Origin of the sequence: Isoptericola halotolerans, from assembly GCF_045689585.1 — a bacterium.
GTDB lineage: Bacteria > Actinomycetota > Actinomycetes > Actinomycetales > Cellulomonadaceae > Isoptericola > Isoptericola halotolerans_B.
Genome location: NZ_CP140108.1, coordinates 1 through 57,671, shown reverse-complemented (window position 1 = coordinate 57,671; position 57,671 = coordinate 1). Strand labels below are relative to the sequence as shown.

The 57,671-nt window shown below is 72.4% G+C and carries 43 protein-coding genes, 1 pseudogene and 1 riboswitch (1 of these 45 running past the window's edge); of the genes and pseudogenes, 38 read left to right on the top strand and 6 right to left on the bottom strand.

Going from position 1 to position 57,671, the window contains the following annotated elements; translation table 11 throughout:
- From UQW22_RS00220 to UQW22_RS00180, 9 genes and pseudogenes are all read left to right on the top strand, one after another.
- Window positions 1-378 carry the 3' portion of a malate dehydrogenase gene (locus UQW22_RS00220; RefSeq protein WP_407318825.1) on the top strand. It extends 609 nt beyond the left edge of the window, so 378 of the gene's 987 nt are visible here — the last part of the coding sequence; the start codon falls outside the window, past its left edge; the stop codon is at window positions 376-378.
- A gap of 70 nt (window positions 379-448) precedes the next feature.
- Window positions 449-4,027 (top strand): ATP-binding cassette domain-containing protein, encoded by a 3,579-nt coding sequence (locus UQW22_RS00215; RefSeq protein WP_407318823.1) that lies wholly within the window; start codon window positions 449-451, stop codon window positions 4,025-4,027.
- A 92-nt stretch (window positions 4,028-4,119) separates the two neighbouring features.
- Window positions 4,120-9,957: pseudogene (pulA, locus tag UQW22_RS00210) on the top strand (pullulanase-type alpha-1,6-glucosidase).
- Between the two features lie 312 nt (window positions 9,958-10,269).
- Window positions 10,270-11,427, top strand: a complete 1,158-nt coding sequence (chvE, locus tag UQW22_RS00205; RefSeq protein ID WP_407318821.1) for a multiple monosaccharide ABC transporter substrate-binding protein — start codon at window positions 10,270-10,272, stop codon at window positions 11,425-11,427.
- Window positions 11,428-11,553: 126 nt separating this feature from the next.
- Window positions 11,554-13,113 (top strand): multiple monosaccharide ABC transporter ATP-binding protein, encoded by a 1,560-nt coding sequence (gene mmsA, locus UQW22_RS00200; RefSeq protein ID WP_407318820.1) that lies wholly within the window; start codon window positions 11,554-11,556, stop codon window positions 13,111-13,113.
- A complete protein-coding gene (gene mmsB, locus UQW22_RS00195) occupies window positions 13,110-14,288 on the top strand; it encodes a multiple monosaccharide ABC transporter permease (RefSeq protein WP_407318818.1) in 1,179 nt (392 codons plus the stop codon). Before mmsA ends, mmsB begins: the two co-directional genes overlap by 4 nt.
- A 67-nt stretch (window positions 14,289-14,355) precedes the next feature.
- Window positions 14,356-15,558 carry an ROK family protein gene (locus tag UQW22_RS00190; RefSeq protein WP_407318816.1) on the top strand — a complete coding sequence of 401 codons (1,203 nt, stop codon included), beginning with the start codon at window positions 14,356-14,358 and terminating at the stop codon, window positions 15,556-15,558.
- The gene (locus UQW22_RS00185) at window positions 15,555-16,310 is read left to right on the top strand and encodes an ATP-binding cassette domain-containing protein (RefSeq protein ID WP_407318815.1); all 756 of its coding nucleotides are present in this window, start codon (window positions 15,555-15,557) and stop codon (window positions 16,308-16,310) included. Before UQW22_RS00190 ends, UQW22_RS00185 begins: the two co-directional genes overlap by 4 nt.
- Window positions 16,311-16,398: 88 nt before the next feature.
- Window positions 16,399-17,526 (top strand): substrate-binding domain-containing protein, encoded by a 1,128-nt coding sequence (locus tag UQW22_RS00180; protein ID WP_407318813.1) that lies wholly within the window; start codon window positions 16,399-16,401, stop codon window positions 17,524-17,526.
- Between the two features lie 66 nt (window positions 17,527-17,592).
- Here UQW22_RS00180 and purU read toward each other — a convergent pair whose 3' ends face one another.
- Entirely contained in the window at window positions 17,593-18,501 is a 909-nt protein-coding gene (gene purU, locus UQW22_RS00175) for a formyltetrahydrofolate deformylase (protein WP_407318812.1), read from the bottom strand.
- 29 nt (window positions 18,502-18,530) lie between these two features.
- On the opposite strand from purU, the gene UQW22_RS00170 reads away from it, so the two are divergent.
- From UQW22_RS00170 to UQW22_RS00145, 6 genes are all read left to right on the top strand, one after another.
- Window positions 18,531-19,112: a GNAT family N-acetyltransferase gene (locus UQW22_RS00170; RefSeq protein WP_407318810.1), complete on the top strand. Its 582-nt coding sequence runs from the start codon at window positions 18,531-18,533 to the stop codon at window positions 19,110-19,112.
- 35 nt (window positions 19,113-19,147) lie between these two features.
- A complete protein-coding gene (locus tag UQW22_RS00165; protein WP_407318809.1) occupies window positions 19,148-20,179 on the top strand; it encodes a LacI family DNA-binding transcriptional regulator in 1,032 nt (343 codons plus the stop codon).
- An 87-nt stretch (window positions 20,180-20,266) separates the two neighbouring features.
- Window positions 20,267-21,907, top strand: coding sequence for a xylulokinase (locus UQW22_RS00160; RefSeq protein ID WP_407318807.1), 1,641 nt, complete (start codon window positions 20,267-20,269; stop codon window positions 21,905-21,907).
- Between the two features lie 25 nt (window positions 21,908-21,932).
- Entirely contained in the window at window positions 21,933-22,649 is a 717-nt protein-coding gene (locus UQW22_RS00155) for an L-ribulose-5-phosphate 4-epimerase (protein ID WP_407318805.1), read from the top strand.
- Window positions 22,650-22,706: 57 nt separating this feature from the next.
- Window positions 22,707-24,218, top strand: coding sequence for an L-arabinose isomerase (araA, locus tag UQW22_RS00150; RefSeq protein WP_407318804.1), 1,512 nt, complete (start codon window positions 22,707-22,709; stop codon window positions 24,216-24,218).
- 144 nt (window positions 24,219-24,362) lie between these two features.
- Window positions 24,363-24,968 carry a carbohydrate-binding protein gene (locus UQW22_RS00145; RefSeq protein ID WP_407318802.1) on the top strand — a complete coding sequence of 202 codons (606 nt, stop codon included), beginning with the start codon at window positions 24,363-24,365 and terminating at the stop codon, window positions 24,966-24,968.
- 78 nt (window positions 24,969-25,046) lie between these two features.
- Here UQW22_RS00145 and UQW22_RS00140 read toward each other — a convergent pair whose 3' ends face one another.
- Both UQW22_RS00140 and UQW22_RS00135 read right to left on the bottom strand, forming a co-directional pair.
- Window positions 25,047-25,382 carry a hypothetical protein gene (locus UQW22_RS00140; protein WP_407318800.1) on the bottom strand — a complete coding sequence of 112 codons (336 nt, stop codon included), beginning with the start codon at window positions 25,380-25,382 and terminating at the stop codon, window positions 25,047-25,049.
- A complete protein-coding gene (locus UQW22_RS00135) occupies window positions 25,379-26,440 on the bottom strand; it encodes a carboxylesterase family protein (protein ID WP_407318798.1) in 1,062 nt (353 codons plus the stop codon). Before UQW22_RS00135 ends, UQW22_RS00140 begins: the two co-directional genes overlap by 4 nt.
- 167 nt (window positions 26,441-26,607) lie before the next feature.
- Here UQW22_RS00135 and UQW22_RS00130 point away from each other — a divergent pair, with 167 nt between their 5' ends.
- Entirely contained in the window at window positions 26,608-28,050 is a 1,443-nt protein-coding gene (locus UQW22_RS00130; protein ID WP_407318796.1) for a helix-turn-helix domain-containing protein, read from the top strand.
- A 79-nt stretch (window positions 28,051-28,129) separates the two neighbouring features.
- Here UQW22_RS00130 and UQW22_RS00125 read toward each other — a convergent pair whose 3' ends face one another.
- On the bottom strand, window positions 28,130-29,659 hold the full coding sequence (locus tag UQW22_RS00125; protein ID WP_407318795.1) for an alpha-N-arabinofuranosidase: 1,530 nt from the start codon (window positions 29,657-29,659) through the stop codon (window positions 28,130-28,132).
- Between the two features lie 143 nt (window positions 29,660-29,802).
- On the opposite strand from UQW22_RS00125, the gene UQW22_RS00120 reads away from it, so the two are divergent.
- The 16 genes from UQW22_RS00120 to UQW22_RS00045 all read left to right on the top strand — a co-directional run bounded on the left by UQW22_RS00120 (window position 29,803) and on the right by UQW22_RS00045 (window position 46,554).
- Window positions 29,803-30,819 (top strand): LacI family DNA-binding transcriptional regulator, encoded by a 1,017-nt coding sequence (locus UQW22_RS00120; RefSeq protein ID WP_407318793.1) that lies wholly within the window; start codon window positions 29,803-29,805, stop codon window positions 30,817-30,819.
- Window positions 30,820-31,001: 182 nt separating this feature from the next.
- On the top strand, window positions 31,002-32,378 hold the full coding sequence (locus UQW22_RS00115) for an ABC transporter substrate-binding protein (protein ID WP_407318792.1): 1,377 nt from the start codon (window positions 31,002-31,004) through the stop codon (window positions 32,376-32,378).
- Window positions 32,379-32,451: 73 nt separating this feature from the next.
- Window positions 32,452-33,429, top strand: a complete 978-nt coding sequence (locus tag UQW22_RS00110) for a carbohydrate ABC transporter permease (protein WP_407318791.1) — start codon at window positions 32,452-32,454, stop codon at window positions 33,427-33,429.
- A complete protein-coding gene (locus tag UQW22_RS00105; RefSeq protein WP_407318789.1) occupies window positions 33,429-34,343 on the top strand; it encodes a carbohydrate ABC transporter permease in 915 nt (304 codons plus the stop codon). The genes UQW22_RS00110 and UQW22_RS00105 overlap by 1 nt, the downstream gene beginning before the upstream one ends.
- A gap of 91 nt (window positions 34,344-34,434) precedes the next feature.
- The gene (locus UQW22_RS00100; protein WP_407318787.1) at window positions 34,435-35,946 is read left to right on the top strand and encodes an alpha-N-arabinofuranosidase; all 1,512 of its coding nucleotides are present in this window, start codon (window positions 34,435-34,437) and stop codon (window positions 35,944-35,946) included.
- An 80-nt stretch (window positions 35,947-36,026) separates the two neighbouring features.
- Entirely contained in the window at window positions 36,027-37,058 is a 1,032-nt protein-coding gene (locus tag UQW22_RS00095) for an arabinan endo-1,5-alpha-L-arabinosidase (RefSeq protein WP_407318786.1), read from the top strand.
- A gap of 48 nt (window positions 37,059-37,106) precedes the next feature.
- Window positions 37,107-37,194: riboswitch (ZMP/ZTP riboswitch) on the top strand.
- 45 nt (window positions 37,195-37,239) lie between these two features.
- Window positions 37,240-38,523, top strand: coding sequence for a serine hydroxymethyltransferase (gene glyA, locus UQW22_RS00090; protein ID WP_407318784.1), 1,284 nt, complete (start codon window positions 37,240-37,242; stop codon window positions 38,521-38,523).
- Complete coding sequence (locus tag UQW22_RS00085) at window positions 38,520-39,377, top strand: bifunctional 5,10-methylenetetrahydrofolate dehydrogenase/5,10-methenyltetrahydrofolate cyclohydrolase (RefSeq protein WP_407318782.1); 858 nt, start codon at window positions 38,520-38,522, stop codon at window positions 39,375-39,377. Before glyA ends, UQW22_RS00085 begins: the two co-directional genes overlap by 4 nt.
- A gap of 64 nt (window positions 39,378-39,441) precedes the next feature.
- A complete protein-coding gene (locus UQW22_RS00080; protein ID WP_407318781.1) occupies window positions 39,442-40,308 on the top strand; it encodes a PPK2 family polyphosphate kinase in 867 nt (288 codons plus the stop codon).
- Between the two features lie 75 nt (window positions 40,309-40,383).
- Entirely contained in the window at window positions 40,384-40,866 is a 483-nt protein-coding gene (locus tag UQW22_RS00075) for a VOC family protein (RefSeq protein WP_407318779.1), read from the top strand.
- Window positions 40,867-40,919: 53 nt separating this feature from the next.
- The gene (locus UQW22_RS00070) at window positions 40,920-41,738 is read left to right on the top strand and encodes an exodeoxyribonuclease III (protein ID WP_407318777.1); all 819 of its coding nucleotides are present in this window, start codon (window positions 40,920-40,922) and stop codon (window positions 41,736-41,738) included.
- Window positions 41,739-41,908: 170 nt separating this feature from the next.
- A complete protein-coding gene (locus tag UQW22_RS00065) occupies window positions 41,909-43,147 on the top strand; it encodes a Na/Pi symporter (protein WP_407318776.1) in 1,239 nt (412 codons plus the stop codon).
- 26 nt (window positions 43,148-43,173) lie between these two features.
- On the top strand, window positions 43,174-43,446 hold the full coding sequence (locus UQW22_RS00060; protein ID WP_407318774.1) for a hypothetical protein: 273 nt from the start codon (window positions 43,174-43,176) through the stop codon (window positions 43,444-43,446).
- A 53-nt stretch (window positions 43,447-43,499) separates the two neighbouring features.
- Window positions 43,500-44,573, top strand: coding sequence for a secretion protein HlyD (locus UQW22_RS00055; RefSeq protein WP_407318773.1), 1,074 nt, complete (start codon window positions 43,500-43,502; stop codon window positions 44,571-44,573).
- On the top strand, window positions 44,570-45,376 hold the full coding sequence (locus UQW22_RS00050) for an ABC transporter ATP-binding protein (protein WP_407318772.1): 807 nt from the start codon (window positions 44,570-44,572) through the stop codon (window positions 45,374-45,376). Before UQW22_RS00055 ends, UQW22_RS00050 begins: the two co-directional genes overlap by 4 nt.
- Complete coding sequence (locus UQW22_RS00045; protein ID WP_407318770.1) at window positions 45,373-46,554, top strand: ABC transporter permease; 1,182 nt, start codon at window positions 45,373-45,375, stop codon at window positions 46,552-46,554. Before UQW22_RS00050 ends, UQW22_RS00045 begins: the two co-directional genes overlap by 4 nt.
- Before the next feature lie 51 nt (window positions 46,555-46,605).
- Here the strand turns inward: UQW22_RS00045 and galK are convergent, their stop codons facing one another.
- A complete protein-coding gene (gene galK, locus UQW22_RS00040) occupies window positions 46,606-47,844 on the bottom strand; it encodes a galactokinase (protein ID WP_407318768.1) in 1,239 nt (412 codons plus the stop codon).
- Window positions 47,845-48,095: 251 nt separating this feature from the next.
- Window positions 48,096-49,259, bottom strand: coding sequence for a P-loop NTPase (locus UQW22_RS00035; RefSeq protein WP_407318767.1), 1,164 nt, complete (start codon window positions 49,257-49,259; stop codon window positions 48,096-48,098).
- Between the two features lie 102 nt (window positions 49,260-49,361).
- Here UQW22_RS00035 and UQW22_RS00030 point away from each other — a divergent pair, with 102 nt between their 5' ends.
- From UQW22_RS00030 to UQW22_RS00005, 6 genes are all read left to right on the top strand, one after another.
- Complete coding sequence (locus UQW22_RS00030) at window positions 49,362-50,093, top strand: GntR family transcriptional regulator (RefSeq protein ID WP_407318766.1); 732 nt, start codon at window positions 49,362-49,364, stop codon at window positions 50,091-50,093.
- Complete coding sequence (locus tag UQW22_RS00025) at window positions 50,090-51,283, top strand: anhydro-N-acetylmuramic acid kinase (protein ID WP_407318765.1); 1,194 nt, start codon at window positions 50,090-50,092, stop codon at window positions 51,281-51,283. Before UQW22_RS00030 ends, UQW22_RS00025 begins: the two co-directional genes overlap by 4 nt.
- A 68-nt stretch (window positions 51,284-51,351) precedes the next feature.
- A complete protein-coding gene (locus UQW22_RS00020; protein ID WP_407318763.1) occupies window positions 51,352-52,851 on the top strand; it encodes a sodium:solute symporter in 1,500 nt (499 codons plus the stop codon).
- Between the two features lie 46 nt (window positions 52,852-52,897).
- Window positions 52,898-53,824, top strand: coding sequence for an N-acetylmuramic acid 6-phosphate etherase (gene murQ / locus UQW22_RS00015; RefSeq protein ID WP_407318761.1), 927 nt, complete (start codon window positions 52,898-52,900; stop codon window positions 53,822-53,824).
- On the top strand, window positions 53,821-54,762 hold the full coding sequence (locus UQW22_RS00010) for a BadF/BadG/BcrA/BcrD ATPase family protein (RefSeq protein ID WP_407318759.1): 942 nt from the start codon (window positions 53,821-53,823) through the stop codon (window positions 54,760-54,762). The genes murQ and UQW22_RS00010 overlap by 4 nt, the downstream gene beginning before the upstream one ends.
- Entirely contained in the window at window positions 54,753-57,617 is a 2,865-nt protein-coding gene (locus UQW22_RS00005) for an FAD-binding and (Fe-S)-binding domain-containing protein (protein WP_407318758.1), read from the top strand. Before UQW22_RS00010 ends, UQW22_RS00005 begins: the two co-directional genes overlap by 10 nt.
- Window positions 57,618-57,671: the final 54 nt, after the last annotated feature.

The following is a 57,671-nucleotide window of genomic DNA, read 5'->3' as shown; positions in this document are numbered from 1 at the left end:
CCCGGCGGCACCCTGACCGCCGACACGGCCTGGCTCACCGAGGACTTCATCCCCACGGTGGCCAAGCGGGGTGCAGCGATCATCGACGCCCGCGGCGCGTCGTCGGCGGCCTCGGCCGCGAACGCCGCCGTCGACCACACCCGTGACTGGGTGCTCGGGACGCCCGAGGGTGACTGGACCAGCGCGGGCGTGGTGTCGAAGGGCGAGTACGGCGTGCCCGAGGGGCTCGTGTGCTCGTTCCCCGTGACGTCGTCGGGCGGCGACTGGCAGGTCGTGGAAGGGCTGGAGATCGACGACTTCTCGCGCGAGCGGATCGACGCGAGCGTCGCCGAGCTGACGGCGGAGCGCGACGCCGTGCGGAGCCTCGGGCTGGTCTGAGCCCGGCCCGGGCCGCACCTGTCCGGGAAACACGTCGAGATCTGTCCCACCCGCGACCTAGTCTCGGGAGGTGATCGACGCCCCCTCGACAGCACCTCCGACGCCGCACGCCCCGGCCCTCACCGACCCCGCGCGCCGCCTGGACTGGCGACGGTTGCGCGGCCCGGTCTCCACGGTGGCGGTCGCTGCCCTCACCGTCGGCGCGGTCGGCACCGCCGTCGGGACGGTGGTGGCCGGTGGGCTGGCGGCCTCGCCGGACCTGACGGGCGTGCTGCTGCTCGCGCTGTGCCTGGTGGGCGGAGCGCTGCTGGACGCCGCGGGCCAGGTCGCGTGGGCCGGCGTCGCCGACCGGGCCGAGGGCCGCCTGCGCGGCGACCTGCTCAGCGCGGCGCTGCACCAGCCGATCGGCGTGCTGGGCGAGCAGGCGGTGGGCGAGGTCCTCGACCGGGTCGACGACGACACGCACGCCGTCGGCTCGCTCGCCCGGCGCCAGCTGTGGAGCATGGGCCGGACCGTGGTGGGCGTCGTACCCATCTGGGTGGTGGCCGGTGTCACGTGGTGGCCCGCCTGGTTCCTGTTCCCGTTGCTCGGCGTGGGCACGTGGTGGACGGTGCGGTCGCTGCTCGGCGAGATCGCGCGCCGCAAGGTCGTCGAGGAGCGGGCCTGGACGGACAACGCCGCGGTGCTGGAGGAGGGCGTCGCGGCGCGCGACGACCTGCGCACGGCGGGCGGCCAGGCCTTCGCGCTGCGCCGGCTCGCCGAGATGTCCGCGGCCGTGCACCGCGCCCTGCTGAACGTCGTGCTGGTGGAGACGCGGATGATGGCCCGGGTCGGGGTCCTGCTGCACGCGCTGCTCGCGGGCGTCGTCGTGGCCGGGGTGGCGCTCGCGACGACGGGTGGCATGTCGGTCGACCGCCTCGTCACCCTGTTCCTGGTGACCTCCCTGTTCGTCGGGCAGATCGACCGGCTCGCCCAGCACCTGCCCGACCTGCAGGAGGGGCTCGGTGCCGTCGTCCGCATCCGGCAGCTGCTCGACTCCGAGCCGGAGCCGGTCGGCGGGGTCGACCTGCCGGAGCGCCCGCTGGAGATCGAGGTGCGGGACCTGCGCTTCGCATACTCGGAGGGCACCTTCGCGCTCGAGGACGTCTCGCTGTCGGTGCCGGCCGGGCAGACCGTGGCGTTCGTCGGCCGCACCGGGTCGGGCAAGACGACGCTCGCCTCGCTGCTTTCCCGTGCCGTCGAGCCGCCGCGTGGCGCGGTCTTCCTCGGGGGCGTGGACCTGCGCGACGCCGACCTGCAGGCCCTGCGGGCCGGCGTCGGGGTGGTCACGCAGCGCACCGAGATCGTTGCCGGGACGCTCGCGGAGAACATCGCGCTCTTCGCCGACGTCCCGCGCGGCGACGTCGAGGAGGCGGTCACCGAGCTCGGGCTGACCGACTGGGTCGCCGGTCTGCCCGACGGCCTCGACACGCTCCTCGGGCCCGGCGGGACGTCGCTGTCCGCCGGGGAGGAGCAGCTGGTCGCGTTCGCGCGGCTGCTCGTGCGCGACGTCCGCGTCGTCGTGCTCGACGAGGCCACCGCGCGCATGGACCCGCACACCGAGGCCCGGGTGGTGGCGGCCGCCGACCGCCTGCTGACCGGGCGGACCGGCGTCGTCGTCGCGCACCGGCTCGGCACGGTGGAGCGCGCGCACCGGGTCGTGGTGCTGGACCACGGTCGCGTCGTCCAGCAGGGACCGCGCGCGGAGCTGGCCCGCGTCGACGGACCGTTCCGTGACCTGCTGCTCGCCAGCCGTACCGAGGGCGGTGGCGCGCTCGACCGGCCCGCCGGCGCACCGGACGCCGCAGGCCTCGCCGCCGACGACGGCCCCGCCCACGACGGCGACCCGGCCGGCGCGCTCCCCACGTCGATCGGCGCCCGCCGTCGGACCGGGGAGCCGCCCGTGCTGGACGACCCCGGGCACGGACCCAGCCTGACCCGCAGCGTCCTGCACGCCCTGGTGACGAAGCCTCGCTGGGGTGCTGCGGGCGCGGGACTGTTCCTGCTGACCAGCCTCTTCGCCGCCCAAGGGGCGTTCGCCGGGTTCCTGTGGGGTCGCGCCGTCGAGACGCTGGCGGACGGCGGTGAGCCGTGGGTGCTGACGGGTGTCCTCGCGGCGATGCTGATCGTGGCTCCGCTGTGCCTGGCGCTCGCGGTGCGGCTGTACCCGTCGTGGTGGATCGAGCTGCTCCTGCGGGTGCGGGTGGCCGTGCTGGAGGGCCAGACCCGGCAGCACCGTCTGCGGCGCGCTCCTGCCGGGGAGGTCGTGGCCCGCGCGCTCGACGCGGACCGGTTCGTGCTGTACGTGGACCGGTGGGTGGACCTGCTCAACGGGCTGGTCGTGGTGCTGGCCACGTGGGCGATCAGCGGTGAGCCCCTGGCCGGGCTGGTGCTGCTGGCGGTCATGGGCGTGACCGCGGTCTCCGCGCTGGCGGGTCGCCCGATCGCCGGTCGGACGGCGACGCGCTCGGCCGAGGCGAGGGCGGGTTTCGGCCGTGCCCTCGTCTCGGCGCTGGACGCGGCGCGCACCGTCAAGCTGGCGGCCCGGACCCCCGACGTGCACCGGCACCTGCGGACGGTCGACGCCGGCCGGGTCGGGGCGGCGATCCGGGAGCACCGGGTGCAGGCGGTGCTGGACGGCATCCCGACCGTCATGGTGCAGGCGGGCGTGGTCGCGGCGTGGGCGCTGCTGCTCGTCGGGACCTGGGACCTGGCGACGACGTTGCTCGTCACCGCCGCCGTGGGCGGGTTCGCCTACTTCGGCGTCGTCGCGGGCGCGGTCATCACCGAGGCGCCCGGGACGCGGAACTGGCTGCGCGCGACGTCGTCGTTCGCCGCCGGGGCCGACCTGACGCGACTTCCGGAGGGGGTCGACCTGACCGTCGGCACCGCGCCGGCGCCGCCGGACGTGCCGGTTCCCGCCCCGCCGTTCGAGCACCTCGACCTGCGAGGCGTGGAAGCGGTGCACGACGACGGCACGATCGGCGTGACCGGCGTCGACCTGCGCATCGAGCGGGGCGAGCTGGTGCTGCTCCTCGGGCAGGTGGGCGCGGGCAAGTCGAGCCTGCTGTCCGCGCTGGCCGGTCTCATGGCGCACCGCGGGCAGGTGCTCTGGAACGGGACGCCCGTCCAGGACGCCGAGGCGTTCCTGCGCCCGGCCCGGGTGGCGCACGTGGCCCAGGTGCCCCGGGTGCTGTCGGGGACGTTCACCGAGAACATCACGCTGGACCACGACCGGGCGGTCTCCGGACCCGTGGACGCGGCGCGGCTCGGCCGGGACGTGGCCGACGCCGGAGGCGCGGACGCGCTGGTCGGTCACCGGGGAGTGCGGCTCTCGGGCGGCCAGGTGCAGCGGCTCGCTCTCGCCCGGGCGCTGGCCACGGGGTCGGAGGTGCTGCTGGCCGACGACGTCTCCAGCGCCCTGGACGCCACCACCGAGGTGGAGCTCTGGACGGCGCTGCGCGAGCAGGGGCTGACGGTCGTCGGGTCGACGTCCAAGCGGGCGGCGCTGGAGCGCGCGGACCGCGTCGTGGTGCTCGACGAGGGACGGGTCGCGGCCGTCGGACCGTGGCGCGAGCTGGACGGGCGGTGGTCGCACCTGGCGGGATGAGCGGGCTCGACTGACCGTTGCTGCAAACTTGCAGCAACGGTACAGTCGCGTCAGGTCGCGATCCGCGCGCCCGGTCGACGAAGGAGTCCGCCATGGTCCGTGCCTACCCACGTCTCAGACGCCGCATCGCCTCGCTGGCGGCGCTCGCGGTCGCGCTGCCCGTCGCCGCCGGCGGTGTCGCGCTCACGGCGCTGCCCTCCGCCGGTGCGGCGGCCGACCGCACGGTGACCCTCGTCGGTGACCTGCAGACCCGGCTCGGCTGCCCCGAGGACTGGGACCCGATGTGCGGGGACAGCACCCTGGAACCCGTCGGCGACGGCACCTACGCCGCCGAGCTCGAGGTGCCCGCCGGCAGCTACGAGTACAAGGTCGCGCTCGACGGCGCCTGGGACGAGGCGTACGGGCGCGACGGCACCGACGAGAACGCCCCGCTCGTGCTCGGCGGTGACGCCCTGCTGCGCGTCACCTACGACGACGAGACCCACCGCACCACGCTCACCCCGCTGACGCTCGCCGGGGAGTACGACGACGCGGCGGACGCCGCGCTGGTCGTCCCGCCCGTGCGACAGCCCGGGTCGGACGAGCGGTTCTACTTCGTCATGACGGACCGGTTCGCCAACGGCGACCCCTCGAACGACACCGGTGGGCTCGACGGTGACGCGCTCGACCACGGCTTCGACCCGACGGACAAGGGCTTCTACCAGGGCGGCGACCTGGCCGGTCTGCACGAGAACCTGGACTACATCGAGGGCCTCGGCACCACGGCGATCTGGCTGACGCCGTCGTTCATGAACCGCCCGGTGCAGGGCACCGGCGACGACGTCAGCGCCGGGTACCACGGGTACTGGATCACCGACTTCACGCGCATCGACCCGCACCTGGGCACGAACGCCGAGCTCGAGGCGCTCATCGACGACGCGCACGCCCGCGGCATCAAGGTGTACTTCGACATCATCACCAACCACACGGCCGACGTCGTCGACTACGCCGAGGGGGAGTACTCCTACGTCGAGCAGGCCGACGCGCCGTACACCGACGCCGGCGGGAACGTCTTCGACCCGGCCGACCACGCCGGGACGGACGGTTTCCCGGCGCTCGACCCCGCGACGTCGTTCCCGTACACGCCGGTCGTCGCGGAGGCGGACGCCGACGTCAAGGTCCCGGCCTGGCTCAACGACCCCACGCTCTACCACAACCGCGGGTACTCCACCTGGACCGGGGAGTCCGTCACCTACGGGGACTTCGACGGTCTGGACGACCTCATGACCGAGCATCCGACGGTCGTGGACGGCTTCGTCGAGGTGTACCAGGACTGGGTCGACCTCGGCATCGACGGCTTCCGCATCGACACGGTCAAGCACGTGAACCGCAAGTTCTGGGACACCTGGACCACCGAGGTGCTCGACTACGCCCGCGCGCAGGGCAAGGACGAGTTCTTCATGTTCGGCGAGGTGTACGACGCCGACGCCCGCAAGCTGTCGCCGTACGTGCGCGAGACGGACATGAGCTCCGTGCTCGACTTCGCCTTCCAGGCGGCGGCGACCAGCTTCGCGAGGGGCAACAGCGCCCAGGGGCTGGCGAACCTCTTCACGAGCGACGACCGGTACACGACGCCGGACACGTCGGCGTCCGCGCTGCCGACGTTCCTCGGCAACCACGACATGGGCCGCGTCGGGTTCATGCTGGCGAGCACCGACGACCCGCTCGCCCGCGACGAGCTCGCGCACGAGCTGATGTACCTCACCCGCGGCCAGCCGGTCGTCTACTACGGCGACGAGCAGGGCTTCGCCGGCACGGGCGGGGACAAGGACGCCCGGCAGACGCTGTTCGCCTCGCAGGTGGACTCGTACACGGACCAGCCGCTGGTGACCGGCGAGACCGCCGGCAGCGTGGATCGGTACGGCACCGATGCGCCGCTGTACACGCACATCGCCGACCTCGCCGCGCTGCGCGAGGCGCACCCCGCGCTGGCCACCGGGGCACAGGTGGAGCGGCACGTCTCCGACGGTGCCGGGATCTACGCCTTCAGCCGTATCGACCGCGACGAGAAGGTCGAGCACCTCGTCGCGCTCAACAACGCGTCCGAGGAGCGCGAGGCGACGTTCGCGACCCTCACCCCGGGCGCCACCTACTCCACGCTGTACGGGTCCGACGGCGACACCCCGGTCACGGCGGACGCCTCCGGCCAGGTGACGCTCACCGTCGGCGCGACCGACGCCGTCGTGCTGGTCGCCGACCGGAGGGTGGGCGCCGGGACCGACGGCAGCATCGCCGTCGAGGTGCCCGGCGCCGGCGCCGCCGTGAGCGGCTCGGCGCCCGTGCGCGCGGCGATCGACGACGCCTGGGCCGAGACCTCCTTCGCCTGGCGTGAGGTCGGCACGGTGGACTGGCAGCCGCTCGGCACCGCGGAGGACACCACGCCGCGGGTCTTCCACGACGTCGACGGCCTGCCGGAAGGCACCCTCGTCGAGTACCGCGCCGTGACCGTGGACGCGGACGGCGACCGTGCGGCGGCCTCCACGTACGCCTCCGTGGGCGTGGACGTCAGCGGTGTGGTCGGGGACGTGGAGCCGGAGCCGGAGATCGACAGCGTGGCGGTGCCCGGCAGCCACAACAGCGAGATGGGCTGTGCGGGCGACTGGACGCCGGACTGCGAGGGCGCCCGGCTCACCGAGCGGGCCGACGGCGTCTGGGCGGGCACGTTCGACCTGCCGGCCGGTGACTACGAGTACAAGGTCGCGCTGAACGGCTCGTGGGACGTCAACTACGGCGTCGGGGGTGTACAGGGCGGCGCCAACGCGATGTACACGCACGACGGCGGTGAGGTCACGTTCTACTGGGACCCGGCGAGCAAGGACTTCTCCTCGACGGCCGAGGGACCGGTCGTCACGCTGCCCGGGTCGTTCCAGGACCAGCTCTGCCCGTCGGCCTGGGACCCGGCCTGCCTGGCCACCTGGCTCAAGGACCCCGACGGCGACGGGGTGTACACCTGGTCCACCGGCGCGCTGGCCGCCGGTGCCTACGAGACCAAGGTCGCCCACGGCCTGAGCTGGGCCGAGAACTACGGCGTCGGGGGAGCGCGTGACGGCGCCAACTACTCCTTCAGCGTCGGCGACGGCGAGACGGTCGAGTTCTCCTACGACCTCGCCACCCACGAGCTGACCATCGGCACCGAGGGCCTGACCCTCGCGGGCCGGGGGCAGCAGGCCGCGCACTGGGTGCGCCCGGACCTGCTGCTCGCGCCGGGCGACCTGGGCTCGGGCGAGGACTGGACCCTGTGGACCGCTCCCGACGGTGGCCTCGAGGTCACGGAGGCGGACGGCGGCTCCCGCGTGACCGGCCCGGACGGCGGCGACCTGCCCGACGGCACGGCCGCGTACCCGCTCGAACCCGGTGGCGAGATCCCCGACGACGTCGCCGCGGACTTCCCGGCGCTGGCGGACCACCAGACCCTCGCGCCGACGTCGGACGGTGAACCCCTCGACCGGGCCACGGTCGAGGACCTGCTGACCGGGCAGCTGCTCGTCAGCCGTGCGGACGGCGACGTCCTCCCCGCCGCCACGGGCGTGTAGGTCCCCGGCGTGCTGGACGCCCTGTACGCCGAGGCTGCGGCCGACCGTACGTTCGGCGCCGTGGTGCACCCGAACCGGAAGTGGGCGTCGTTCGTGCTGTGGGCGCCCACCGCGCAGGACGTCGACCTGCTCGTCTGGCCGGAGGGACGGGACCTGGACACCGACCCGGACCGGTTCGACACCGAGCGTCAGGCGGACGGTGCCTGGACCCTCGACGGCAAGCGCACCGACAAGAAGTACCCGTGGAACGGTGCACGGTACCGGTACGCCGTCGAGGTGTACGTCCCGAGCACCGGTCGCGTGGAGACCAGCGTCGTCACCGACCCGTCCTCGGTGGCGCTGACCACGGACTCCACGCACTCCGTGGTCGTGTCGCTGGACGACAAGCGGTTCCAGCCGAAGGTCTGGCGCACCGCGGAGCAGCCCGTCGTCGAACGGCCCGTGGACCAGACGATCTACGAGCTCCACGTGCGGGACTTCTCGATCGCCGACGCCACGGTCCCCGAGGAGGTGCGGGGAAAGTACCTGGCGTTCGCCGAGGACGGTTCGGACGGCATGGCGCACCTGCGGGAGCTGGCCGAGGCCGGGATGACGACGGTGCACCTGCTGCCGACGTTCGACATCGCCACGATCCCCGAGAGCCCGGCGGACCAGGAGACGGCCGGTGACCTGTCCGGGTTCGCCCCGGACTCCACGGAGCAGCAGGCCGCCGTGGCCGAGGTCCAGGGCGCCGACGCGTTCAACTGGGGCTACGACCCGTACCACTTCACGGCGCCGGAAGGCTCGTACGCGGTGGACCCCGACGGCGGCGCCCGGGTGGCGGAGTTCCGCACGATGGTGGGCGCACTGCACGAGTCCGGCCTCCAGGTGGTGCTCGACCAGGTCTTCAACCACACGGCGGCCAGCGGCCAGGACGCGAAGAGCGTGCTCGACCGCGTCGTGCCGGGCTACTACCACCGGCAGGACCCGACCACGGGCGCGGTGGAGACCAGCACGTGCTGCCAGAACGTCGCCACGGAGCACGCCCTGGCCGAGAAGCTCATGGTCGACTCCGTCGTGACCTGGGCGCGCGACTACAAGATCGACGGGTTCCGGTTCGACCTCATGGGCCACCACAGCCGGGACAACGTGCTGGCGGTGCGGGACGCGCTCGACGCCCTGGCGGTGGCCGACGACGGCGTGGACGGCTCCGCGGTCTACCTGTACGGCGAAGGGTGGAACTTCGGCGAGGTGGCGGACGGCGCCCTGTTCGAGCAGGCCACGCAGGGCGACCTGGGCGGTACCGGGATCGGCACGTTCAGCGACCGGCTGCGCGACGCCGTGCACGGCGGCTCGCCCGTCGACGGTGCGTCCACGTTCACGCAGGGCTTCGGCACCGGGCTGTTCACGGACCCGAACGGCCGGGAGGCCCGGTCCGGCGAGCCCGGCACGGTGAACGACGGCGGTGACGACGAGGCGGCCGACCTCGGTCACCAGACCGACCTGGTGCGCCTCGGGCTCGCCGGGAACCTGCGCGAGTTCGCCTTCACGGCGTCCGACGGCGAGCGCACCCGGGGCGAGGACCTCGACTACCGCGGCTCGCCGGCGGGGTACGCCGACTCCCCGGAGGAGGTCGTCACCTACGTCGACGCGCACGACAACGAGACTCTCTTCGACCTGCTGGCGCTCAAGCTGCCGACCGAGACGTCGATGGACGACCGGGTGCGCATGAACACCGTCTCGCTCGCGACGACGGCGCTCGCCCAGACGCCGTCGTTCTGGCACGCGGGCACGGACCTGCTGCGGTCGAAGTCGCTGGACCGCAACTCCTACGACTCGGGGGACTGGTTCAACGCCATCGACTGGTCGGGGCAGGACAACGGGTTCGCCCGGGGGCTGCCGATGGCCGCCGACAACGAGGAGAAGTGGCCGCTCATGGCACCGCTGCTCGCGGATCCGGCGCTCAAGCCGGGGCCAGCGGACATCGACGCGGCGTCCGAGCGAGCACGCGAGCTGCTGGCGCTGCGCTCGTCGACCGACCTGTTCCGGCTCGGGTCGGCGGAGCTGATCGAGCAGAAGCTGTCGTTCCCGGCGTCGGGGCCCGACGCGGTGCCGGGCGTGGTCGCGATGTCGGTCGACGACACCGCCGGGAGCGCCGACGTCGACCCGGCGCTGGACGGGGTGCTGGCCGTGTTCAACGCCTCGCCGGAGCCGGCGACCGTGACGCTCGACGAGCTGGCCGGGCGTTCCTACGAGCTGTCGCCGGTCCAGCACGACGGCGGGGACGCCGTCGTGCGCGGGACGGTCTGGGACCAGGCTTCCGGCACCGTGACCGTCCCGGCGCGCACCGTGTCGGTGCTGGTCGAGCCCCAGCGCTGACACCCGCCGAACGTCCGTGTCCGGCACGTTCCGCACCGTCGGAACGCGCCGGACACGGACCGCGCGTCTCGGATTGCGTTTGGAGGGCGAACGCATGTATCGGAAGGGAGCGCCCGGTTTGCCCGATGTTCGCGCTTCCATGCTGTGACCAGATCGTAATCACTCTCTTGCCGCGACCCTTTGACTTCGAGACTCGAAGCCAGGAAGGTTGTCCTCGGCCATCCACGAGGAGGGCCGCGGTCCGGCCCCGACGGGGCACCAGCGGTGAAGGTCGCCGCCGGCGGACCCTCGACGACGAGAAGGAGCGCGAGGATGCGACTCGGCAAGAAGATGGGCGTGGTCGCCGCGGGTGCGGCGCTGGCGCTCACCCTGACAGCGTGCGCGGGCGAAGGCGCGGGCAGCAGCAGCGGAGACGGCGACGGCGGCGGCGAGACGGAAGGCGGCACCATCGGGGTGGCCATGCCGACCGAGACCTCCGAGCGCTGGATCGCCGACGGTGACGCCGTCAAGTCCGGGCTCGAGGAGGCCGGCTACGACGTCGACCTGCAGTTCGCGGGCGACGACATCCCCACCCAGACCCAGCAGATCGACGCGATGATCACCGGTGGCGCCGAGGCGCTCATCATCGCCGCGATCGACGGTACGGCCCTCACGAGCCAGCTCGATGCCGCGGCCGCCGCGGACATCCCGGTCATCTCCTACGACCGCCTGATCCGCGACAGCGAGAACGTGGACTTCTACGTCTCGTTCGACAACTACAAGGTCGGCGTCGCCCAGGCGACCGCCCTGCTCTACGGCCTCGGGCTCACCGACGCCGCGGGCGAGCCCACCGGCGAGGAGGGTGAGTTCAACATCGAGCTCTTCGCCGGCTCCCCGGACGACAACAACGCGCACTTCTTCTGGGACGGCGCGATGGACACCCTCCAGCCGTTCTTCGACGACGGCTCGCTGACCGTCCCGTCCGGCCAGACGGAGTTCGACCAGGCGGCCACGCTGCGCTGGGAGCAGGAGCGGGCGCAGAAGCGCATGGAGGACCTCATCACCTCCACCTACACCGGTGGTGACACGGAGCTGCACGGTGTGCTGGCCCCGTACGACGGTCTCTCGCGCGGCATCATCACCGCGCTCACGGGCGCGGGCTTCGGCGACACGATCGAGGACGGCCTGCCGGTCGTCACCGGTCAGGACGCCGAGATCGCCTCCGTGAAGCTGATCCAGGACGGCGTGCAGCAGTCCACGATCTTCAAGGACACGCGCAAGCTCGCCGACCAGGCCGTCATCGCGGCCGAGGCGTACCTCGCCGGTGAGGAGCCCGAGGCGAACGACACCGAGACCTACGACAACGGCGTGAAGGTCGTGCCGTCGTACCTGCTCGAGGTCGACACCGTCTACTCGGACAACATCACCGAGCTGCTGGTCGACAGCGGCTACTGGACCCAGGACGAGATCGACGCCGGCCAGGCCGAGTGAGCCGATCCTGAACCCCGGGCCCGCCGCCGACGCTTCCCCCGAGCGTCGGCGGCGGGCCCGGCCAGGGCTCTGCCCCGGCAGTCAGCCGGTGGCGGGTACATCCCAGAAGGAGGGACGAGGGCGCGCATGAGCAAGATCCTGGAGATGCGCTCCATCACCAAGGAGTTCCCGGGCGTCAAGGCGCTGTCGGGGGTCGACCTCGGTGTCGAACGCGGCGAGATCCACGCCATCTGCGGCGAGAACGGTGCCGGCAAGTCCACCCTCATGAAGGTGCTGTCGGGCGTCTACCCGCACGGCACCTACGAGGGTGACATCGTCTACGAGGGTGAGACCGTCCGCTTCGGGTCGATCAACGACTCCGAGGACGAGGGCATCGTCATCATCCACCAGGAGCTCGCCCTGGTGCCGTACCTGTCCGTGGCCGAGAACATCTTCCTCGGCAACGAGACGCGCAACCGGCTGGGGCTGATCGACTGGGACAGCGCGAACCACCGCGCGGCCGAGCTGCTCGACCGGGTCGGCCTGCACGAGAACCCCACGACGCCCGTCGGCCAGCTCGGGGTCGGCAAGCAGCAGCTCATCGAGATCGCGAAGGCGTTGTCGAAGAAGGTCAAGCTGCTCATCCTCGACGAGCCGACGGCCGCGCTGAACGACACGGACTCCGAGCACCTGCTCGGTCTGCTGCGGACGCTGCAGGAGCAGGGCATCACCTGCATCATCATCTCGCACAAGCTCAACGAGATCGCCGAGATCGCCGACAACACGACGATCATCCGCGACGGCCAGACGATCGAGACGATCGACATGTCCGAGCCGGAGTCCACGCAGGACCGCATCATCCGCGGGATGGTCGGCCGTGACCTCGAGAGCCGCTACCCCGACCGCACGCCGGACATCGGCGAGGAGGTGCTGCGCATCGAGGGCTGGAGCGTCGACCACCCGACGCAGGCCGGGCGCAACGTCATCTCCGACGCCTCCCTGAGCGTGCGCAAGGGCGAGGTCGTCGGGATCGCCGGGCTGATGGGCGCCGGCCGCACCGAGCTCGCGATGAGCCTGTTCGGACGCTCCTACGGACGCAACATCCGTGGCAAGGTGTTCAAGAACGGCCAGCAGATCCAGGTCCGCGACGTCGACGAGGCGATCCAGCACAAGATCGCCTACGCGACGGAGGACCGGAAGCGCTACGGCCTCAACCTCCTCGACGACATCCGCCACAACATCTCCTCGGCCGGGCTGCGCCAGCTCGCGCCCGGCGGCTGGGTCAACGGCAACGAGGAGCTGAAGATCGCCGAGGACTATCGCGAGTCGCTCAACATCAAGACGCCGGACGTCCTGGTGAACGTCGGCAAGCTCTCCGGCGGCAACCAGCAGAAGGTCGTGCTGTCCAAGTGGCTGTACACCGACCCCGACGTGCTCATCCTCGACGAGCCCACCCGCGGGATCGACGTCGGTGCGAAGTACGAGATCTACACGATCATTAACAAGATGGTCGCCGCGGGGAAGGCGGTCATCGTCATCTCCTCCGAGCTGCCCGAGCTCCTCGGGATCTCCGACCGCGTCTACACGCTCGCCTTCGGACGCATCACCGGTGAGGTCCCCGTCGCCGAGGCGACGCAGGAACGGCTCATGGAGCTCATGACCCTCGAGCGCGACCAGCCCCTGCCCACGAAGGAAACGAACTCATGAACGTCATCGCCGGAGCCCGGGACCTCGTCACCCGGCACCTGCGCGAGAGCGGGATCTTCATCGCGTTCGCGATGATCGTGATCCTGTTCTCCGTGCTCAACCCGAACTTCCTGAGCCCAGGAAACCTGACGAACATCATCCTGCAGTACTCCTACATCCTGATCCTGGCGATCGGGATGCTCATGATCATCGTGGCGGGGCACATCGACCTGTCCGTCGGATCGGTCGTCGCCCTGACCGGCGCGGTCTCCGCCGTCGTGGTCATCCGGATGGGCATGCCGTGGTACATGGGCGTGATCGCGGCCCTGGTGGTCGGACTGCTCGTCGGGATGTGGCAGGGCTTCTGGGTCGCCTACGTCGGGATCCCCGGCTTCATCGTCACGCTGGCGGGCATGCTGCTCTTCCGCGGTATGACCTACCTGGTGCTCGACAACGTCTCGCTCTCGCCGTTCGGCGGCACCTACTACGAGATCGCCAACGGGTTCTCCAACGGCTTGCTCGGCGGTGCCGGCTTCGACGTCTTCACCGTCGTCATCTTCGCGATCGGTGTGGCCGGCTACGCCGTGAGCCAGTGGCGCACGCGCCAGGGCAAGATCGCCTACCGCCAGTCGGTCGAGTCGATCCCGATGTTCGCCCTGAAGATCGTCCTCGTCGGTGCGGTCGTCATGTGGTTCGGCTACCAGCTCGCCCAGAGCCGTGGCCTGCCGTTCGTGCTGATCATCCTGGCCGTGCTCGTCATCGTCTACACGCTGGTGACGCAGAAGTCCGTGTTCGGCCGGCACATCTACGCCGTCGGCGGCAACCTGCACGCCGCACAGCTGAGCGGTGTGAAGGTCCGTCGCATCAACTTCTGGATCTTCGTCAACATGGGTGTCCTGGCCTCCGTGGCCGGCATCGTGTACTCGTCGCGCATGAACGCCGCACAGCCGGCCGCGGGCAACATGTTCGAGCTCGACGCCATCGCCGCCTGCTTCATCGGCGGTGCCTCGACCACCGGTGGTGTGGGCCGCGTCGGCGGCGCCATGATCGGTGGTCTGATCATGGCGGTCATGTCCAACGGCATGCAGCTCATGGGCGTGCCGCAGTCGATGCAGCAGGTGGTCAAGGGCCTCGTGCTCCTGCTCGCCGTCGCGTTCGACATCTGGAACAAGCGCCGGGCCGCTGCCGCGCGCTGATCCACCAGACGGCGGCGGGCCGGCGGTCGGAACCGCCCGCCCGCCGCCGTCTTCTACACTCCGGTGCGTGAAGGGACGGCACCCCATGGCGGGATCCCAGTCGTCGCTGCGCGAGGCCAACCGAGCCCGCGTCGTGGACGCGGTGAAGAAGCACGGCGGGCTCACCCAGGTCGAGCTCGCCGGCGCCACGGGGTTGTCAGCCGCGACCGTCTCGGCGATCGTCAAGGAGCTCGTGGCGGCCGGGGCCGTCGAGGTCCGCAACACCGTGCGGTCCGGGCGCCGGGCCCAGCTCGTCACGCTGGCGCACCGCGTGGGGCTGGTCGCGGGTGTCGTCGTCGGTTACCGCCACCTCCGGGTGGCGCTGGCGGACGTCTCGCACGAGGTGCTGGCCGAGCAGGTGCTGCCCCTGCCGACCGACCACCGCTCCGACACCAGCCTCGACCGGGCCGCCCTGCTGATCGTCGACCTGGTGGAGCGCGTGGGCGCGGACCTGGACGAGCTGCTCGGGATCGGGCTCGGGCTGCCGGCGCCCGTCGACCCGGCGACCGGCATGATCAGCGTTCGCGGCGTGCTGCGCGGCTGGGACTCGGTCCAGGTCGCCCAGGTGCTCGAGAAGCGGTTGGCGTGCCCGGTGTTCGCGGACAACGACGCCAACCTCGGCGCGCTCGCCGAGTCCACGTTCGGGGCCGGTCGCGAGCTGCGCGACCTGATCTACGTCAACGTCTCCCAAGGGGTCGGCGCCGGCCTGGTGCTCAACGGCCGGGTCCATCGCGGCGCGGACGGCACCGCGGGCGAGATCGGCCACGTGCAGGTCGACCCGGCCGGGCGGATCTGTGGCTGCGGCAGCCGGGGGTGCCTCGAGACGGTGGTGGGGTGCCCTGCGCTGCTCGAACCGCTCTACCCCAGCTACGGGCACGTCACCCTGCGCGACGTCGTGCGGATGACCAACCAGGACGACCCCGGCTGCCGCGAGATCGTGGCCGACGCCGGCGCGACCGTCGGCACCGTCGTCGCCGCCCTGGCGACCGGGCTCGGGCCCCAGCGGGTGGTGGTCGGTGGCGACCTCGCCGAGACGGGGGAGACGTTCCTCGGCCCGCTGCGCGACGCGCTGCGACGTCGCACCGTGCTCAGCCAGGCGGGTGGTCCCGACGTGGTGCCGTCCGCGCTAGGGTTGCGTGCCGAGCTCCTCGGTGCGATCGCGCTGGCCTTGGCGAGCACCGACCTGTTCGAGCGACCCGACAGCACCGACGACGAGGGAGCGGGACGATGACGCTGCCCACGGACGGCACGCGCCGGCGTTCCCCCCTGCTCGCCCTGCGCGAGGTGACGAAGAGCTTCGGCGCCGTCGAGGCCCTCGTCAGCTTCGACCTGGAGGTGCACGCCCACGAGGTGGTGGCCCTGGTCGGGGACAACGGGGCGGGCAAGTCGACGCTCGCCAAGATCGTGTCCGGCGTGCTCACGCCGGACACGGGGCAGGTCGAGATCGAGGGCAGGCCGGTGACGATCTCCTCGCCGTCGGCCGCCAACGAGCTCGGGGTGGCGAGCGTCTTCCAGGACCTCGCCGTCTGCGAGAACCTCGACGTCACCGCCAACGTGTTCCTGGGGCACGAGATCCGCAACCGGGCCGGGCTGCTCCACGACGGGCGGATGGAGATCGACACGCGACGTCTCCTGGAGCACCTCACGGTCCGCATCCCGTCGGTGCGCACCCCGTTGCGCAACCTCTCGGCGGGGCAGCGACAGGCGGTGGCCATCGCCCGCACGCTGATCGGCGACCCGCGGATCGTGGTGCTCGACGAGCCGACGGCGGCGCTGTCCGTGGCGCAGACCGGCGAGGTGCTCACGCACATCGAACGGCTCCGGGAGCTGGGCCTCGGGGTGATCCTCATCAGTCACAACCTCAACGACGTCCGGGCCGTGTCCGACCGCATCGAGGTGATGCGGCACGGCCGTCACAACGGCTCGTTCCCGGCGTCCGCCAGCCACGAGTCGATCCTGGCCGCGATCACGGGGGCCGCCTGAGATCTCGGCGACCGGCGTCGGCCCCACGGTCGGCGCCCGACGACCAGCGTCCGCCGACCGGTGCGGCGGACTGAAACGGAGGAACGCGATGAATCGACGACTGGCAGCAGGTGCTGCCGTCGTGGGGACGGCCGCTGTGCTCACCCTCGCGGGTTGCGGGGCGGACGGCGACGACGGAGAGAGCAGCGGCGCCGGCACGATCGGTGTGGCGATGCCGACGGAGTCGTCCGAGCGCTGGATCACCGACGGGGAGACGCTGGAGTCCGGGCTGGAGGAGGCCGGGTACGACGTGGACCTGCGCTACGCCGGTGACGACACCGCAGGGTTCAAGCAGGCGGACCAGGTCCAGGCGATGATCGACGGCGGCGCCGAGCTGCTGATCATCGCGGCCGTGGACGGGGCCGGGCTCGGCGACCAGCTCGAGGCAGCCGCGGCGCAGAACATCCCGGTCATCGCCTACGACCGGTTGCTGCTCGACAGCGACGGCGTCGACCACTACGTGACGTTCGACAACTACGCGGTCGGGGTCGCTCAGGCGACGTCGCTGCTGCGGGGCCTCGGCGTGGTGGACGCCGACGGCGAGCCCACCGGGGACGAGGGCCCGTACAACATCGAGCTGTTCGCCGGGTCGCTCGACGACAACAACGCGCACATCTTCTGGCAGGGGGCGTTGGACACCCTGCAGCCGTACCTGGACGACGGTGTCGTCAAGGTGCCGTCGGGGCAGACGGACATCGTGCAGGCCGAGTCCTGGCGCTGGTCGGGAGACCTGGCGCAGGACCGGATGTCGGGGCTGCTCGCCCAGTTCTACGGGGACGGCACGACGCTCGACGGTGTCCTGTCGCCGTACGACGGCATCTCCCGGGGTGCGATCACGGCGCTGGCGCTGGACGGCCTGGGCCCGACGATCGCCGACGGGATGCCTGTCGTGACGGGCCAGGACGCCGAGGCGGACTCCGTGAAGCTGATCAACGAGAAGATGCAGTACTCGACGGTCTTCAAGGACACCCGCGCGCTGGCCGACGAGGCCGTGCGGGCCGCGGTGGCTTACCTCGAGGGTGGCGAGCCCGAGGTCAACGACACCGGGACGTACGACAACGGCGTCAAGGTCGTGCCGACGTTCCTGCTCGACGTGGCGACCGTCTACCGGCGCGACATCGACGAGGTGCTCGTCGACAGCGGGTACTACACCGCGGAGGAGGTCGACGCGGGCTGACGCCCGGCGTCCCCGCGCCCACCCGAGAGGCCCGGAGGCCGGCCGGTCCCCGGAACCCGGCGCCGGTCAGTGGAAGACGACCGTGCGGTGGCCGTCGAGCAGCACCCGGTGCTCGGCGTGCCACCGCACCGCCCGGGCGAGCGTGCGCCGCTCCACGTCCTCGCCGAGGGCGACGAGGTCGGTCACGGCCCGCGAGTGGTCGACCCGTTCGACGTCCTGCTCGATGATCGGCCCCTCGTCCAGGTCGCCGGTGACGTAGTGCGAGGTGGCACCGATGAGCTTGACCCCTCGCTCGTGCGCCTGGGCGTAGGGGCGCGCGCCCTTGAACGACGGCAGGAACGAGTGGTGGATGTTGATCACCTGCCCGGACAGGTCGCGGCACAGGTCGTCCGAGAGGATCTGCATGTAGCGCGCCAGGACGACCAGCTCGACGTCGAGCTGGTCGACGAGCTCGCGGAGCCGGTCCTCCGCCGCGGTCTTGGTGTCCCGGGTCACCGGCACGTGGTGGAACGGCTTGCCGTAGAACGCGGCGATGTCCTCCAGGTCGCGGTGGTTGCCGACCACGCCGACCACCTCGATCGGCATCCCCTGGTCCCGCTCGCGGTAGAGCAGGTCGACGAGGCAGTGGGCGGCCCGGGACACCATGACCAGGGTCCGCACGGGGCGGCCGACCACGTCGAGCGTCCACGTCATCTCGAAGTCGGACGCGACGTCGGTCATCGCCGCCTCGAGCTCGTCGCGCGAGGCGTGCGACTCGACCTGGACCCGCATGAAGAACGTCCCCGACCCGGGGTTGCCGAACTGCTGCGACTCGGTGATGTTGCCGTCGTGGCCGGCGAGCATCCCGCTCACGGCGTGCACGATCCCGGGGCGGTCCGGGCACGACAGGGTCAGGACCCACTCGGTGGGTCGCCCGGCGGGTGCCGGCGGGCTCGAGGGCGTGGGTGCTGTCGGCTGCGTGGTCACGCACGCCATTGTGGCTCACCGTCTGCCACGATGGGGCCATGAGCGACACGACCGGCGTCCCCGACGAAGCAGCGAGCGGCGGCACCGCGCCCGACAGGCCCACCCGGATCGCCTTGGTCACCGACGATCACGCCGGCGAGCTGCTGACGCTGCGCCGTGCGGCGTTCGTCTCGGAGGCCCAGCTGTACGACGACCCGAACATCCCGCCGCTGACGCAGACGCTGCCCGAGCTGCGCGAGGACATGGCCCGCGACGACATCGTCACGGTCGGCGCGTGGGAGGGCCACCGGCTGGTCGGCTCGATCCGGGTCGAGGTCGAGAGCTCCAAGGCGACCCTGGGACGGCTGGCCGTCGCCCCGGACCAGCAGGGGCGCGGCCTGGGGACCACGCTGATGTTCGCCATCCTGGACTACCTGCCCGACCAGGTGACGGAGATCTGGGCGTTCACGGGCAAGGACTCCAAGCAGAACCTCGCGCTCTACACCAAGCACGGCTACGAGGCGCAGTACGACGAGGCAGCGGGACAGCTGACCATGACCTACCTGCGCCGGGTGCTGCACGCGGTCGACGCGCGGAACGCGGCCGGGGGTCCGGCGGAGTCACCCGCCGACGGGTCGTGAGCGTCCCGGGCGCCCGCCGTACCGGGAGGCCGTCGATGGCGGACGTCGCGGCCGTGGCCGGGGTGTCGCACCAGACGGTGTCGCGGGTGCTCAACGGTCATGCCAGCGTCCGTGGTGAGACGCGCGAGCGCGTCCAGGAGGCGATCGAGCAGCTCGGCTACCGCCGCAACAGCGCGGCGCGGGCGCTGGCGACGTCGCGGTCGGCGACGCTGGGCGTGGTGACCACGGGCTCGGCGCTGTTCGGCCCGACCAGCACGCTCATCGCCGTCGAGGAGGCGGCGCGGGACAAGGGCTACTTCGTCTCGGTGGCGACGTTGCGCACCTACGACACGACCTCGATGCACGAGGCGCTCGAGCACTTCATGGCCCAGGGCGTGGACGGGATCGTCGTCATCGCGCCCCACGACGACGTGGCGGCGGCCGTCGAGTCCTTCCGTGCCCCGGTGCCCGTCGTGGTGGTGGCCGCGCTGGACGAGCGCCCGACGGTGGGGCTCACCCCGGGCGACGAGCCGTCGGGGACCATGTCGGTCGCCGTGGACCAGCGTGCCGGCGCCCGGGTAGCGACGGAGCACCTGCTCGACCTGGGGCACGCGGACGTGCTGCACGTCGCCGGTCCGCAGGACTGGTTCGACGCGCGCGAGCGGGCGGCGGGCTGGCGGGCGGCGCTGGAGGCGCGCGGGGTGGTGCCCACCCGCCCGCGCACGTGCTCCTGGTCGGCCGAGGACGGCTACCGGGCAGGGCGCGACCTCGCCGAGGCGGTCGTGGCGGGGGAGGGACCGACGGCGGTGCTGGCGGGCAACGACCAGCTGGCGCTCGGCATCCTGCGGGCGCTGTGGGAACGCGGGCTGAGCGTGCCCGACGACGTCTCCGTGGTCGGGTTCGACGACGTCGCCGGGGCCGCGTACTTCGTGCCGCCGCTGACGACGGTCCGCCAGCCGTTCGCCACGCTCGGTGCGCACTGCGTGGCGATGGTGCTCGCATCCCTGGCCGGGAGGACCGTGGCGGTGGAGCGGATCGAGCCGGAGCTGGTGGTCCGCTCGTCCACGGGCCCGCCGCGTCGCGCCTGACCACCGGCCCGCGCGGGGAGCGGGTTGAGATCCGCCCTATGTGAGCGCTAACATCAATCGATCCGACCCCAAGGAGTGGACTCCCCGATGACGCAGCATGACCGGGTGGCCGAGGTGCGCGACGCCATCACCGCCGGGCGCACGACGCTCGGTATCGAGCTCGGCTCGACCAACATCAAGGCCTGCCTCGTCGGCCCGGACCACACGCCGGTCGCCGGCGGGTCCCACGCCTGGGAGAACGAGCTCGTCGACGGTATCTGGACCTACTCGCTCGACGCCGTCCACGCCGGGCTGCAGGGTGCGCACGCCGCGCTCGTGGCCGACGTCGAGGCTCGCTACGGCGTCCGGCCCACCACCTATGCTGGGCTCGGCGTGTCCGCGATGATGCACGGGTACCTGGCCTTCGACGCCGCGGACCAGCTGCTCGTGCCGTTCCGCACGTGGCGCAACACCAGCACCGGACCGGCCGCCGCCGAGCTCTCGGAGCTGTTCGGGTACAACATCCCGCTGCGCTGGTCGATCGCGCACCTGTACCAGGCGATCGTCGACGACGAGCCGCACGTGCCGCAGATCGCCTCGTTCACCACCCTGGCCGGGTACGTGCACCGGGCCCTGACCGGTCGGCACGTGCTCGGCGTCGGCGACGCCTCCGGCATGTTCCCCGTCGACCCCGCCACGCGGGACTACGACGAGCGCATGCTCGGCCAGTTCCGACACCTCGTCGCCGCGAAGCGCCCCGGGCTGCAGGTCGAGGGTCTGCTCCCCGAGGTGCTGACGGCCGGCAGCGACGCCGGGCGGCTGACCGCCGAGGGTGCCGCCCTGCTCGACCCGACCGGTGCCCTCGAGCCCGGGATCCTGCTCTGCCCGCCCGAGGGCGACGCCGGGACCGGCATGGTCGCCACGAACGCGGTGGCGCCCCGCACCGGCAACATCAGCGCCGGCACGTCGATCTTCGCGATGGTCGTGCTGGAGAAGCCGCTGACCAGCGTGCACCACGAGCTCGACCTCGTGACCACCCCGGCGGGCGACCTGGTCGCGATGGTGCACTGCAACAACGGAGCCAGCGAGCTCGACGCCTGGGCGGGCCTGTTCGGCGAGTTCGCCGCCGCGCTGGGGCACGACGCCGCCGCGGACGACGTCTTCGGCGCGCTCTTCCGTGCCGCGCTCGACGGCGCGCCCGACGGCGGCGGGCTGCTCGCCTACAACTACCTCGCCGGGGAGCCCATCACCGGGCTCGACGAGGGTCGGCCGCTGGTCGTGCGCACGCCGGACAGCCGGCTCACGCTCGCGAACTTCATGCGCACGCAGATCTACGGCGCCTTCGGCACGCTCGCCCTGGGCATGCGCGTCCTGCACGGCGAAGGCGTCGCGATCGACACGATGTTCGCCCACGGCGGCGTGTTCCGGACGGCCGGGGTCGCCCAGCGTCTCCTGGCCGCCGCCGTCGACGCCCCCGTCGCCGTCGGCCGGACCGCCGGCGAGGGCGGCGCCTGGGGCATCGCGGTGCTCGCCGCCTACGCGAACGCCTGCGCGGACAGCCCGGCCGACGCGGGCGGTGCCGACGGCACCGCCCCGACGCTCGACACCTACCTGGCCGAGCGCGTCTTCGCCGATGCCGCGCTCGACGTCGCCGGGCCCGAGGCCGAGGACGTGGCCGGGTTCGCGACCTATCTGCAGCGGTACACGGCCGGCCTCGCGGTCGAGCGCGCCGCGACCGAAGCCCTCTAGCAACAGCCTGGAACGGAGCATCACGATGCCGACAACGCCGATCACCGCGGTGCCCGCGCACCTGCGCACCGCCGTCGACGCCGCCAAGGTGAAGGTCGCGGCGCTGCACGCCGAGCTGCCCCGCTGGGAGCTCGTGGTGTGGACCGCGGGCAACGTCTCCGAGCGGGTGGCCGACGCCCAGGTCCCCGGGACCGACGGCGACCTGCTCGTCATCAAGCCCTCGGGGCTGTCGTACGACGACATCACGGCCGACGCCATGGTGGTGTGCGACCTGGACGGGAACCTCGTCGAGGGCGACCGCGCGCCGTCGTCGGACACCGCCGCGCACGCCTACGTCTACGCCCACATGCCCGAGGTGGGCGGCGTGGTGCACACCCACTCCACGTACGCGACGGCGTGGGCCGCCCGCGGGGAGGAGATCCCCTGCGTGCTGACGATGATGGCCGACGAGTTCGGCGGACCGGTCCCCGTGGGCCCGTTCGCCATCATCGGCGACGACTCGATCGGCCGGGGCATCGTCGAGACGTTGCGTGGGTCCCGTTCGCGCGCGGTCCTGATGCAGAACCACGGCCCGTTCACCATCGGCGCGGACGCGAAGGCCGCGGTCAAGGCCGCCGTGCTGTGCGAGGAGGTGGCCCGCGCCGTGCATGTCGCGCGCCAGCTCGGCGAGCCGCTGCCGATCGCCCAGGAGCACGTCGACTCCCTGTACGACCGCTACCAGAACGTCTACGGCCAGCGCTGACGCGTCCCGGCACCGCCTGCGGTGCGACCGGCCCGAACATCTCTCGGAAGGAAGAACATGAGCAAGCCCTACGGTGACCGCGAGGTCTGGTTCCTCACCGGCAGCCAGGACCTGTACGGCCCGGAGACGCTGGAGCAGGTCGCCCAGCAGTCCCGCGAGGTCGCCGAGGCGCTCGACGCCTCCGGCGACGTCCCCGCGAAGGTGGTCTGGAAGCCGGTCCTGAAGGACTCCGGCTCGATCCGCCGCGCGATGCTCGACGCGAACAGCGACGACAACGTTCTCGGCGTCGTCACCTGGATGCACACGTTCAGCCCCGCGAAGATGTGGATCGCCGGGCTCGACGCGCTGCGCAAGCCGCTGCTGCACCTGCACACGCAGGCGAACGTCGAGCTGCCGTGGGCGGACATCGACATGGACTTCATGAACCTCAACCAGGCCGCGCACGGCGACCGGGAGTACGGGTACATGCTGTCCCGGCTCGGCGTCGCGCGGACCACGGTGGTGGGGCACGTCTCGAACCCGGCCGTGCAGCGCCGGGTCGGCACCTGGGTGCGCGGCGCCGCCGGCTGGGCCGCGACCCACGAGCTCTCGCTGGTCCGGTTCGGCGACAACATGCGCAACGTCGCCGTCACCGAGGGCGACAAGACCGAGGCCGAGCTGCAGTTCGGCGTCTCGGTGAGCACCTGGGGCGTCAACGACCTGGTCGCGGCGGTCGACGCCGTCGCGGACGAGGCGGTGGACGCGCTGGTCGCCGAGTACGAGCAGTCCTACGACGTCGTGCCCGAGCTGCGTGCCGGTGGCGAGCGCCACGAGTCGCTGCGTTACGCGGCCCGCCAGGAGATCGCCATCGAGGCGTTCCTCACCGAGCGCGGCGCCAAGGCGTTCACCACGAACTTCGAGGACCTCGGTGCCCTGCGCCAGCTCCCCGGCCTCGCGGTGCAGCGGCTCATGGCCAAGGGCTACGGCTTCGGTGCCGAGGGCGACTGGAAGACGGCCGTGCTGGTCCGGGCCGCGAAGGTCATGAGCGAGGGCCTGCCCGGCGGGGCCTCCCTCATGGAGGACTACACCTACGACCTCACGCCCGGCAGCGAGCTGATCCTCGGGGCCCACATGCTCGAGATCTGCCCGTCGCTGACCACGTCGACGCCGCGGATCGAGATCCACCCGCTCGGCATCGGCGGCAAGGAGGACCCGGTGCGGATGGTCTTCGACGCCGACAGCGTCGAGGGCGCCGTCGTCGTGTCGCTGGCCGACATGCGCGACCGCTTCCGCCTCACGGCGAACGTGGTCGACGTGGTGCCGCCGACGGCGGAGCTGCCCAACCTGCCGGTGGCGCGTGCGGTGTGGAAGCCGCGGCCGGACTTCCCGACGTCGGCCGAGGCCTGGCTGACCGCGGGCGGCGCCCACCACACGGTGATGTCCACCGCCGCCGGCATCGAGGCCTTCGAGGTGTTCGCCCAGATCGCGCGGACCGAGCTGCTGGTGATCGACGAGTCCACCACGCGGCGGGGGTTCGCCGACCAGGTGCGCTGGAACCAGGTCTACTACCGGGTCGCGCAGGGCCTCTGACCGCTCCCGAGCTGTCAGGCTCTCGCAAGTGTGTGCCCCGACGGGAGTCTGACAGCTCCGGGCCGTTCCGAGCTGTCAGACTCTGGTGGGGGCATGCGCCCCTGAGGGTCTGACAGCTCGGGGCGGCGGTAGTCTGTGGTCGCCGTGCCGCACGCCGGCGGGCCGGCGGAACACGATGGAGGGTCCGACGTCACCACCGAGACGGCCTTCGTCCTGGACGAGGTGTCGTGGACGAACACGGAGGGCACCGTCACGGCGGCCGACGTCCTGGTCCGCGAGGCCGACGGGGGCTGGCACGAGGTCGCCACCGACGTCGCGCCGGCGGCGTACGGGGAGTCCACCACGGTGCCGTTCGACCCCGTGAGCGTGACGGGGGTGCGCCTCGTCCTCTCGACGCCGGGCTCGTACCTGAAGGTCCGGGAGGTCACGGTCCTGGGCGAAGTGGCGGCGGCGCCGGAGCTCTCGGCCTGGGACGCCGGCACGGCGTACAGCGCAGGGGACCGGGTCGCCTTCCACGGTGTGGCGTTCGAGGCGACCTGGTGGACGCGTGATGTCGAGCCGGGGTCGTCGCCGTGGGGGTCGTGGCAGGAGATCGCCGAGACCTCGGACGGCATGGCGGTGTGGACGGAGTCGCGGATCTTCACCGCGGGGGACGTCGTGGAGCACGACGGCGCCCGGTACGAGGCGCAGTGGTGGACGCGGAACCAGGAGCCGGGTGGGTCGAAGCACGGCCCGTGGGTGTCCGTGTGACGTCCTGACCCTCGCCGAGCAGGAGGTTGTGCCCGCTATCCGCGGGGAATACGGGCCCCACCTCCTGCTCGGCAGCGGTCAGGAGCGACTGACGACGCGCAGCCCGCCGCTGCAGCCCGGTCCGGTGCGGACCCGGTCGGTGGTGAGACGTCCGGTGGTGGCGAACTCTGCCCACGCCGCCCGCAGCTCGCGGCCCGCCTCCACGAGGTGGGCCGCGCCGTCGGGCCCGATCACCGGGGCTTCGGCCCACCGTTCCGTGCTCGGGAAGAGCAGCCCCAGCTCGACGGCGTGCGTCGCCCCGAGCGGGTTGCCGACGGGTCGGGCCGACAGCTCGGCGGCGACGACGGCGGCACCGGCGTCGGCCATGTCGCGCGCGAACGCCTTCGCTCCCCGACGGAACAGGGCGTCGGTCACCCGGCGAGACACGAGCCGGAACAGCGCCGGGCCGAACAGCGGCTTGGCCCGCAGGGCACGTCCCTTCGGGTCGAGCTGGACGAACGCGGCCCCGACCTGGGCCATCCACGTCGCCAACAGCTCGGTCCCGGGTGCCCGACGGCGCCAGGTGGCCCGGGACTCGTCCTCCGGAGGCAGCGGTGCCCGTCCGTACTCGGGGCCAACGGCATGCCGGAGCGGTCGTTCATGCCGGCGACGGCGGCGGCGCGGCCCTGGGCGTCGAGGCCCTCCTCGACGGCACCGGTCGCGTCCAGGTCGCCGACGGCGTCGGCCATCCGCTCGTGGACCTCGGCACGGCCGCCGCGGATCCCGAACGGTGCCGACTGGAGGATCGCCCGCTTCACGAGCCCTTCGGCCCCGTCCGCCCCGTGCACGTGGGCGACCAGGTCGGCGCCCGCGGACTGGCCGAGCACCGTCACCCGTTCGGGGTCGCCGCCGAACGCCTCGACGTGCCGGTGGACCCAGCGCAGCGCCTCGACGAGGTCGAGCAGCCCCAGGTTCGCCGACCGGCCGCCGGGCCGGCCACCGCGGTCCGGCGCGGGCGACCCGAAGAACCCCAGCGCCCCGAGCCGGTACGTGACGTTCACGACGACCATGCCGTGCTCGCGGCACAGCGCGGTGGGGCCGTACCCCGGCAGGTCGCCCGCGCCGGAGACGTAGGCGCCGCCGTGCACCCAGACGAGCACGGGCGCCGCAGCGGTGAGGTCGGCGGGTCGGGTGATGCTCAGGCGCAGGCAGTCCTCGGTGGACGTCGCGCCGGTCAGCTGCGGCCCGTAGACCTCGTCGGCGGCGCTGGGCGGCTGCGGGCAGGCGAACAGCGTGCGCGGGAGCGCGGCGGACTCGCCCGGCTCGGGGTCCACGGCCTCGGGGGCGGCGAAGCGTCCTGCCCGGGCGTACCGGATGTTGCGGACCCGGACGGCGCCGTCGTGACGCAGGGCGGCGAACGATCCCAGCGGTGTGTCGAGAGCGATGGCTTCGCCGGCCGGGCCGGCGTCGTGCTGGGTGGAGCTCTGGGTCATGGCGTCCTCCTCGACGGCGTGCACCCACGATAGCGAACCGACCGGACGGTATGCGAGGTTCGTCGTCTTCCCTGGTCACGATCGGCTCCCGATGTCTCCCGGAGCGTTGACTTCCCGAGCGTCGACCTGTTGATATATGGAGCCATCACCATATTTCGGAGGAAGACGTGACTCAGCAGGAAGTTCCCTCGAGGCCTCGCTACCGCGGTCGGCACCTGCCGATGGTGGCCGTGGTCGTCGCGGCCTTCATCGCCACCGCCCTGGCCTACAGCGGAATGGTCCTGTTCGGCCTCGAGGTCGCGAACATGGAGCCGCTCGAGGCCTACGCGCTCGCGGGCTTCCTCGAGGTGAGCCTGATCGCGGTCGCCCTCATGGCGCGCAACGCCGCCCTCGAGGGCCGCCCGTACGGGGTCCTGCTGACGCTGACCTGGATCCTGTCCGGGACCTCCGGCGTGTTCGCCGCTCTGCACGAGGTCGCCGTCCCGACGGCCAGCACCCCGTACATGGTGGTCTTCCGGTTCGTGCCGCCGCTCGTGGCGGCCATGATGTGGCACCTGGCACTGGTCGGCGAGCGTCATCTCGTCACCGGCCACACGCTCGACGAGCGTCGGCGCGAGCACCGGGTGCACCAGTACGTCACGGCCCTGGAGATGTGGCGCGACGCGCGCCTGGACAGCTCCGGCAGCCGACGCAGCACGAAGAAGATCCGCGCGGCGCACGAGCGGCAGCGCGCGGCCCGTGACCGCGCCCTCAAGCTGCTGACCGTGGAGGACTTCGAGCGCCGGATGCAGGTGTGGGTCGAGCGCCTGGAGGCCGCGGAGCGTCACGGCAGCCGGCTGGACACCATCGGGGCGAGCTCGGCGAAGCGCGGTACCGCCCGTGGGACGTTCGCCGTCGAGGACCTGGTGGCGGTCGGTGGCGACCGCCGTGAAGAGCCGACCACTGCCGAGCCCGTCGTCGTCGCGGCTCCGGTCGTCGCCGAGCCCGTTCTCGAGCCGGTCGCCAGCGAGCCCGCCGTCGCGCAGCCCGCCGTCGCGCAGTCCGCCCCTGAGGAGGTCGCCACCGAGCCCGCCGCTGCGGACGGTGCGGAGCCGTTCGCCGAGGAGTTCGGCGCTGCGCTGGGCGGCGAGCCCGCGGACGCCGCCCCCGCGGACGAGGCACCCGAGGGGCCGGCCGACGAGGTCCTCAGCGAGGCGCCGCAGCCGACGGAGCCGCTCCCGGAGACGGGGCACACCCGACGGGTCGAGGCCTTCGGGCTGAGCCGCCACGGCGACCAGACGGCCACCGGGGCGACGCCGCGGGTGCCGACCTGGTCGAACCTGCACGGGACCTCGGAGATCCCGGTGGTGACCGCGAGCGCTCAGGCCGACCGCCTGGACGCGTCGGGCGACCGGCCGGGGGAGAACACGGTCGAGGGCGCGGGCGACGAGCCCACCTCCGGCCGCGACCAGCGCATCCTCGAGCTGGCACGCCAGGGGAAGAACCAGCGCGAGATCGCCGACGAGGTGCAGGCCTCCCGGTCGACCGTGAGCCGGGTGCTGCGCCGCTACGAGGACCAGAAGCCTGGCTCGGAGCAGGCCGGCGACGAGCTGGCCCTCGCCCCGGCCTGACCGCCGCCCGGACGACGAACCCCTCGGGTCCGGACCGGCGGCCGCCGGCCCGGACCCGAGGGGTCTGTTCGTCGGCAGCTCAGAGGCGCGCGAACGTCCCGGCGAAAGCCGTCCACGACTCCGGCGCCAGGCGGACGGTCGTGGTGCCGCCGCCGGTGGTCAGGACGGCGTCGGCGACGTCGACGGCGGACCAGCACGCCTCGGCGACCTTCGCCGCGTGCTCGGGGCCGTGGACGCCGCTCTCGTGGTCGGCGACCATCCGGTGGCCCTCGGACAGGGACAGGGACGCCCCGACGTGGGCCAGGTCCACCTCGACGACGTGGTCCGACCGGTTGGTCAGGAACAGGCCCAGGGAGCCGTCGTCGTCCACGGTCGCGGCGGCCGTCACCGTCGGCGCCGTGCCGTGGCGCTCGGTCTCGTAGGACGCCGCCTCCACGCGGACGTCGAGCGCCGTGCCCCGGGCGAGGCGCGCCGTCGTCGCGAACGGGTGGAACGTGGGCTGGCGCCAGGCCTCCCCGCCCGGCTCGGTCATGATCGGCGCGATGACGTTGACGAGCTGCGCCAGGGCGGCGACCGGGACGCGGTCGGCGTGGTTGAGCAGCGTGACGAGCAGGTCGCCGACGACGACCGCGTCGAGGCCGGAGTAGACGTCCTCGATGATCCGCGGGGCGTCCCGCTGGATCGGCAGGTTCGACTCGCCGGGGAAGCGCGTCTCGAGGTACCAGACGTTCCACTCGTCGAACGAGATGGTGATCTTCTTGTCCGAGCGGCGCTCGGCGCCCACGGCGTCGGCCGAAGCGACCACGCGGTCGATGAACCGGTCCATCGCGGTGCCGGAGGCGAGGAACGAGGCCCGGTCGCCGTCGTGCTCCTCGTAGTAGGCGTGCATGGAGATGTGGTCCACCAGGTCATAGGTGTACGACAGGACGGTGCGCTCCCACGCGCCGAAGGTCTCCATCTGCATGGACGAGGAGCCGCACACGACGAGCTCGATCGACGGGTCGACGAGCTTCATGGCCTTGCCGGCCTCGGCGGCGAGCTTGCCGTACTCGTGGGCGTCCTTGTGGCCGATCTGCCACGGGCCGTCCATCTCGTTGCCCAGGCACCAGAGCCGCACCCCGTAGGGCTCGGTCCGGCCGTTCGCGATGCGCAGGTCGGCCCAGCGGGTGCCCGCCTCGCCGTTGCAGTACTCGACCAGTGCGGCGGCGGCGTCGACCCCACGGGTGCCGAGGTTGACCGCCATCATCGGCTCGATGCCCTCGCGCTCGGCCCACTGCAGGAACTCGTCCGTGCCCACGAGGTTGGGCTCGACGGTCCGCCAGGCCAGGTCGAGGAACGGCTTGCGGTCCTCGACGGGGCCGACGGCGTCCTCCCAGACGTAGTTCGACACGAAGTTGCCGCCGGGGTAGCGGACCATCGGCACGCCGAGCTCGTGGACGAGGTCGGCCACGTCGCGACGGAACCCGTGCTCGTCGGCCTGTGCGTGGCCGGGTTCGTAGATGCCGGTGTAGACGGCGCGGCCGAGGTGCTCGACGAAGGAGCCGAACAGGCGCCGGTCGACGGTCCCTCGACGGAAGTCGGGGTGCAGGGTGATGCGGGCGTTAGCCATGGTTCTCGGTGTTCCTCTGTGAACGGGGTGCGGGTGTGCCGCCATTGGTTACAACGATGTAGAGTGAACCACGACAGTGCTGTCCGGCACCAGCGGAGATTCCGTGGCCTACGCTAGGGCGCGTTGAGCAGGAGGAATGTCACGTGGCAGTGACCATGCACGACGTCGCGCACCGCGCCGGCGTCTCCATCAAGACCGTGTCGAACGTCGTGAACGACTACCCGCACGTGCGCGCCGAGACGCGCCGACGCGTGCAGGACGCGATCGACTCGCTGGGCTACCGGCTCAACACGACGGCGCGCAACCTGCGCCAGGGGCGGACCGGGATGATCGGCCTGGCGCTGCCGGAGCTCTCGCTGCCGTACTTCGCCGAGCTGGCGGACTCGGTCATGCGCGCCGCCGAGGAGCGGGGGGTCGTCGTCCTCCTCGAGCAGACGGGCGCCCAGCGCGAGCGGGAGCTGCAGGCGCTCGACTCGGCGCAGCGACGGCTGACCGACGGGCTGCTGTTCTCCCCGCTGGCCCTCGAGCCGGAGGAGACCGAGCGGCTGGAGGTCGACTACCCGATGGTCCTGCTGGGCGAGCGGATGTTCGGCCCGGTCGACCACGTGACCATGGCGAACGTCGAGGCCTCCCGGGCGGCGACGCTGCACCTGGTCGAGCGCGGGTGCCGCCGGATCGCCGTCATCGGCGCCCACCCGGGCGAGACGATGGGGTCCGCCCGTCTCCGCTTCGACGGGTACCGCCAGGCGCTGGCCGAGGCCGGGCTGCCGTTCGACCCGGAGCTCGTGGCGGACGCCGGCCTCTGGCACCGCTCGACCGGCGCGGCAGCCATGACGAGGTTGCTCGATGCCGGGACGGCGTTCGACGGGGTGTTCGGCATGAACGACGCACTGGCCCTGGGTGCCCTGCACGTGCTGCACTCCCGTGGCGTCTCGGTGCCGCAGGACGTCGCGGTCATGGGCTTCGACGACATCGACGACGCCCGCTACTCGGAGCCGTTGCTGAGCTCCGTCGCGCCGGGGCGCGAGCAGATCGCCCGCACGGCCGTGGACATGCTGCTGGAGCGGATCGAGGGGTCGACGGTGGAGCCGCGCCGCGTGGTCGCCTCGTTCGAGATCGTCGCCCGGGAGTCCTGCCTGCTGGGACGAACCGTGCACTGAGCGTCCCGCCGCCCCTCGTCGGTGACGAACCGGTCACGATGCGGTGGACGGGCTTGCCCAGCGATGTACAACGGTGTAAACATGGCCCTACTCCGATGTACAACGTTGGAGAAGAGGGTGCCGGAGCGGGCGCCCTCGCTGGAGGCCAAGGCGGCCCCCGCGCACATCAAGGAGGAGTACACATGCGCATCTCACAACGCCGTGGAGCACAGGTCGCCGTGGCCGCGCTGGCGGCCGGAGTGCTGCTCACCGCCTGCTCGTCGGACGGTTCCGGCGAAGTCGGCGACGGAAGCACGGACGCGGCGGGCGGCGACGCGACCTGCACCAACGAGGTCGTCGACCCGGACGCCACACAGGTCTCCGTGTGGGCCTGGTACCCCGCGTTCGAGTCCGTGGTCGACCACTTCAACGAGACGCACGACGACGTCCAGGTCTGCTGGACGAACGCCGGGCAGGGTGCGGACGAGTACAACAAGTTCTCGACCACCATCGAGGCCGGTTCCGGCGCGCCGGACGTCATCATGCTCGAGTCGGAGATCCTGCCGACCTACACGATCCTGAACTCGCTCGCCGACCTGTCGGAGTTCGGTGCCAACGAGCTCGAGAGCCAGTTCACCACCGGCGCCTGGTCCGACGTCGTCAGTGGCGACTCGGTCTACGCCGTCCCCGTCGACGGTGGCCCGATGGGCATGCTGTACCGGGCAGACATCTTCGAGGAGTACGGCGTCGAGGCGCCGACGACGTGGGACGAGTTCGCCCAGGCGGGCCAGGACCTGCGTGACGCCGGCTACGAGGGGTACATCACCAACTACCCGACCAACGGCAACGCGATGAACTACGCGCTGTTCGCGCAGAACGGCTGGACCCCGTTCGAGTACGACGCCGGGAACCCGCAGGAGATCGGCATCGACGTCGCCACGCCGGAGGCGGAGCAGGTCCTGTCGTACTGGAAGGGCCTGATCGACGAGGGCCTCGTGTCCACGGACGACGCGTTCACCTCGGACTACAACACCAGCCTCGTCGACGGCACCTACGCCGTCTACCTGGCGGCCGCGTGGGGCCCGGGCTACCTCCAGGGGCTGTCAGACGCCGACTCCGAGGCCGAGTGGAAGGCCGCGCCGCTGCCGCAGTGGGACGCGAACGACCCCACCCAGGTCAACTGGGGCGGCTCCACCTTCGCGGTGACCGAGCAGGCGTCCGACAAGGAGGCCGCGTACACGGTGGCCTCCGAGCTGTTCGGCAACATGGACGCCTGGGAGCTCGGCATCGACGAGGCCGCGCTCTTCCCGCAGTGGAACGAGGCGCTCGAGTCCGACTTCTTCGTGAACAAGGAGTACGAGTTCTTCGGCGGGCAGCAGATCAACAAGGACGTGTTCCTCGAGGCCGCGAACGGCTACGAGGGCTTCTCCTTCAGCCCGTTCCAGGTCTACGCCTACGACCAGCAGACGCAGGCGCTGTTCGACATGGTGGAGTCCGGCGGTGACGCCGCCACCACGCTGCAGACCATCCAGGACGCTCTCGTGTCCTACGCCCAGCAGCAGGGCTTCACCGTCAAGTGACCGACGGGTCGCCGGCCCGGGTCACCGGGCCGGCGACCCCTCCGTCCGGTCAGGATCGCGCAGGGAGTAGACCATGGCAACGTCGTCGGCAGCAGTCGACCGAGGCGCCGGACCCGCCACCGCGGGCGGGCGGGGCACAAGACCCCGTCGGACGGCCTCGACCAGCACCATCGACAGCAAGCGGCAGTGGTGGGGATGGCTCTTCGTCGCCCCGTTCACGGTCGTGTTCCTGCTGTTCCTCATCATCCCGCTCGGCTACGCGTTCTGGATGAGCCTGCACAACAAGGGTCTCGCGACCGGCGGCGAGTCCGTCTTCGTCGGCGCCGACAACTACGTGCGAGCGTTCACCGACCCCGTCTTCCTCGAGGGGCTGCTGCGGGTCGCCAAGTTCGTGGCCGTCATGGTCCCGATCCAGATCGGCCTGGCCCTGCTGTGCGCCCTGGTGCTGGACACCCTGGCCAGCCGGCTGTCCAAGGCGTCGCGGCTGCTCATCTTCGTGCCGTACGCGGTCCCCGCGGTCATCGGCGCCCTGATGTGGGGCTTCCTCTACAGCCCGCGGTTCGGCCCGGCCACCGACCTCTTCGGGCTCTTCGGCATGACGGCGCCGAACTTCCTCAGCTCGTCGATGATCTTCACCTCCCTGGTCAACATCGTGACCTGGCAGTGGGTGGGCTACTACATGATCATCATCTACGCGGCGCTGCGGACGATCGACCCGTCGATCTACGAGGCCGCGCGCATCGACGGGGCGAACGGCCTCCAGACGGCGGTGCGCATCAAGGTGCCGATGGTGTCGTCGTCCATGGTCATGGTCGTCGTCTTCTCCCTCATCGGCACGCTGCAGTTCTTCACCGAACCGACGGTGCTGCGGTCCGTGGCGCAGGGCGCGATCCCCTCGGACTACACGCCGAACATGTACGCCTACTCCCTGGCGTTCTCCTACAGCCAGTTCAACTACGCGTCCACGATCGCGTTCGCACTCGGCATCTTCGTGTTCATCGGGTCGTACATCTTCCTGTACCTGACCCGCAAGCAGAGTGGACTCAAGTGATGACTACGGACACCTCCACCAGCCCGGCCCCGACGAAGCGTGACCGCCGCCCTGGCACGGGTGCGAACGGCGGCCGCCGGATCGGCTCGCACGCCTTCCTGGTGCTCATGGCCCTCTACTTCGTCGTCCCCCTGTGGTTCCTCGTGGTCGGGTCCACCAAGACGAACAGCGGTCTGTTCGTCGGCTCCGGCGGGGCGCTGTGGTTCAACGACAATTTCTCCCTCGTCGAGAACATCCGGGGGCTCTTCGAGCACCAGGGCGGCATCTACTGGACCTGGCTGCGCAACTCGTTCATCTACGCGCTCGCCGGCGGCGTCGGTGCCACGGTGCTCGCGCTCTTCGCCGGGTACGGCCTCGCGAAGTACCACTTCAAGGGGCGTACCGCCTACTTCACCGTGCTGCTCGGCTCCGTCATGGTCCCGCTGACGGCGCTGACGATCCCGACCTTCGTGCTGCTGAGCGACATCGGCCTCATCAACACGATGTGGGCCGTCATCCTGCCGTCGCTGCTCAGTCCCATCGGGGTCTACCTCGTGAGGGTGTACTCCCAGGACGCGATCCCCAGCGAGATGCTCGACGCCGGGCGCGTCGACGGAGCCGGGGAGCTGCGGCTCTTCTTCCAGGTGGCCCTGCCGCTGCTGCGGCCGGCGATCGTCACGGTGCTGCTGCTGACCACGGTGTTCAGCTGGAACAACTTCTTCCTGCCGCTCGCCGTGCTGCGCGACACCGACCTGCTGCCCGTGACGGTCGGCCTCAACCAGTGGCAGGCCCTCTCGAACGCCGGCGCCGGCGGCGAGCAGGTCTGGAACCTCATCGTCACCGGTGCACTGGTCTCGATCATCCCGCTGATCGCCGCCTTCCTCGGCCTGCAGAAGTACTGGCAGGGCGGGCTCTCTCTCGGGTCGGTCAAGTAGACCGTTCCCTCCCAGCTCCCGGTGGGCACCGGCGCGGTGCCTACCGGGCTCCATCGTCGACCCCACCATCACCCCTCACCGGGGAGGTCCCATGCTGCCTGCCACCGTCACCGTCGACCCGGCGTTCGTCGTCGGTCCCGTGCGTCGCCGCACCTTCGGCTCGTTCGTCGAGCACCTGGGTCGGTGCGTCTACACCGGTATCCACGACCCTGGTCATCCCACCGCTGGTGGCGACGGGTTCCGTGGTGACGTCGTCGAGCTGACCCGTGAGCTCGGCGTGTCGACCGTGCGGTACCCGGGTGGGAACTTCGTCTCCGGCTACCGGTGGGAGGACGGCGTCGGACCGGTCGCGGAGCGGCCGCGGCGCCTGGACCTCGCGTGGCACTCCACGGAGCCGAACCTGGTGGGGGTCGACGAGTTCATGCGGTGGGCGCGGCGCACGGGCGTCGAGCCCATGATGGCGGTCAACCTCGGCACGCGGGGTGTGCAGGAGGCCCTCGACCTGCTGGAGTACTGCAACGTGTCCGCCGGGACGCAGTGGTCCGAGCGTCGGCGGGCGAACGGTGCCCAGGACCCGTACCGCATCAAGATGTGGTGCCTGGGCAACGAGATGGACGGGCCGTGGCAGATCGGTGCGAAGACGGCTCACGAGTACGGCCGCCTGGCCACCGAGGCCGCGCGGGCGATGCGGATGATCGACCCGGACCTGGAGCTGGTGGTGTGCGGGTCGTCCAACTCGGGCATGGCGACCTTCGGGGCGTGGGAGCACACGGTGCTCACCGAGGCGTACGAGCACGTCGACCACGTCTCGGCGCACGCCTACTACTACGAGTCCGACGGTGACCTGGCCTCGTTCCTCGCCTCCGCGGTCGACATGGACCACTTCATCGACTCGGTGGCCGCCACCGCCGACGCGGTGCGGGCCGCGGGCAAGCACCGCAATCGGGTCCACATCTCGTTCGACGAGTGGAACGTCTGGTACCAGAAGCGTGCCGAGTCCCGCCCACCGTCGGGCGACGACTGGCCGGTGGCCCCCGTGCTGCTGGAGGATCGCTACAACGTGGCCGACGCCGTCGTGGTCGGCAACCTGCTCATCAGCCTGCTGCGGCACACCGACCGCGTGCACGCCGCCTCCCAGGCCCAGCTCGTCAACGTCATCGCCCCGATCATGACCGAGCCGGGCGGGCGCAGCTGGAAGCAGACGATCTTCCACCCGTTCGCCCTGACCTCCCGCCACGCCGCGGGCGACGTGCTGCGCCTGGCCATCGACTCACCCGTGACCGAGACCGCCCGCTTCGGCGAGGTTCCCGTGCTCGACGCGGTGGCCACGCACGACGCCGCCACGGGCGAGGTCGTGGTCTTCGCGACCAACCGCTCCACCACGGACGACGTCGTCCTGGACGTCGACCTGCGCGGCTTCCCCGGCCTCGTCGTGCGAGAAGCGCTGACCCTGTCCAACCCGGACCACACCTGGGCCGCGACCGCCGAGGACGACACCACCGTGGCACCGCGCCTCAACACGACCGCCAGGACTGCCGACGGCCGGGTCCGCGCCGAGCTGCCACCCGTGTCCTGGACGATGATCCGGCTGGGCAGCGCGTGACGGCGGAAAACCCGGCACCCGCGCCCCCGAGGGCGGAGCCGCGCCTCGAGGAGCGGCGGCGCCGGAGACCTCTGCGCGTCGTGGTCGCCGTGCTGGGCGTGCTCGCGATCGGTGCCGGGGTCGCCCTCGGCATCGTCCGCCCCTGGGAGGGGTCGAGCGAGCCGGTGGCGCTCGCCCTGGACGGCGACCTGTCCACGCACGACCCCGCCCTCGTCGTCGGCGACGACGGCGATCCCTGGTTCGTCTACTCCACGGGCGTGCCGAACAAGGCGCTCGGTGCCCCGATGGTCCACCGGTCCGACGACGGCGGGGCCACCTGGGAGCAGGCCGGCCCGGCCTGGTCGAGCGCCGAGGACCCGCGGTGGGTGCGCGACCCCGACGGCGTCGCGGGCGTCAAGCACTACTGGGCGCCCGAGCTCGTCGAGCACGACGGCACCTGGTACCTCTACTACTCGGCGTCGACGTTCGGCTCGAACACCTCGGCCATCGGGCTGGCGACGTCGCCCACCCTCGACCCCGACGACCCGGCGTACGGCTGGACCCACCGGGGTCCGGTGTGGCGGTCGCAGGCGGTGGAGTCGTCGTACAACGCCATCGACCCCGGCGTGGTCGAGGACGCGGAGGGCGAGCCGTGGCTGTTCTTCGGGTCGTTCTGGGACGGCATCCACGCCGTCCCGCTCGAGTGGCCCTCGGGCATGCCCACGGCCGGTGCCGATCCCGTGCTGGTGGCGAGCCGGGACGGCGGGGAGAACCAGATCGAGGCGCCGTACGTCGTCGAGCGAGACGGCTGGTACTACCTGTTCGTCTCCTGGGGGAAGTGCTGCTCGGGCGTGAGCTCTACGTACTCGATCCACGTGGGCCGGTCGCGCGACGTCACCGGGCCGTACCTGGACGCCGACGGGCAGGACATGGCCGACGGCGGCGGGACGCTCGTGCTGGGCTCGGAAGGGTCGATGATCGGGCCGGGCGGGCAGTCCGTCTCGCAGGGACGCCTCGGGTACCACTTCTACGACGGCGACGCCGAGGGGCTGCACCGGCTGGCGATCCAGGAGCTGGGCTGGTCGCGCGGGTGGCCCGTCGCGACGACCGAGGTCCCCGCCCTACCGGGGTAGGGCCGGGTCGACCAGAGGGCTGACCCGCCGACGACCCATCGGCTAGGATCGACGCGTCGCGACTGGCGTACAGGTGGATCACCACCGGGGAGCGACGCGCTGTGCTGACGACGGGTCGGTCGCCTGGGCCCGGTCGGTAACGACAACCCGTGCAACCGCCGACACAGCAGGAGACGCCGCCATGAGCGCACCCGACCCCACGTTCAACGCCCCCCTGGCCGAGGTGGACCCGGAGATCGCCGCCGTCCTCGACGGCGAGCTGGCCCGCCAGCGCGACACCCTCGAGATGATCGCGTCGGAGAACTTCGTGCCGCGCGCCGTCCTGCAGGCCCAGGGCTCCGTCCTCACCAACAAGTACGCCGAGGGCTACCCCGGACGCCGCTACTACGGCGGCTGCGAGCAGGTCGACGTCGCGGAGAACCTGGCGATCGCCCGCGCCAAGGAGCTGTTCGGCGCCGAGTACGCGAACGTCCAGCCGCACTCGGGCGCCCAGGCCAACGCGGCCGTGCTGCACGCCCTGATCAACCCGGGCGACAAGATCCTCGGCCTCGAGCTGGCCCACGGCGGCCACCTGACGCACGGCATGAAGATCAACTTCTCGGGCAAGCTGTACGACGTCGCCGGCTACGGCGTCGACCCGGAGTCTCACCGCATCGAGATGGACGAGGTGCGCAAGCGCGCCCTCGAGCACCGCCCGGACGTGATCATCGCCGGCTGGTCCGCCTACCCGCGCCAGCTCGACTTCCCGGCGTTCCGGGAGATCGCGGACGAGGTCGGCGCCAAGCTCTGGGTGGACATGGCGCACTTCGCGGGCCTGGTGGCCGCCGGGCTGCACCCGTCCCCGGTGCCGCACGCCGACGTCGTCTCCTCGACGGTGCACAAGACGATCGGCGGCCCCCGCTCCGGCTTCATCCTGGCCAAGGAGGAGTACGCGAAGAAGCTCAACTCCGCCGTCTTCCCCGGCCAGCAGGGCGGCCCGCTCATGCACGTCGTCGCCGGCAAGGCCGTGGCGTTCAAGCTGGCGGCGTCGGACGCCTTCACCGAGCGCCAGGAGCGCACCCTGCGTGGTGCCAGGATCATCGCCGAGCGGCTGTCCCAGGCCGACGTCGCCGGCACCGGCGTGTCGGTGCTGACGGGCGGTACCGACGTCCACCTCACGCTGGTCGACCTGCGGAACTCCGCGATGGACGGCCAGCAGGCGGAGGACCTCCTGCACTCGGTCGGCATCACCGTCAACCGCAACGCCGTCCCGTTCGACCCGCGCCCGCCGCGTGTCACCTCCGGCCTGCGCATCGGCACCCCGGCGCTGGCCACCCGAGGCTTCGGTGACGAGGAGTTCACCGAGGTCGCGGACATCATCGCGGCCGCGCTGCGCGACGGCGAGGGCGCGGACACCGCGGCCCTCTCCGCGCGCGTCGAGAAGCTCACGGCCGACTTCCCGCTCTACCCGGAGCTGCAGCAGTGACCGCCCGCATGCTGCCGGGCAAGCCGGTCGCGGAGGCCGTGTTCGCCGACCTCGCGCCGCGGATCGAGGCGCTCGTCGCCGCCGGTCACCGGCCGGGGCTCGGCACGATCCTCGTCGGGGACGACTCGGCGAGCGCCGGCTACATCCGGATGAAGATGGACAAGGCGACCGAGCTCGGCTTCAGCTCACCCCACATCCACCTTCCTCAGGATGCCGCGCAGGCCGACGTGCTGGCGGCCGTGCGGGAGATGAACGACGCCGCCGACGTCGACTCCGTGCTCATCCAGCACCCGACGCCGCCGCAGATCGACTTCGATGCGGCCCTGCTCGCGCTCGACCCCGACAAGGACGTCGACGCGCTGCACCCGGTGAACATGGGACGCCTCGCGCTCGGGATGCCGGGACCGGTGCCCGCGACGCCGGCGGGGATCGAGACGCTGCTGGCGCACTACGAGATCCCGGTGGCCGGGCGCGAGGTGTGCATCCTCGGGCGCGGCACCACGCTCGGCCGCCCGCTCGCGCTGCTGCTCTCGCAGAAGCGGCCGACGGCGAACGCGGCCGTGACCGTGGTCCACACCGGGGTGCCGGACTGGCCGGAGTACACCAGGCGGGCCGACATCGTCATCGCGGCCGCGGGCGTGCCGGGCATCCTGCGCCCGGAGCACCTCACGCCGGGCGTGACGGTCGTCGGCGGCGGCGTCCGCTACGAGGGGCGGCGGCTGCTGCCCGACGTGGACGAGTCCTGCGAGGAGGTCGCCGGCGCGATCACCCCGCGGATCGGCGGCGTCGGGCCGACGACGATCGCCATGCTGTTCCGCAGCGCGGTCGAGGCCGCGGAGCGCTCGGTCGCCTGACCGGACCGGCGTCGGCCGTGCCGCACGGCCGACGCCGCCGCCCCGACCTTGCGATGATGACGGGATGACCGTGACACGCGAGGACCGCTGGACCGCTGACCCCGGCGAGCTGCTCCGGGTCGGGCAGGGCTTCCGCCTGGCCGACGTCGACCCGGACACCACCCCGGGCTACGAGGGGCGCAAGAAGCACGGCCGGTCCGACCTGCGCGCCGGGGCCGAGGAGCTGGCAGCCCTGCAGGAGCGCCTCTACGCCCAGAGCACCGTGGACCCGTCGACACCGGCCGTGCTGCTCGTGCTGCAGGCGATGGACTCCGCGGGCAAGGGCGGGATCGTCCGCCACGTCATCGGGGCCACGGACCCGCAGGGCATCCGGCTCAAGGCGTTCAAGAAGCCGATCGCCGAGGAGCTCGCGCACGACTTCCTGTGGCGGGTGGAGAAGGAGGTCCCCGAGGCAGGCTTCATCGGGGTGTTCGACCGCTCGCACTACGAGGACGTCCTCATCGGCGCCGTGCGCGAGCTCGCACCTCCGGGGGAGATCGAGAGGCGTTTCGGCGCGATCAACGACTTCGAGAAGCGGTTGAGCGAATCCGGGACGAGGGTCGTCAAGGTGATGCTCCACATCTCGTCCGAGGAGCAGAAGGCGCGTCTCATGGAGCGCCTCGAGCGGCCGGACAAGCACTGGAAGTACAACCCGGGCGACGTCGACGAGCGGCTGCTCTGGCCGCGCTACATGGAAGCGTTCCAGACGGTCCTGGACCGGACGTCGAGCGACCACGCACCGTGGCACGTGGTGCCGGCGAACGCGAAGTGGTACGCGCGGCTCGCTGTCCAGGCGCTGCTCGTGACCGCCCTGGAGGACATCGACCCCCGGTGGCCCGCCGTGACCACCTATGACGTGGCGGCCGAGAAGCGGCGGCTCGCGGCGACCTGAGCACCGATGAGTACGGCGGACCGCCGCCGTCGTACCTCCTGAGGCCCCGACCCGCGGGGCCCAGGAGGGAGCGACATGGTCACCGTGAGACCGCACCTGTGGTTCGCCGACGACAACGCCCACGAGGCCGCCGACTTCTACGCCGAGCACGTCCCCGACTCACGCGTCGGCAAGGTCCTCAGAGCGCCCGAGGGCGTCCCCGGCGCCACGGCGCGTGAGCCGTTCATCGTCGAGTTCACCGTCTGCGGCATCGACGTCGTCGGCCTCAACGCCGGGCCGGACCTCCGGCTCGACGAGGCCTTCAGCTTCTACCTGCTCTGCGACGGCCAGGACGAGGTCGACCACTACTGGGACCTGTTCACGGCTGACGGCGGCAAGCCGGGCCCGTGCGGGTGGTGCACCGACCGCTTCGGCGTGAGCTGGCAGGTCATCCCGCGCCAGCTCGAGGAGCTGTGCGGCGACTACTCGACCGCGGCGAACCTGCGGGCGATGCACGCGATGCTGAAGATGTCCAAGATCGACGTGCCCACGCTGGAGGCCGCGTACGCGGGCAGGTGACGTCCCGGCAGGGTGACGTGCGCCGCTGACGTCTGTCAGGGGCGTGTGGTGGTATGGCCCGCGTGCTGACCATCGCCACCGCCAACGTCAACGGGATCCGCGCCGCCTTCCGCCGCGGCATGCACGACTGGATCGCCCGCTGCTCGCCGGACGTCCTGCTGCTGCAGGAGGTCCGGGCCCCCGACGCACTCGTGCGCGACTACCTGGAGGGCTGGCACGTCGCGCACCTGCCGTCCGAGCTCAAGGGACGGGCGGGCGTCGCGGTCGCGTCGCGCCTGCCGCTCACCGCGCTGCGCGGCGGGCTCGCCCTGCCCGACGGCGGCACCGAACCCGACGTGGACACCGGTCGCTGGCTGGAGGCGGACCTGACCCTGCCCGACGGCGGGTCCCTCACGGTCGTGTCCGCCTACCTGCACTCGGCCTCGAGCGCCCCCGGCCAGGAACACACCCTGGTGGCCAAGTACGCCCACCTGGACCGGGTGTCCGCACGGCTGGCCGAGCTGGCGGTGGGCGACGTGCCGGCCCTCGTCGCGGGCGACCTGAACATCGCGCACCGCGAGGTCGACATCGCGAACTTCAAGGGCAACCGCAAGAGCGCCGGGTTCCTGCCCGAGGAGCGTGCCTACGTCGACCGCTGGCTCGACGGCGGGTGGAGCGACCTCGGACGTGCCCACGGTGGCGACGGTCCGGGCCCGTACACGTGGTGGACCTGGCGCGGGCAGGCGTACACCAACGACCGGGGCTGGCGCATCGACTACCAGCTCGCGAACGAGGCGCTCGCGGGCCGGGCGGTGAAGGTCGAGGTGGACCGGGCGCCGTCGTACGAGGAGCGGTGGAGCGACCACGCCGCGGTGGTCGCCACGTACGCCTGAGCGGCGGTGCGCAGGTGTGAGGTGAACGTGTGATGCACGAGACCGTGCGTGTTCATCTTCTGTTCACCTGAGGTCCGTGATGACGTCATCCGGCCCTGGTTGTCTCGGAGGAGCAATGACGAGTGGTGGCCGCCGTCGGGGCGGTCACCTCCATCTTCACGGGAGACTCCATGACCGACGTCCTGCCGCAGGCGTCCGTGACCTCCGCCGCACCGGCCGGTACCACCGACCGCGAGGTGCGGCTGGTCAGCCCGTTCGAACGCCTGGGACTGTCGGGCCGTGCGCTGCGCACCGCGAACTGGCTCGGCGTCGTCGTCGGCGTCTACGTCCTCATCACCGCCGTCGAGCTCATCGGCTCCGGTTTCAAGGTGGCCACGGGGGACACCGCCGAGTCGTTGTTCGCCTTCGCGTCGAACCCGTTCGTCGCGCTCATGGTGGGTGTGCTGTTCACCGCGGCCACGCAGTCCAGCTCGACGACCACCTCCGTCACCGTCGGGCTGGTCGCGGGCGGCCTGCCCATGAGCATCGCGATCCCGATGCTCATGGGCGCGAACGTCGGCACCACGCTGACCAACACGCTCGTGAGCCTCGGCATGGCCCGCGACAAGGAGAGCTTCCGGCGGGCGTTCTCCGCGGCGACGGTGCACGACTTCTACAACCTCATCGCCGTGGCGATCTTCCTGCCGCTCGAGCTGGCGACCGGGTTCCTCGAGAAGTCGTCGGCCTGGCTCGCGGACGCGACCTCCGGTTCCGACGGCGGGTTCGTCGCCACCGTGTTCTCGGGGCTCGGCACCGCCGTGGACGCGGTGACCCAGCCCCTGGCGGACGCGATCGCCTGGTCGACGTCGTTCCTGCCCGGCGCCTGGCACGGCGTCGCGATGATCGTCCTCGGGATCGCGCTGATCCTCCTGGTCATCAACTGGCTCGGCCGCCTGCTCAAGGTCCTCATGGTGGGACGGGCCGCCGAGGTCCTGCACTCCTCCGTGGGACGGGGGCCGCTCACCGGCATCGCCAGCGGTGCCGCGATGACCGTCATGGTGCAGTCCTCCTCGACCACGACCAGCCTGATGATCCCGCTCGCGGGATCGGGGACCTTCAGTCTCAAGCAGATCTACCCGTTCACCGTCGGTGCGAACATCGGCACCACCATCACGGCACTGATCGCCGCCTTCGCCTTCACCGGGGCAGAGGGCACCCTGGCCCTGCAGGCGGCGTTCGTGCACGTGCTGTTCAACGTGTTCGCGGCGCTCGTCGTCTTCGGTCTGCCCCTCCTGCGCCAGCTCCCGCTGCGTGGCGCGACCTGGCTCGGTAATGTCGCCGCCACCAACAAGCTGTGGGCCGCGGCCTGGGTGCTGGGCGTGTTCGTCGGGATCCCGCTGGCACTCATCGGCGTCACCGCCGTGCTGTGAGCCCGCACGGATGGGGAGGGAACCCCATGACGAGCGGGAAGCCGGAGGACGCGGCCGCCGTCGAGCGCGAGCTCGAGCGGATCGTCAGCGAGGCGGAGGCCAAGCTCGCCGAGGTGCGGCGCGAGCTCGCCGAGCGGCGTCGTCAGGACGCGCAGCACGCCGAGATCGACCGCCTCGAGGAGCACCTCGCCAACGCCACCGTGCGGTGGGAAGAGGTGCGCTCCTTCTTCGACGACGTGCTCGCCCAGCTGCGACGCGGCGACGCCCGCGAGGACCCGTCGGGCGAAGTGTCCGAATGATCCGGTGAGGCGCTAGGCTCCGTCCTCGACAACGCATCGTCGCGAGGAGCATCGTGGGTATCACCCGCCAGTACGTCTTTCCTGCTCTGCGGATCATCGTCTGGGCCGTCATCGCCGCCGCCCTGGTCAAGATCGCCTTCACCGGTGCCGAGCTCGACCCGCCCGACGCCCTGCAGCCCACGGGCGAGGCCGCCGAGTCGGTCATCGAGGTGAGCTCCGGGACCGTGACCAACGCCGTCACCGTCCCGGCCTCCGTCGTGGCCGACGCCGCCGTCCCGGTGCGCTCGACGGGGGTCGGCAAGGTCTCCGAGATCATGGTCGACGGCGGGCGCGTGGCCAAGGGCGACGAGATCCTGCAGGTCCGCCTCGAGGAGCCGCGCGACCCCGTGGTCACCGTGGACCCGGAGACCGGCGAGGAGACCGTCGAGGAGCAGTGGCCCAAGGTCACGATCACGACCGTCGAGGCGCCGCGGGCCGGGACCCTGGACCTCACCGTGCTGAAGGACCAGGAGGTGTCCGTCGGCGAGGAGATCGGCACGGTCTCGCCCGGCACGCTGTCCGCGCAGGGCACGCTCACCGCCGAGCAGCAGTACCGGCTGATCGGCGCGTCGGACGACGCCCAGGTCACGCTCAAGGGCGGCCCCGCGCCGTTCACCTGCAAGAAGGTGACGGTCGGGGCGGACGCCGGCTCCGGCGGCGCCGCCGAGACGGACGCGGACGCGGGCGCCGCCACGGGTACCGTGACGTGCCGCATCCCGAAGAAGGTCACGGCCTTCGCCGGTCAGGGCGCCGAGATCGTCATCACGAACGGCGACGCGCAGGACGTCGTCGTGGTCCCGATCAGCGCCGTGCTCGGCACCACCCAGTCCGGCAAGGTGTGGTTGGTCGACGACGCCGAGGACGGCGAGCCGCGGGAGCAGGAGGTGACCCTCGGACTGACCGACGGCGTCCAGGTCGAGGTCTCCGAAGGACTGGCCGTCGGCGACCAGATCCTCGAGTTCACGCCCGTCGACGACTCCACCGAGGGCGGTGCGGTCGACTGCGACGACATGGCGGCCTACGACGAGGCGACGATGTCGGGCGACACGGCGACCACGACGGCGTTCGAGGAGACGTGCTTCGGATGACGCGTGCGCTCGTAGACCTGCGCGGCGTCACCCGCGACATCGTGCTGCCGGACGGACGGGTGCTGCCGATCCTGCGGGGCCTGGACCTGAGCGTCGACGCGGGCGAGCACGTCGCGGTGGTCGGACGATCGGGCACGGGCAAGTCGACCCTGCTGAACATCCTCGGGCTGCTCGACGCCCCCACGGCGGGCGAGTACCTGCTGGACGGCGCGCCGGTGGAGCAGCTCGGTCAGCGCGCCCGTGCCCGTCGCCGGGGGGACGACTTCGGCTTCGTGTTCCAGCAGTTCAACCTCCTGGCGGGCCGCACGGCGCTCGCGAACGTCGCCGCGCCCCTGCTGTACGCGCAGGGCAAGGACTTCTGGACACGCCGTCGTCGAGCGGCCCGCATGCTGGAGAAGGTCGGGCTCGGCGACCGCTGGGAGACGATGCCGGACAAGCTCTCCGGTGGTGAGCAGCAGCGGGTCGCGATCGCCCGGGCGCTCGTCCGGACCCCGCGCGTCATCCTGGCCGACGAGCCGACCGGCGCCCTCGACGTCGACACCGGCCGGGCGGTGATGAGCCTCCTGGAGGAGGCGGCGACGTCGACCGGCGCGGCGCTGGTCACGATCACGCACGACCTGGCGATCGCCGCCCGCGCGGACCGGCAGTTCCGGCTCGACGCCGGCGTGCTCGCCCCGATCGTCCTGGAGCCGGCCGCCGTCGTCGAGCATCCCCTGGGCGTCCCCGTCCCCGTCCCCGACGCCGCCGCGCCGTCCGCGGCCCGCCCGGCCGCCACTGGGGACACGACGGAGGCGGTCGCATGACGGGGTTCGTGGGGGCGATCGTCGAGGCGTGGGACGAGCTGCGGATCCACAAGGTCCGCGTGCTGCTCGCACTGGTCGGCGTGGCCGTGGCCGTCACCGCGATCACCGCGGTGACGGCGGCGGTGACGATGCTCAGCCAGGGGATGGCCGAGCAGAACGAACGCTGGAACGGTCGCGACACGACGCTGACCGCGTGGTCGACGGGGATGTCGGGCGGGTTGCAGGACGCCGCCGAGGTCGACGCCGCCGTCGACGCCGTCGCCGAGCGCTACGACATCAGCTACCACACGGTGGAGTCCTGGGCCCAGCTCTCCGTCCACGGGGCGACGGGGTACGGTCCGGAGATCGTCGTGGTGGACCCGGACTACGGGACGATCCTGCGCCGGCAGGTCGAGGACGGTCGCTGGTTCACCGAGCACGACCCGGAGCGGCTGGCACCGGTGCTCGTCGTGAATCAGGCGTTCCTCGACAGCTACGCCGGTGGCGCGGACGTCGCGTCGCGGCCCACCGTGACGTTGCAGGGCGCCACCCCGGTGACGGCGTCCGTGATCGGCCGGCTACCGGTCGAGCACGCGCAGGAGGGGCCGCGTGCCTTCCTGCTGTTCGACCACGCGGCGCGCTGGTTCCCGGACGCGGTGACGGCGGACAGCTACCGCTTCTGGGTACCGCCGGAGTCGGCCGACGAGCTCGCGGCGGTGCTCGACCGCGACCTGGCCGCCGCGGGCGTGCCGGTCTCGGTGGAGCCACCGTTCGACGACGGCTTCGCGCTCGACAGCGCCGCCCGGTGGGTCGTCCTCGGGGTCGGCGGGTTCGCCCTGCTCCTCGGCGGCCTCGGTCTGCTCAACATCGCCCTGGTGACGGTGCGGTACCGGATCCGCGAGATCGGCATCCGCCGGTCGTTCGGCGCGACCGGCGGGCGGGTGTTCTTCGGCGTCATGATGGAGTCCGTCGTCGCGACCACGGTGGCCGGCGTCGTCGGGGTCGTCGTGGCGGTCGCGCTCGTCAAGTCGATCCCCGTCGAGGCGGTGTTCGGCGTCGCCCTCCAGGACAAGCCGCCGTTCCCGCTGAGCGCCGCCCTCACCGGCCTGGCGAGCGCCGTGGGCATCGGGGCGCTGGCAGGGCTGATCCCCGCCGTCTACGCCGTCCGGGTGCGCCCCATCGACGCGATCCGGTACTGACCGGCCCGGCCCGGTCGCCGGGCCGGGCCGGTGGGCGCCGGCCCGCCGCGGTCAGTGCGCGGGATCGGAGGGCGGCGCGAGGAGGAACCCCGGCGCCGCGAGCCCGGCCTCGTCGAACGCCGCCTGCACGGCCGCGGTGACGCCGTCGACGTCGCGCTCCCGCACCAGCGCGATGGCCGAGCCGCCGAACCCGCCACCGGTCATCCGCGCACCCAGGGCGCCTGCGCCCAGCGCCGCGTCCACCACGAGGTCGAGCTCACGGGCCGAGACCTCGTAGTCGTCGCGCAACGAGACGTGCGAAGCGTTCATCAGGGGACCGACGTCGCCCACGCGCCCGCCGCGCACCAGGTCCGCGAACTCACCGGTACGGGCGATCTCGGCCACGACGTGCCGGACGCGGCGGCGCAGCACGTCCCCGTCGCCGTCGCTCGAGAGCGCGACGAGCTTGTCGAGGGCGACGTCGAGCTCCTCCGGAGCGATCTCGCGCAGCGACGAGACGCCGAGGATCGCGGCCGCGCGCTCGCAGGTGGCACGGCGTTGCGCGTACTGCCCGTCGACGAGGGCGTGCTCGGCCCGGGTGTCCACGACGAGGAGGTTCAGGCCCGCGGCCGCGAGGTCGAACGGCACCCGGTCCGCGGACTCGAGCGCCGAGAGCCCCGGCCGGCAGTCCAGGAGGAGGGCGTGCCCGGCCGAGCAGCGCAGCGAGGCTGCCTGGTCCATGCCCCCCGTGGGGGCGCCGGCGATCTCGTTCTCCGCCCGGACGCAGGCTGCCACGAGCTCCGCACGGCCGGCGTCGTCGCAGGCCAGCCCGAGCGAGTGCACCGCGTCGAGAGCCACCGCGACGGCGCACTCCAGCGCCGCCGAGGAGGACAGCCCGGCGCCGAACGGGACGCAGGAGTCGACGACGGCGTCGAAGCCGGTGACCTCGTGGCCCGCCTCGCGCAGCGCCCACGCGACGCCGGCCACGTAGGCGCCCCAGCCCCGGGTGACGCCGGGGGTGACCTCGTCGAGCGACGTCTCCCACCGCTCGTCGGGGGCCTGGGCCGAGGCGAGACGGACCAGGCCGTCGGTCCGGGACCGCAGCGCGACGTAGGTGCGGTGGGGCAGCGCGACGGGCAGCGCCAGCCCGGCGTTGTAGTCCGTGTGCTCGCCGATGAGGTTCACGCGACCCGGGGCGGACCACACGCCGTCCGGGTCGCCGTCGTCCCCGAAGGCCTCGGCGAACAGGGTGCGGACGCGGGCGGCGCCGTCGTCGGCGGACCAGGAATCGAGCCACTGGGGAGACGTCATGGCCCCCAGTATGGCCGACCTGATCCGTGCCTCGACCACCCGTCCCGCCCACCGGCCCCAGGCGTTGCGGGTATGAGATCTACGGTGTCGTCTCGGTCCAGGGCGGCAGAATTCATACCCACAACGACGGGGCGGTCGGCCGTCGGGCGCTGCGCCTCCGGCTCAGCCGAGCTGTCGGTCGGCTGAGTCTGCGTCTTCGCGCCCGGCGAGTGCCTCGTCCCTCGGCCCGCACCGGGCGCTGCGCCTCCGGCTCAGCCGACGGGAGTGACGCCCAGCTGCCGCCCTGCCAGCCCGCGTTCGCGCCCGGCGAGGCGTCGGGCAACGTCGCGCAGCACCAGCGCACCGGGGGAGTCGGGGTCGGAGAGCACGACCGGGGTGCCGTCGTCGCCCCCCTCGCGGACGGAGACGTCGAGCGGCACCTGGCCGAGCAGCCCCACCTCGGTGCCGACGGTCTCGGTGAGACGCTCCGCGACCCGCGTCCCGCCGCCGGAGCCGAAGATCTCCAGCCGGGTCCCGTCGGGCTGGGCCAGCCACGACATGTTCTCCACGACGCCGACGACGCCCTGGGACGTCTGGGTGGCGATGGACCCGGCACGCTCGGCCACCTCGGCCGCGGCGACCTGGGGAGTCGTCACCACGAGGATCTCGCTGCCCGGCAGGAGCTGGGCCACGGAGATGGCGATGTCGCCGGTGCCGGGCGGCAGGTCGAGCAGCAGCACGTCCAGGTCGCCCCAGAACACGTCGGCCAGGAACTGCTCGAGAGCGCGGTGCAGCATCGGGCCCCGCCAGACGACCGGCTGACCGGCCGGCACGAACATGCCGATCGAGACCACCTTGACGCCTTGCGCGATCGGGGGCAGCAGCATGGAGTCGACGCGCGTCGGTTGCCTGTCGACGCCCAGCATGCGCGGGATCGAGAAGCCGTAGATGTCGGCGTCGAGCACGCCCACGTTGAGACCGTCGGCGGCCATCGCCGCGGCGAGGTTCGCCGTCACGGACGACTTGCCGACACCTCCCTTGCCGGAGGCGACGGCGAAGACCTTCGTCAGGGACCCGGCCTGGGCGAACGGGATGACCGGGTCGCCCGCACCGCCACGGAGCTGGGAGCGCAGCGACTTGCGCTGCTCGGGGGTCATGACGCCGAGGTCCACGTCGACGGTGCCGACCCCCTCGACCCGCGCGGTCGCGGCCGTCACGTCGCGCACCAGGGTCGACTTCATGGGGCACCCGGCGATCGTCAGGTCCACGCCCACCGTGACGTGCGCGCCGGAGCCGGGCTCCGCGACGCTCGCGGCGTCGACGGTGACCGACCGGATCATGTTCAGCTCGGTCAGGGGGCGGCGGATCTCGGGGTCGACGACGGCGGACAGCGCGTCCCGGACGCGTGCCTCGAGGTCGGGGGTGGGTGACGCCATGCTCCGATCCTACGGACCGTGCCGCGGGTGACGGGCCACCGCCGACGACAAATCTAGTCCAGTGGTCTTGATTTAGGCCGGGGTCTGTGACTCAATGTGCGGGTGACGAAGTACCACGCGGTCCGCGACCGGCTCCTCGACCGCCTCGACGCGATGGCCGCCGGCGAACAGCTCCCGCCCGAGCGGGACCTCGCCCAGAGCCTGGGCGTGTCCCGCATGACGCTGCGCCGGGCGATCGACGAGCTCGTGGTGCGCGGCGCCGTGCGGCGACGGCACGGCGCGGGGGTGTTCGCTCTCGGCCCCAAGCTCTCCCAGGGCCTCATGGCCAGCTCCTTCTCCGAGGACATGCGGACGCGCGGGCTGCGCCCCGGGGCGCGCACCCTGACGTTCGAGGTCGGTCCGGTCGGTGCCCGCATCGGCCGGCGGCTGAAGGTCTCGCCGTCCGACGACGTCGTCCAGATCACCCGGCTGCGGCTCGCCGACGACGAACCCATGGCCGTCGAGGAGCTGCACGTGCCGGCCGCGCTGGTGCCCGGCCTGGTCGCCGCCGACCTCGAGGACCGCTCCTTCTACGAGCTGCTCGGCGAGCGGTACGGCGTCTCGCTGGCGCGGGCCGTGCAGACCGCGGAGCCCACGGTCGTCGACGCCCAGGAGGCGCGCGACCTCGACGTCCCGGTGCACACGCCCGCGCTGCAGTTCGAGCGGACCTCGTGGGGCCGCGCGGGCGAGGTCATCGAGTTCGTCCGCTCCGTGTACCGGGGCGACCGCTACAAGATCCGCACCGAGCTCACGATCCCTGCTACCACGCCGGCAGCCGAGGAGGACGCCCGATGATCGTCGCCGGACTCATGGCCGGAACGTCGGCCGACGCCCTCGACGTCGCGCTCGTCGACCTGCGCCCCGACGCGTCCGCGCCAGAGGGAGCCGACGGCGGCCTCACGATGCGGCTGCTCGACGTCCGCGAGGTCGACTTCGACGAGGACCTCGCGATCGACATCCTGCGGCTGCTGGAGCCGCGCGACGTGCCGCTGTCCCTGGTGAGCAGCGTCGACGCACGGCTCGGCCAGGCGTGCGCCACCGCGGTCGCCGACGCCTGCGCGCGGGCGGGGACCGACGCGGACCTGGTGGTCATGCACGGCCAGACGGTGCGCCACGACGTCACCGGCGGGGTCGTCACCGGCACCTGGCAGCTCGGGCAGCCCGCGTGGGTCGCCGAACGGGTCGGGGTGCCGGTGGTGTCCGACGTCCGGGCGCGCGACGTCGCGGCGGGCGGCCAGGGCGCGCCGCTGGCGGGGATCCTGGACCACCTGCTCCTGGCCGGTGCCGACGAGCCGACGGCGGCGCTCAACCTGGGCGGCATCGCCAACGTCACCGTCGTCGCGCCCGGTCGCGACACCGTCGCCTTCGACACGGGCCCCGCGAACGCGCTGATCGACCTCATGGCACGCCGCATCAGCGGAGACCCGCGCGGGTTCGACCGCGACGGCGTCATGGCGGCGCAGGGAAGCACGGACCCCGTGCTGCTCGCCGCGCTGCTCGACGACCCGTACTACGCCCTGCCGGCGCCCAAGTCGACCGGCAAGGAGCTGTTCCACGCGACCTACCTGGACCGGTTCCTGGCGTCCCACCCGGAGGTCGGCGACCACGACGTCGTCGCCACCCTCACCACCCTGACCGCCTGCACCGTCGCCGACGCCTGCCGACGGCACGGCGTCCGCGCCGTCGTGGCCTCGGGCGGCGGGACCCGCAACCCGACGCTCATGGCCGCGCTGCGCCACGAGCTCGGCGGCACGGTCCCGGTGCGGACCACCGACGAGGCGTTCGGCCTGCCCGAGGGTGCCAAGGAGGCGTGCCTCATGGCGCTCGTCGGCTGGCTGACGTGGCACGGCCTGCCCGCCACGTTGCCGAGCGTCACCGGGGCGTCGCACGGCACCGTCGCCGGACGGATCAGCCCCGGCGCCACGCCGCTCCGGCTCCCCGCCCCCCTCGACCGCGGACCGGCGCACCTGCGCGTCGTCCGCTGACCCGAGACCGCGCACCACCCGCACGACCTACGACCATCGACCACGCATCCCGACGAAGGAGACACGGCATGCTGCAGACACTCGACCTGCTGGTGATCATCGCCTACCTCGGCGCCACGGCCTGGCTGGGCCTCAGGCTCAGCGGCAAGCAGAAGGGCCTGCAGGACTACTTCCTCGGCGGGCGCAACCTGCCGTGGTGGGCCGTCTGCCTGTCCGTCGTGGCGACGGAGACGAGCGCCCTGACGGTCATCGGCATCCCGGTGATGAGCTACCTGGGCGACATCTCCTACCTGCAGCTCGCGCTCGGCTACATCATCGGTCGCGTGATCGTGGCGTTCTTCATGCTGCCGCGGTACTACGACGGTGAGATGGTCACGGCCTACGCCTACCTGGGCAAGCGGTTCGGGCAGAGCACCCAGACGACGGCGGGCGTCACGTTCCTGTTCACGCGTCTGCTGGCCGACGGCATCCGCGTGCTGGCCGCGGCGATCCCGCTCAAGCTGATCCTCGACGGCATGGGCATCCAGGCCAACTACTTCACGATCATCGTGGTCCTCGCCGTCGTCACGATCCTGTACACGTTCATCGGGGGCATCAAGGCCGTGGTGTGGGTCGACGTGGCCCAGATGTTCCTCTACGTCCTCGGCGGCGTCCTGACGGTCGTCATCATCTCCGCCCAGACGGGCGGTGGCTGGTTCACCGAGGCGGCCGACGCCGGCAAGCTCACCATGTTCGTCTTCTCGGGGAACCCGATCTCGGACGCGTCGTCCTTCATCCCGTCGCTGGTCGGCGGTGCCGTCTTCGCGATGGCCTCGCACGGTGCCGACCAGCTCGTGGTGCAGCGCCTGCTCACCTGCCGGTCCAAGGTCGAGGCGCAGAAGGCGCTCATCTGGTCCGGCGTGATCGTGTTCTTCCAGTTCGCGGTGTTCCTGCTGGTCGGCCTCGCGCTGTGGGGCTACTACGAGGGCGCCGCGGCCGCCGACCTGGGCCTGGGCCGCGACGACGAGATCTTCCCGCTGTTCATCATCGAGGGGCTCCCGCAGGGAGTCTCCGGGCTGCTGCTGGCCGGCATCCTGGCCGCCGCGATGTCGACGCTCTCCTCGTCGCTGTCGGCTCTGTCCTCGTCCACCGTCACCGACGTCTACGGCCGCCTGAAGAAGACGCCGTTGACCGACGTCCAGGGCCTGCGGGCCGGCCGGTGGGCCACGATCGGCTGGGGCCTGGCCTTCATCGCGCCGGCCACCGTGTTCCAGTCGGACGAGGGCAACATCGTCATCCTCGCGCTGGGGGTCGCGGGCATCACCTACGGTGGCCTGCTCGGCGCGTTCGTGTTCGGCATCGTCAACAAGCGGGCGCGCACCCTCGACGCGAACGTCGCGTTCGTCGTCGCCGTCGCGGTCAACGCGTTCTTCTTCGTGCAGGAGAAGTACGTCACCGGCGAGGTCTGGGTCGCCTGGCAGTGGTACCCGCTGCTCGGCGTCATCGTCACCCTCGTCGTCGGCGGCCTGCTGTCGCTGCGCCACCCGGCCAAGGTCACCGAGCCCGCCGAGCCGGTGACCACCCGCTGAGGCCGGGCAGACCCGGCCCCACCCCGACCCGAGAGAGCAGGTAGACATGGACACGGACCGGCCCGACCCGCTGCCGCCGACGGAGGCGCGCAACCCGGCCACGCAGGGGATCGACGCGCTCGGCACGCTCGAGGTGCTGCGCCTGCTCCACGCCGAGGACCAGGTGGCCGTCGACGCCGTCACGGAGGTCCTGCCCGAGCTCGCCCCCGTCGTCGAGCTCGCGGCCGAGCGGTTCCGTCGGGGCGGGAACGTCCACTACTTCGGCGCCGGGACGTCGGGTCGGCTCGGCGTGCTGGACGCCAGCGAGCTGCTGCCGACGTTCAACCTCGAGCCGGGCCGCGTCGTCGGGCACGTCGCGGGCGGTACCGAGGCGCTCGTGCGGGCCGTCGAGAACGCGGAGGACTCGGTCGAGGACGGCCGGCGGGCCGCGGCCGGGCTGGGCCCGGACGACGTGGCGATCGGTCTCGCGGCGAGCGGGTCCACCCCGTACGTCGGGGGTGCCCTGGAGGCGGCTCGCGCGGCCGGGGCGGCCACGGTGCTTGTCTCCAGCAACCCGCGGGCCCCGCTGGCCCGGTTCGCAGAGACCAGCATCGCGCTGCGGACCGGTCCGGAGGCTGTGACCGGTTCCACCCGCCTGAAGGCCGGCACGGCCCAGAAGCTCGTCCTCAACGCCTTCTCCACGGCGCTGATGATCGCGGTGGGCCGCACGTGGCAGAACCTCATGGTGTCGGTGGTCGCCACCAACGCCAAGCTGCGCGAGCGCACGGTGCGGATCCTGTGCGAGGCGACCGGGCTCGACCGGGAGGCGGCGAGCGAGCTGCTCGGCAGGACCCGCGGCGACCTGAAGGCCGCCATCGTCGTCGCGCTGGGCGGTGTGTCCGTCGAACGGTCCCAGGAGCTGCTGGGCCGGCACGCCGGCACGGTCCGCGCGGCCCTCGACGCCGCGCGGACGGACGAGGGGCAGCGTCCGTGAGCGTCCTCGGGATCGACGTCGGCGGCAGCGGGAGCCGGGTCGCGCTGCGGCGGGACGACGACGGCACCCGGGACGAGCTCGCGGGACCCGGCGCGCAGGTGGGCGCCCGCGGCAGCAGCGTCGCCGAGGTGGTCCGCGCGCTGCTCCGGGACGCGGCCGCCCGGTGGCCGGGCGAGACGGCGACGTTGACCGGCGTGGGCATCGGTGCCACGGGCCTGACGTCCCTGGTCGAGGATCCCGGGTCCCTGGCCGGTGCGGTCACGCAGGAGGTGTCGGCTCCCGTCGCGGTCGCCGCCGACGCGGTGACGGCGCACCTCGGCGCCCTCGGCGGTGCCGGCGGTGCCGTCGTCGCCCTGGGTACCGGGGCGATCGCCGTCGGCCACGGCGGACCGGGGACCGGTGGCTGGCGTCGCGTGGACGGGTGGGGACACCTCCTCGGCGACCGGGGGAGCGGGGCGTGGATCGGGCGCCAGGGGCTCGAGGCCGCGCTGCGCACGGCGGACGGCGTCGACACGGACGGTGCGGCGCTCCTGGCGGCGGGACGGCGACGGTTCGGCGAGCCGGCGACCTGGCCCGGGCAGCTCTACACCCGGCCGGACCGGGCCGGTGTCCTCGCGGCCTTCGCCGCCGACGTCGCGCGGCTCTCGGCGGCCGGCGACCCGGCCTCGCTCGCGCTGCTCGCGACGGCCGGCGACGAGGCCGCCGTGAGCGTGCTCGCCGCGCTCGGCGACGACCTGCCGCCGCGGGTGGCGCTCACCGGCGGGATGGCGCAGGCGGGCGGGGCGCTCACCGCGGCCTTCGCGGACGGCGTGGCCGCGCGGCGCCCGGACGTCGAGGTCCGGCAGGCGCAGGGTGACCCGCTCGACGGGGCGCTGCACCTCGCCCGGCTCGCGGCCGAGGGGACCGTCGTCGCACAGGAGGACTTCGTATGGACCTGATCGAGGACCTGCGGGCGACGCTCGGCGCCGCCCAGGTGCACGACCGGGCGATCGACCGGCACGCCCGCGCGCACGACGCGTCGCACTACCTGCTGGTGCCCCAGGTGGCGGCGACCGCCGAGGACGCCGAGGCGGTCGCCCGCGCTCTCGGGGTCGCCGCCCGGCACGCCACACCGGTGACGTTCCGGTCCGGGGGGACGAGCCTGTCCGGCCAGGCGTCCGGCAGCGGGCTCCTGCTCGACACCCGGCGAGGGTTCCGGGGCATCGAGGTGCTCGACGACGGTGCGCGCGTCCGCGTCCAGCCCGGTGCGACGGTGCGGGCCGTCAACGCCCGGCTCGCCCCCTTCCGCCGGGCGCTCGGCCCCGACCCCGCCAGCGAGGCGGCGTGCACCGTCGGCGGCGTGATCGCGAACAACTCCTCGGGGATGGCCGCCGGGACGGAGCACAACAGCTACCGCACCCTGGAGTCGCTGACCGTCGTGCTGGCGTCGGGGACCGTGGTGGACACCGCCGCTCCGGACGCGGCGGACCGGCTGCGCGAGCAGGAGCCGGACCTCGTGCAGACGCTGGAGCGGTTGCGCGACGAGGTGCGCGCCGACCCGGTGACGGTCGCCGAGATCCGGGAGCGGTTCGCCCTGAAGAACACCATGGGCTACTCCCTGGACACGTTCTGCGACTTCACCGACCCCCTCGACCTGCTCGTCCACCTGCTCGTCGGCTCCGAGGGCACCCTCGGGTTCGTCGCCGAGGCCGTCTTCCGCACGGTCCCCGTGGAGCCGCACGCGGCGACCGGGCTGCTCGTCCTCGACTCGGTCGAACGGGCCGCGGCTGCGCTGCCCGCCCTCGTCGCCACCGGGGCCGCGGCCCTCGAGCTCATGGACGCCACCTCCCTGCGCGTCGCGCGCCGGGACCCCGGTGCACCGCCGGCGGTCCAGGGCTTCGCGATCGACCAGCACGCCGCCCTCCTGATCGAGTACCGCGCGGGGACGCAGGAGGCGCTCGACGAGCGCGTCGCCGCCGCGGCCGAGGTGCTCGCGACGCTCCCCGCCGTCGTCCCGCCCGACCTCACCCGCGTCCCCGCCGACCGGGCGGCGCTGTGGGCGGTCCGCAAGGGGCTCTACGCGACGGTCGCCGGAGCCCGGCCCCCGGGGACGACCGCCCTGCTGGAGGACGTCGTCGTCCCCGTGGAGCGGCTCGCCGACACCTGCCGGGAGCTGGGGGAGCTCCTCGCGACGCACGGGTACGTCGACCCGGTGATCTTCGGCCACGCCAAGGACGGCAACCTGCACTTCATGGTCACCGAGGACGTCGGTGACCCGGCGGACCCGGCGTCGACCCGACGGCTCGCGGAGTTCACCGAGGACCTCGTGGAGCTGGTGCTGCGGCACGGCGGCAACCTCAAGGCGGAGCACGGGACCGGGCGGGCGATGGCACCGTTCATCGAGCGCCAGTACTCGTCCGGCCTCGTCGCCGTCCTGCGCGAGGTCAAGCGGGCGTTCGACCCCGCGGGCATCCTCAACCCCGGCGTGGTGCTGACCGACGACCCGCGGGCGCACCTGACGGACCTCAAGCCGGTCGACCGGGTCGACGAGGAGGTCGACCGGTGCGTGGAGTGCGGCTACTGCGAGCCGGTCTGCCCGAGCCGCGACCTCACGCTGACGCCCCGGCAGCGCATCGTCGTCCGGCGTGCCCGGGCGCGGGCCGCGGCGGAGGGGGACGAAGCGTTGGTGGCCGAGCTCGACGAGCAGTACCGCTACGACGGCGTCGACACGTGCGCCGCCGACGGGATGTGTGCCACCGCGTGCCCGGTACGGATCGACACGGGTGCGCTGGTCAAGCGGCTGCGACGGGAGGATCGTGGCCGCGCCGGGCAGCGGGCCTGGCGGACGGCGGCCCGGCACTGGGACGCGGCCACCACGGTGGCGGGCACGGCGCTCGACGTGGTCTCCCGGCTCCCGGCGCCGGTGGTGCAGGCGCCCAACCGGGCGGCGCGGGCGGTGGCGGGCGCCGACGCCGTGCCCCTGTGGTCGCCGGACCTGCCCCGCGGCGGACACCGCCGCAGCGGGCACGACGGCGGCCGGGGGACCGCCGGGGTACCGGCCGCGGTGTTCCTGCCGAGCTGCCAGGGAGCGATGTTCGCCGCCGCGGCCTCCGATGACGGCGGTGCTCACGACGGCGGTGCCCAGGCATCGTTCGCGAGGCTGTGCGTCGAGGCGGGGGTGGGACTGGCCGTCCCCGACGGCCTCGACGGCCTGTGCTGCGGGACGCCGTGGTCCTCCAAGGGCTACGCGGACGGCCACGCCGTGATGTCCGACCGGGTGCTCACCGCCGTGGACGCCGCGCGGACCGCGGCGCGCGAGCAGGCCGGGACCGACGTCCCGGTGGTGGTGGACGCCTCCTCGTGCACCGAGGGCGTCGCGAGGATCATGGCCGACGCGCGAGAGGCCGGCGACCCCCGCGCGGCCGACGTGGTCGACGCGACGTCGTTCGTCGTCACCCACGTGCTGCCGCGGCTGCGGATCGACGACGCACGACGGATCGAGTCGATCGCCCTGCACCCCACCTGCTCCTCGACGAAGGCCGGGGGCGCCGGCGACCTGCACACCCTCGCCCGGGCGGTGGCACGTACCGTGCACGTGCCCGTCGACTGGGCCTGCTGCGGGTTCGCCGGGGACCGCGGCATGCTGCACCCGGAGCTCACGGCGTCGGCGACGGCGGCCGAGGCCGCCGAGGTCGGACGGCTCGGCGCGCTCGTGCACGCGTCGTCGAACCGTGCGTGCGAGATCGCGATGACCCGGGCGACCGGCCGGACCTACCGGCACGTCCTCGAGGTGGTCGCGCAGGTGGCGCTGTGACGAGTCGTGCCGCGCGAGCGGGCGGTGCCCGGTTCGAACGAGGAAGGGGAACGT

Coding starts and splice junctions, on each gene's coding strand:
- chvE (WP_407318821.1), top strand. CDS start 10,270: ATGCGACTCGGCAAGAAGATGGGCGTGGTCGCCGCGGGTGCGGCGCTG.
- mmsA (WP_407318820.1), top strand. CDS start 11,554: ATGAGCAAGATCCTGGAGATGCGCTCCATCACCAAGGAGTTCCCGGGC.
- mmsB (WP_407318818.1), top strand. CDS start 13,110: ATGAACGTCATCGCCGGAGCCCGGGACCTCGTCACCCGGCACCTGCGC.
- UQW22_RS00185 (WP_407318815.1), top strand. CDS start 15,555: ATGACGCTGCCCACGGACGGCACGCGCCGGCGTTCCCCCCTGCTCGCC.
- UQW22_RS00180 (WP_407318813.1), top strand. CDS start 16,399: ATGAATCGACGACTGGCAGCAGGTGCTGCCGTCGTGGGGACGGCCGCT.
- purU (WP_407318812.1), bottom strand. CDS start 18,501: ATGGCGTGCGTGACCACGCAGCCGACAGCACCCACGCCCTCGAGCCCG.
- UQW22_RS00170 (WP_407318810.1), top strand. CDS start 18,531: ATGAGCGACACGACCGGCGTCCCCGACGAAGCAGCGAGCGGCGGCACC.
- UQW22_RS00165 (WP_407318809.1), top strand. CDS start 19,148: ATGGCGGACGTCGCGGCCGTGGCCGGGGTGTCGCACCAGACGGTGTCG.
- UQW22_RS00160 (WP_407318807.1), top strand. CDS start 20,267: ATGACGCAGCATGACCGGGTGGCCGAGGTGCGCGACGCCATCACCGCC.
- UQW22_RS00155 (WP_407318805.1), top strand. CDS start 21,933: ATGCCGACAACGCCGATCACCGCGGTGCCCGCGCACCTGCGCACCGCC.
- araA (WP_407318804.1), top strand. CDS start 22,707: ATGAGCAAGCCCTACGGTGACCGCGAGGTCTGGTTCCTCACCGGCAGC.
- UQW22_RS00135 (WP_407318798.1), bottom strand. CDS start 26,440: ATGACCCAGAGCTCCACCCAGCACGACGCCGGCCCGGCCGGCGAAGCC.
- UQW22_RS00125 (WP_407318795.1), bottom strand. CDS start 29,659: ATGGCTAACGCCCGCATCACCCTGCACCCCGACTTCCGTCGAGGGACC.
- UQW22_RS00115 (WP_407318792.1), top strand. CDS start 31,002: ATGCGCATCTCACAACGCCGTGGAGCACAGGTCGCCGTGGCCGCGCTG.
- UQW22_RS00110 (WP_407318791.1), top strand. CDS start 32,452: ATGGCAACGTCGTCGGCAGCAGTCGACCGAGGCGCCGGACCCGCCACC.
- UQW22_RS00105 (WP_407318789.1), top strand. CDS start 33,429: ATGACTACGGACACCTCCACCAGCCCGGCCCCGACGAAGCGTGACCGC.
- UQW22_RS00100 (WP_407318787.1), top strand. CDS start 34,435: ATGCTGCCTGCCACCGTCACCGTCGACCCGGCGTTCGTCGTCGGTCCC.
- glyA (WP_407318784.1), top strand. CDS start 37,240: ATGAGCGCACCCGACCCCACGTTCAACGCCCCCCTGGCCGAGGTGGAC.
- UQW22_RS00080 (WP_407318781.1), top strand. CDS start 39,442: ATGACCGTGACACGCGAGGACCGCTGGACCGCTGACCCCGGCGAGCTG.
- UQW22_RS00075 (WP_407318779.1), top strand. CDS start 40,384: ATGGTCACCGTGAGACCGCACCTGTGGTTCGCCGACGACAACGCCCAC.
- UQW22_RS00070 (WP_407318777.1), top strand. CDS start 40,920: ATGGCCCGCGTGCTGACCATCGCCACCGCCAACGTCAACGGGATCCGC.
- UQW22_RS00065 (WP_407318776.1), top strand. CDS start 41,909: ATGACCGACGTCCTGCCGCAGGCGTCCGTGACCTCCGCCGCACCGGCC.
- UQW22_RS00060 (WP_407318774.1), top strand. CDS start 43,174: ATGACGAGCGGGAAGCCGGAGGACGCGGCCGCCGTCGAGCGCGAGCTC.
- UQW22_RS00050 (WP_407318772.1), top strand. CDS start 44,570: ATGACGCGTGCGCTCGTAGACCTGCGCGGCGTCACCCGCGACATCGTG.
- UQW22_RS00045 (WP_407318770.1), top strand. CDS start 45,373: ATGACGGGGTTCGTGGGGGCGATCGTCGAGGCGTGGGACGAGCTGCGG.
- galK (WP_407318768.1), bottom strand. CDS start 47,844: ATGACGTCTCCCCAGTGGCTCGATTCCTGGTCCGCCGACGACGGCGCC.
- UQW22_RS00035 (WP_407318767.1), bottom strand. CDS start 49,259: ATGGCGTCACCCACCCCCGACCTCGAGGCACGCGTCCGGGACGCGCTG.
- UQW22_RS00025 (WP_407318765.1), top strand. CDS start 50,090: ATGATCGTCGCCGGACTCATGGCCGGAACGTCGGCCGACGCCCTCGAC.
- UQW22_RS00020 (WP_407318763.1), top strand. CDS start 51,352: ATGCTGCAGACACTCGACCTGCTGGTGATCATCGCCTACCTCGGCGCC.
- murQ (WP_407318761.1), top strand. CDS start 52,898: ATGGACACGGACCGGCCCGACCCGCTGCCGCCGACGGAGGCGCGCAAC.
- UQW22_RS00005 (WP_407318758.1), top strand. CDS start 54,753: ATGGACCTGATCGAGGACCTGCGGGCGACGCTCGGCGCCGCCCAGGTG.